The organism is Rhizocola hellebori, from assembly GCF_016862955.1.
GTDB lineage: Bacteria > Actinomycetota > Actinomycetes > Mycobacteriales > Micromonosporaceae > Rhizocola > Rhizocola hellebori.
Genome location: NZ_BONY01000069.1, coordinates 1 through 48,784, shown reverse-complemented (window position 1 = coordinate 48,784; position 48,784 = coordinate 1). Strand labels below are relative to the sequence as shown.

The 48,784-nt window shown below is 68.1% G+C and carries 43 protein-coding genes and 2 pseudogenes; 25 read left to right on the top strand and 20 right to left on the bottom strand.

Translation table 11 applies throughout. The annotated features are described in order from the left end of the window. Positions 1 to 437: pseudogene (locus Rhe02_RS50210) on the top strand (DDE-type integrase/transposase/recombinase); the annotation flags it as partial. On the opposite strand, the gene Rhe02_RS37620 reads toward Rhe02_RS50210, so the two are convergent. Continuing rightward, entirely contained in the window at positions 356 to 859 is a 504-nt protein-coding gene (locus Rhe02_RS37620; RefSeq protein ID WP_239124308.1) for a DUF4265 domain-containing protein, read from the bottom strand. The pseudogene Rhe02_RS50210 and the gene Rhe02_RS37620 sit on opposite strands and share 82 nt — an antisense overlap. A 249-nt stretch (positions 860 to 1,108) precedes the next feature. Here Rhe02_RS37620 and Rhe02_RS37615 point away from each other — a divergent pair, with 249 nt between their 5' ends. Then, positions 1,109 to 2,542 (top strand): pectate lyase family protein, encoded by a 1,434-nt coding sequence (locus Rhe02_RS37615; protein ID WP_239124307.1) that lies wholly within the window; start codon positions 1,109 to 1,111, stop codon positions 2,540 to 2,542. A 48-nt stretch (positions 2,543 to 2,590) separates the two neighbouring features. Here the strand turns inward: Rhe02_RS37615 and Rhe02_RS37610 are convergent, their stop codons facing one another. After that, the gene (locus tag Rhe02_RS37610) at positions 2,591 to 5,005 is read right to left on the bottom strand and encodes an FtsX-like permease family protein (protein WP_203913243.1); all 2,415 of its coding nucleotides are present in this window, start codon (positions 5,003 to 5,005) and stop codon (positions 2,591 to 2,593) included. 3 nt (positions 5,006 to 5,008) lie between these two features. Further along, positions 5,009 to 5,725, bottom strand: coding sequence for an ABC transporter ATP-binding protein (locus Rhe02_RS37605; RefSeq protein WP_203913242.1), 717 nt, complete (start codon positions 5,723 to 5,725; stop codon positions 5,009 to 5,011). 92 nt (positions 5,726 to 5,817) lie between these two features. Here Rhe02_RS37605 and Rhe02_RS37600 point away from each other — a divergent pair, with 92 nt between their 5' ends. Continuing rightward, positions 5,818 to 6,966, top strand: coding sequence for a sensor histidine kinase (locus tag Rhe02_RS37600; protein WP_203913241.1), 1,149 nt, complete (start codon positions 5,818 to 5,820; stop codon positions 6,964 to 6,966). Next, positions 6,951 to 7,601: a response regulator gene (locus Rhe02_RS37595; RefSeq protein ID WP_203913240.1), complete on the top strand. Its 651-nt coding sequence runs from the start codon at positions 6,951 to 6,953 to the stop codon at positions 7,599 to 7,601. The genes Rhe02_RS37600 and Rhe02_RS37595 overlap by 16 nt, the downstream gene beginning before the upstream one ends. A 106-nt stretch (positions 7,602 to 7,707) precedes the next feature. On the opposite strand, the gene Rhe02_RS37590 is transcribed toward Rhe02_RS37595, so the two are convergent. Further along, entirely contained in the window at positions 7,708 to 8,235 is a 528-nt protein-coding gene (locus Rhe02_RS37590; RefSeq protein WP_203913239.1) for a hypothetical protein, read from the bottom strand. A gap of 19 nt (positions 8,236 to 8,254) precedes the next feature. Here Rhe02_RS37590 and Rhe02_RS37585 point away from each other — a divergent pair, with 19 nt between their 5' ends. The 5 genes and pseudogenes from Rhe02_RS37585 to Rhe02_RS37565 all read left to right on the top strand — a co-directional run bounded on the left by Rhe02_RS37585 (position 8,255) and on the right by Rhe02_RS37565 (position 12,527). Continuing rightward, positions 8,255 to 8,464, top strand: a complete 210-nt coding sequence (locus tag Rhe02_RS37585; protein ID WP_203913238.1) for a DUF2277 domain-containing protein — start codon at positions 8,255 to 8,257, stop codon at positions 8,462 to 8,464. A 21-nt stretch (positions 8,465 to 8,485) separates the two neighbouring features. Next, positions 8,486 to 9,790, top strand: a complete 1,305-nt coding sequence (locus tag Rhe02_RS37580; RefSeq protein ID WP_239124306.1) for an efflux RND transporter periplasmic adaptor subunit — start codon at positions 8,486 to 8,488, stop codon at positions 9,788 to 9,790. After that, a pseudogene (locus Rhe02_RS37575) lies at positions 9,787 to 10,446 on the top strand (ABC transporter ATP-binding protein); the annotation flags it as partial. The gene Rhe02_RS37580 and the pseudogene Rhe02_RS37575, both read left to right, overlap by 4 nt. A 5-nt stretch (positions 10,447 to 10,451) precedes the next feature. Next, entirely contained in the window at positions 10,452 to 11,636 is a 1,185-nt protein-coding gene (locus Rhe02_RS37570; protein ID WP_203913236.1) for an ABC transporter permease, read from the top strand. Between the two features lie 42 nt (positions 11,637 to 11,678). Then, a complete protein-coding gene (locus Rhe02_RS37565; protein WP_203913235.1) occupies positions 11,679 to 12,527 on the top strand; it encodes a sulfotransferase domain-containing protein in 849 nt (282 codons plus the stop codon). Here Rhe02_RS37565 and Rhe02_RS37560 read toward each other — a convergent pair. Both Rhe02_RS37560 and Rhe02_RS37555 read right to left on the bottom strand, forming a co-directional pair. Further along, on the bottom strand, positions 12,524 to 13,738 hold the full coding sequence (locus tag Rhe02_RS37560; protein WP_203913234.1) for an ATP-grasp domain-containing protein: 1,215 nt from the start codon (positions 13,736 to 13,738) through the stop codon (positions 12,524 to 12,526). The genes Rhe02_RS37565 and Rhe02_RS37560 overlap by 4 nt on opposite strands. A gap of 58 nt (positions 13,739 to 13,796) precedes the next feature. Then, entirely contained in the window at positions 13,797 to 16,022 is a 2,226-nt protein-coding gene (locus Rhe02_RS37555; RefSeq protein ID WP_203913233.1) for a S8 family peptidase, read from the bottom strand. A gap of 323 nt (positions 16,023 to 16,345) precedes the next feature. Between Rhe02_RS37555 and Rhe02_RS37550 the strand changes: the two genes are divergently transcribed. From Rhe02_RS37550 to Rhe02_RS37535, 4 genes are read left to right on the top strand one after another with little or no spacing between them, the layout of a single operon-like run. Then, positions 16,346 to 16,669, top strand: a complete 324-nt coding sequence (locus tag Rhe02_RS37550) for a 4a-hydroxytetrahydrobiopterin dehydratase (RefSeq protein WP_203913232.1) — start codon at positions 16,346 to 16,348, stop codon at positions 16,667 to 16,669. Positions 16,670 to 16,710: 41 nt separating this feature from the next. Beyond that, positions 16,711 to 18,282, top strand: coding sequence for a DUF4331 domain-containing protein (locus Rhe02_RS37545; RefSeq protein ID WP_203913231.1), 1,572 nt, complete (start codon positions 16,711 to 16,713; stop codon positions 18,280 to 18,282). Positions 18,283 to 18,285: 3 nt separating this feature from the next. Beyond that, entirely contained in the window at positions 18,286 to 19,425 is a 1,140-nt protein-coding gene (locus tag Rhe02_RS37540) for a tetratricopeptide repeat protein (protein WP_203913230.1), read from the top strand. Continuing rightward, complete coding sequence (locus Rhe02_RS37535) at positions 19,422 to 20,948, top strand: hypothetical protein (RefSeq protein WP_203913229.1); 1,527 nt, start codon at positions 19,422 to 19,424, stop codon at positions 20,946 to 20,948. The genes Rhe02_RS37540 and Rhe02_RS37535 overlap by 4 nt, the downstream gene beginning before the upstream one ends. Before the next feature lie 13 nt (positions 20,949 to 20,961). Here the strand turns inward: Rhe02_RS37535 and Rhe02_RS37530 are convergent, their stop codons facing one another. Together Rhe02_RS37530 and Rhe02_RS37525 are read right to left on the bottom strand one after the other, a co-directional pair. After that, complete coding sequence (locus Rhe02_RS37530; protein WP_203913228.1) at positions 20,962 to 22,146, bottom strand: hypothetical protein; 1,185 nt, start codon at positions 22,144 to 22,146, stop codon at positions 20,962 to 20,964. Then, positions 22,143 to 22,667 (bottom strand): SigE family RNA polymerase sigma factor, encoded by a 525-nt coding sequence (locus Rhe02_RS37525; protein WP_203913227.1) that lies wholly within the window; start codon positions 22,665 to 22,667, stop codon positions 22,143 to 22,145. Before Rhe02_RS37525 ends, Rhe02_RS37530 begins: the two co-directional genes overlap by 4 nt. Before the next feature lie 1,077 nt (positions 22,668 to 23,744). On the opposite strand from Rhe02_RS37525, the gene Rhe02_RS37520 reads away from it, so the two are divergent. Both Rhe02_RS37520 and Rhe02_RS37515 read left to right on the top strand, forming a co-directional pair. Continuing rightward, positions 23,745 to 25,658, top strand: coding sequence for a DPP IV N-terminal domain-containing protein (locus Rhe02_RS37520; protein WP_203913226.1), 1,914 nt, complete (start codon positions 23,745 to 23,747; stop codon positions 25,656 to 25,658). Between the two features lie 42 nt (positions 25,659 to 25,700). Beyond that, entirely contained in the window at positions 25,701 to 26,414 is a 714-nt protein-coding gene (locus Rhe02_RS37515; protein WP_203913225.1) for a transporter substrate-binding domain-containing protein, read from the top strand. A gap of 4 nt (positions 26,415 to 26,418) precedes the next feature. Here Rhe02_RS37515 and Rhe02_RS37510 read toward each other — a convergent pair whose 3' ends face one another. The 4 genes from Rhe02_RS37510 to Rhe02_RS37495 form a co-directional block, all read right to left on the bottom strand. Further along, positions 26,419 to 27,159, bottom strand: a complete 741-nt coding sequence (locus Rhe02_RS37510; RefSeq protein WP_203913224.1) for an anti-sigma factor — start codon at positions 27,157 to 27,159, stop codon at positions 26,419 to 26,421. Then, entirely contained in the window at positions 27,156 to 27,752 is a 597-nt protein-coding gene (sigK, locus tag Rhe02_RS37505; protein WP_203913223.1) for an ECF RNA polymerase sigma factor SigK, read from the bottom strand. The genes Rhe02_RS37510 and sigK overlap by 4 nt, the downstream gene beginning before the upstream one ends. Positions 27,753 to 27,949: 197 nt before the next feature. Further along, positions 27,950 to 28,819, bottom strand: coding sequence for an alpha/beta hydrolase (locus Rhe02_RS37500; RefSeq protein WP_203913222.1), 870 nt, complete (start codon positions 28,817 to 28,819; stop codon positions 27,950 to 27,952). After that, entirely contained in the window at positions 28,816 to 29,475 is a 660-nt protein-coding gene (locus Rhe02_RS37495) for a TetR/AcrR family transcriptional regulator (RefSeq protein ID WP_203913221.1), read from the bottom strand. The genes Rhe02_RS37500 and Rhe02_RS37495 overlap by 4 nt, the downstream gene beginning before the upstream one ends. Before the next feature lie 78 nt (positions 29,476 to 29,553). Here Rhe02_RS37495 and macS point away from each other — a divergent pair, with 78 nt between their 5' ends. The 6 genes from macS to Rhe02_RS37465 all read left to right on the top strand — a co-directional run bounded on the left by macS (position 29,554) and on the right by Rhe02_RS37465 (position 35,604). Next, positions 29,554 to 30,657: a MacS family sensor histidine kinase gene (gene macS / locus Rhe02_RS37490; protein ID WP_239124305.1), complete on the top strand. Its 1,104-nt coding sequence runs from the start codon at positions 29,554 to 29,556 to the stop codon at positions 30,655 to 30,657. Beyond that, positions 30,654 to 31,310, top strand: a complete 657-nt coding sequence (locus Rhe02_RS37485) for a response regulator (RefSeq protein ID WP_203913220.1) — start codon at positions 30,654 to 30,656, stop codon at positions 31,308 to 31,310. Before macS ends, Rhe02_RS37485 begins: the two co-directional genes overlap by 4 nt. A 43-nt stretch (positions 31,311 to 31,353) precedes the next feature. Then, entirely contained in the window at positions 31,354 to 33,156 is a 1,803-nt protein-coding gene (locus Rhe02_RS37480; RefSeq protein WP_203913219.1) for a 3-oxoacyl-[acyl-carrier-protein] synthase III C-terminal domain-containing protein, read from the top strand. Continuing rightward, a complete protein-coding gene (locus Rhe02_RS37475; protein ID WP_239124304.1) occupies positions 33,156 to 33,974 on the top strand; it encodes a DUF6999 family protein in 819 nt (272 codons plus the stop codon). The genes Rhe02_RS37480 and Rhe02_RS37475 overlap by 1 nt, the downstream gene beginning before the upstream one ends. A gap of 3 nt (positions 33,975 to 33,977) precedes the next feature. After that, positions 33,978 to 34,658, top strand: a complete 681-nt coding sequence (locus Rhe02_RS37470) for a hemerythrin domain-containing protein (RefSeq protein WP_203913218.1) — start codon at positions 33,978 to 33,980, stop codon at positions 34,656 to 34,658. A 64-nt stretch (positions 34,659 to 34,722) separates the two neighbouring features. Further along, positions 34,723 to 35,604 (top strand): hypothetical protein, encoded by an 882-nt coding sequence (locus Rhe02_RS37465; RefSeq protein WP_203913217.1) that lies wholly within the window; start codon positions 34,723 to 34,725, stop codon positions 35,602 to 35,604. 17 nt (positions 35,605 to 35,621) lie between these two features. Here the strand turns inward: Rhe02_RS37465 and Rhe02_RS37460 are convergent, their stop codons facing one another. The 4 genes from Rhe02_RS37460 to Rhe02_RS37445 all read right to left on the bottom strand — a co-directional run bounded on the left by Rhe02_RS37460 (position 35,622) and on the right by Rhe02_RS37445 (position 39,015). Then, a complete protein-coding gene (locus tag Rhe02_RS37460; protein WP_203913216.1) occupies positions 35,622 to 36,047 on the bottom strand; it encodes a hypothetical protein in 426 nt (141 codons plus the stop codon). A gap of 164 nt (positions 36,048 to 36,211) precedes the next feature. After that, positions 36,212 to 37,546, bottom strand: coding sequence for a radical SAM protein (locus Rhe02_RS37455; protein WP_203913215.1), 1,335 nt, complete (start codon positions 37,544 to 37,546; stop codon positions 36,212 to 36,214). A gap of 45 nt (positions 37,547 to 37,591) precedes the next feature. Then, complete coding sequence (locus tag Rhe02_RS37450) at positions 37,592 to 38,098, bottom strand: DUF1697 domain-containing protein (protein ID WP_203913214.1); 507 nt, start codon at positions 38,096 to 38,098, stop codon at positions 37,592 to 37,594. After that, complete coding sequence (locus Rhe02_RS37445; protein ID WP_203913213.1) at positions 38,095 to 39,015, bottom strand: GNAT family N-acetyltransferase; 921 nt, start codon at positions 39,013 to 39,015, stop codon at positions 38,095 to 38,097. Before Rhe02_RS37445 ends, Rhe02_RS37450 begins: the two co-directional genes overlap by 4 nt. A 115-nt stretch (positions 39,016 to 39,130) precedes the next feature. On the opposite strand from Rhe02_RS37445, the gene Rhe02_RS37440 reads away from it, so the two are divergent. The 4 genes from Rhe02_RS37440 to Rhe02_RS37425 are packed head-to-tail and all read left to right on the top strand — an operon-like array spanning position 39,131 to position 41,665. After that, positions 39,131 to 39,571, top strand: a complete 441-nt coding sequence (locus tag Rhe02_RS37440; protein ID WP_203913212.1) for a pyridoxamine 5'-phosphate oxidase family protein — start codon at positions 39,131 to 39,133, stop codon at positions 39,569 to 39,571. Positions 39,572 to 39,598: 27 nt separating this feature from the next. Beyond that, the gene (locus Rhe02_RS37435; protein WP_203913211.1) at positions 39,599 to 40,078 is read left to right on the top strand and encodes a hypothetical protein; all 480 of its coding nucleotides are present in this window, start codon (positions 39,599 to 39,601) and stop codon (positions 40,076 to 40,078) included. 43 nt (positions 40,079 to 40,121) lie between these two features. Then, on the top strand, positions 40,122 to 40,448 hold the full coding sequence (locus Rhe02_RS37430) for a PadR family transcriptional regulator (RefSeq protein WP_203913210.1): 327 nt from the start codon (positions 40,122 to 40,124) through the stop codon (positions 40,446 to 40,448). Then, complete coding sequence (locus tag Rhe02_RS37425; RefSeq protein WP_203913209.1) at positions 40,445 to 41,665, top strand: hypothetical protein; 1,221 nt, start codon at positions 40,445 to 40,447, stop codon at positions 41,663 to 41,665. The genes Rhe02_RS37430 and Rhe02_RS37425 overlap by 4 nt, the downstream gene beginning before the upstream one ends. Before the next feature lie 9 nt (positions 41,666 to 41,674). On the opposite strand, the gene Rhe02_RS37420 is transcribed toward Rhe02_RS37425, so the two are convergent. The 4 genes from Rhe02_RS37420 to Rhe02_RS37400 all read right to left on the bottom strand — a co-directional run bounded on the left by Rhe02_RS37420 (position 41,675) and on the right by Rhe02_RS37400 (position 48,542). Further along, on the bottom strand, positions 41,675 to 41,995 hold the full coding sequence (locus Rhe02_RS37420) for a hypothetical protein (RefSeq protein ID WP_203913208.1): 321 nt from the start codon (positions 41,993 to 41,995) through the stop codon (positions 41,675 to 41,677). Positions 41,996 to 42,014: 19 nt separating this feature from the next. Next, positions 42,015 to 44,282, bottom strand: coding sequence for a glycoside hydrolase family 20 protein (locus tag Rhe02_RS37415; RefSeq protein ID WP_239124303.1), 2,268 nt, complete (start codon positions 44,280 to 44,282; stop codon positions 42,015 to 42,017). Positions 44,283 to 44,343: 61 nt separating this feature from the next. Next, positions 44,344 to 46,119, bottom strand: coding sequence for a cellulase family glycosylhydrolase (locus Rhe02_RS50200; RefSeq protein WP_239124302.1), 1,776 nt, complete (start codon positions 46,117 to 46,119; stop codon positions 44,344 to 44,346). 11 nt (positions 46,120 to 46,130) lie between these two features. Continuing rightward, positions 46,131 to 48,542, bottom strand: a complete 2,412-nt coding sequence (locus Rhe02_RS37400; protein WP_203913207.1) for a PQQ-dependent sugar dehydrogenase — start codon at positions 48,540 to 48,542, stop codon at positions 46,131 to 46,133. Between the last annotated feature and the right edge of the window lie 242 nt (positions 48,543 to 48,784).

Here is a 48,784-nt window from a genome sequence, read left to right as displayed (position 1 = left end):
CCAGATGTGTGGCGGGATGAGTATGTGCGGTGGCAGTAGGAAGCGCCGATGTTGTTGTGGCAGAACGACATTGTCGGTGGAGTTCTACTCGCCGATGGCGCCGGGGCGAATGTGATCACGGAGGTTGACGACCATTCTCGTTACTGCGTGATAGCCAAAGTTGTTGACCGGGCTACGGGTCGAGCTGGTTGCTTGGCTTTCGCTGAAGCCTTGGTGCGCTTCGGTGTTCCGGAAGGAGGTGTTGAGCGGCAACGGAAAGCAGTTCAACGGTAGGTTCGGCAAAGGGCGGAGAGGTGCTCTTCGGCCGGATCTGCCGGGAGAACGGGATTGTGCAGTCGACGCGTGGCGGCAGCGGCTACGCCTGGTGCCATTCCGGTGTCACACACGACGCCTCAAAGTGCCACCAGCCTTCGTCCTGCCCAAGGATCAGAAGCTTCTTGACCTCCGCCAAGTCGGCTCCCGCCGGAACGGTCAGCGCGACAAGTGGCAGCTCAGCGCTGTACACCTCGCTGCCCATGCCGAACGGCACGAACTGTTCATGAACCCGCGCTGCGCTGCGCCCAAGCGGGCCGCTGGAGACCGGCAACACCCGCACGGTGCAGTTACCCGAAGCCTCAACCCTCCCCACGGCCCACCGCAGCCCGTCGCTATTGAGTTGGTAGCGAACCACGTCTCCCTCGGCCACCCCGCGGGCCAGGAGGGGCACGTTGCAAATCCTGGCCGTGTCCGCACCGACGCGCGTCGCCCACAGGCCCTCGGTGTCGAATGGAAGCCATCCTTCGCGCGGCACGAACCGAAACCAGATCTTGATCTGGCTGGCATCGCCGATCTCGTTCGTCACCGGGTCCGGCAGATTCACCGCACGATCATGGCCCAGCCGCAGGCGAGTTTCAAGACCGACAATTCCCGATGCGTAGCTCATGGGGGTCTATATTTAGTTTGTTGAATCGACGATCAAATCTGCAACTGTTGCAGGTTTGGCGCTATTCATTGACATCCACTAGTGGCTGGGATTACCTTCGATTCCGGAAAGCGCTTTCCGCATCTGTATCTCCGTGCGGGACCAGGACGCCCGGTCTTGGTCCCGCGCGCTACCTCGGAGGTCCCCTTGCAGAACCTCACGCACCCCTGGCGCAGATGGCGGACAGCCGTAACGGCTGTGCTGCTCCTCGCCTCGGCTGGAGTCCTGACCGTCGTCGCAGCTCCGGCCCAGGCGGTCACCATCAACACCAGCGCCTGGTACGTCATCGTGTCAAGGCACAGCGGCAAGGCAGTCGACCTGTTCAACTTCAACACCGCCGACGGCGCGCCCATTGTGCAGTGGGCCCGCAACGACGGTAACCAGCAGCAGTGGCAGTTCGTCGACGCCGGCAGCGGATACTACAAACTCCGCTCACGGCTCAGCGGCAAGTTCCTGGAGCTGCCCAACGCCACCGACGGCACCCAGCTGGTGCAGAACCCCGACAACGGCACCACCCGGCAGCACTTCGCCGTGCGTGACACCGACAGCGGCTTCGTCAAGTTCCTCAACCGCCACAGCGCCAAGGCGCTGGACGTGTGGGAGTGGTCGACCGTCGACGGTGGCATCATCTCCCAGTTCGCCGATCTCGGCGGATGGAACCAGCAGTGGCAGCTGATCGAGATCGGCGGCGGCGGCGGTGGAGGAGGAGGCGGAGGCGGCGGCAGCACGACCGGTCTGGTCGGCTGGGCCACTCAGGGCGGCGGCACGACCGGCGGCGGCAGCGCAGGCGCCACCACGGTCACCAGCTCGTCGGCACTGTCGAGCGCGGTCTCGGGCAGCACTGCCCGCGTCGTGCGCGTCTCCGGCACGATTTCCTGCTCCGGCATGATCACGGTCGGGTCGAACAAGACCATCCTCGGTAACTCGGGGGCGACCATCGCCGGATGCGGGCTGAACGTCTCCAACGCCAGCAACGTGATCATCCGTAACATCTCGTTCCGCGACTGGGACGACGATGCCATCAACGTCCAATATTCGACGCGGGTGTGGGTCGATCACAACAGCTTCACCAACGGTTTTGACGGCGCCGTGGACATCAAACGCTCCTCGGACTTCGTCACCGTGTCGTGGAACCGGACGTTCAACCACGACAAGACGATGCTGCTCGGGCACAGCGACGACAACGCCGGTGAGGATGTGGGTCACCTGCGGGTTACCTACCACCACAACTGGTTCGACGGCTCCGGAACACGGCACCCGCGGGTGCGCTTCGGCAACCCGGTGCACGTGTACAACAACTACTACCGCGGCAACGAATACGGCGTGGCCTCCACGATGGGCGCCGGCGTTCTGGTCGAGGGCAACTACTTCGAGTCCGTTGACTCGCCGACCCTGGTCGGTTACGCCGACTCCGCGGACGGAGCCATCCTGCAGCGCAACAACTTCTTCACCGGTTCGGGAACTCCTGAAAGCGGTGGCGGCTCGGTGGCTGGGATTCCTTACAGCTACAGCATGGAGAGTGCCTCCGCGGTGCGGGCCAGTGTGATGGCCGGCGCCGGGGCGGGACGCATCACCGTCTGACAGCGAACGCCGTGGCGGGTGAACCAGGCCCGGACCCACCCGCCACGGTCACCTCGATCGCTGCGCAATCGTGCCGGAAAGCAATGAGGTCACCAGAATGAGCGCGGCGCAGACGGCGCCGATGCCGCTGAGCACGGCCAACGGCAGGCTCGCCTGGGCGGTGGCGCTCATCGTGCGAAGGGCGAGGGGCATCGCCACCAGCGTTGTCGCGGTCACGAAAGCGCCGAGAACGATTCCAGCCACGCTGATCAGAGCGCCCTCCCAGAGCAGCATGCGCATGGCCTGACGCCGGGTCGCGCCCGCAAGGCGCAGCTGCGCAAGGTCTTGAGCCCTCTCCCGGACCGCCATGACCAGGGTGTTGACGATGGCGATGGCCGTGTAGAGGCCGGCCATGCCGAGGATGGCGATCAGGCCGATCCGGATGCCTTCGTGCTGCGCCTGCCCGACGAGCGTGAGCCAGGTGTGCCGGTCGACGGCCGTCGCCTGCCCGTTCAGGCTTGCCTGTAGCAGCTCCCGCACCGCACCCGGGTCGGATCCGGGCTTGACGGTGATCAGCGCGTGGGTGATGTTCCACGCGGTGAGGTGCCTGCGCACCCGGTCGGCGGGCAGGAACACCGATCCGCCCGAGATGCCGCCGTCGACGGTGGCCACCAGCCGCAGGCTCGCCTCGCTGCCGTCGTCCAGCAGCATCCCGGTCACCTGCCCTACCCGCCAGCCCCGTTGTGCGGCAAAGGCTTGGGACACCGCGAAGACCTCGCCGCGGAATTCGGCCAGGCTCCCCGAGCGGACCTCGAAACGCAGCGCACCGCCGGCGATCGCTTCGCCCGGGAAAGCCTGGGTGCTGTATTCCTCGAATCCGCCGCCTGCCGGGATGAACACGTGCGTTTCCGCGATCGGGGCCACCGCGGCCACACCGTCCACATTGGACGCGGTGACGAGCGCCGCTTCGGTCAGGCCGGGCGCCTCGATGGGCAGCAGCACCACCGGCGCGCTTGTGCGGGCCTCGATCTCGTTGAGCGAGGACCGTTCCAGACTTGAGGTCGCGGCCAGAAACGACCCGGCGACCCCGACCATCACCAGCACCGGGGCGGCCACCGAGGCGGTGCGCCGGGCCTGCGCCCGCAGGTTCGCCTGAGCGACTTCCACGGTCGCGTCGGCGACGCGCCGCAACGGCCACCACAGCAGGCGAATCAGGGGACGCATCAGCGCGGGGGCCAGCGCAGCGGCCCCGATCACCAGGACCTGGCCGACCAGCAGAGCGATCGAGGTCCGGCCGTCGACGTCGGTGCCGGGCATCGCGGCGAGCATCGCGATGGCCCCGCCGGTGGCCAGCACGCCGACGATCCAGCGCGACAGCGTCATCGGTGCGGGCTCGACAGCGGCCTGGCGCAACGCTTCGCTTGCCCGGATCCGCCGGGTGCGTCTCGACGCGAACCACACCCCCGCCAAGGCGACCACAAAACCCAACAACACAGCCACTATGAGGGGTACCGGGGAAAGCGCCAGATTCATCCGCGGCGGACCGACATCGAGGCCCCGCAACAGCGCCACCATCGCCTCGGCGACCGGAAGCGCGAGCAAAGCCCCTGCCCCGCAGGCGCAAAGGCCCACCAGGAGCGCCTCCATCATCACCATGCGACGGGTCTGCCGGGCGGTCGCGCCGACGATGCGCAGCAGCGCCAGCTCACGGCGGCGCTGATTGATCGACAGCGCGAAGGTGGCGGCCACGACGAAGACGGAGACGAATCCGCTGATGGCGGCCATCAGTGCGAGCAGGGTGGCCGATTCCTCATAGGCATCCGCAACCGGATCGGGCTCGGCCTGGCGCACCCCGTCTCCGGTGAGCACGCGCAAGCGGGCGTCGACGGCGCGAATCGCGTCGGCGCTCACGGCCGAACCGGCCGGCACCACCACCGCGTCGACCCGCGGCGAGAGGCGCGCCGCCTGCGCGTCGGTGAAGAACACCGGCGCTTCCCCGGTGCCGGCCGGGCCGGTAACCCCTGCCACGACATAGGTTCCCGCCCCGGACTCGGTCACGATCTGGACCCGCGAGCCGGGTGTCCATCCCGCTGCGGCGATCCGGCTGTCGACGACAATCTCGTCATCGGCCCGCGGCGGGTGGCCCTGGGCCAGGGTGTAGGGGCCGAACCCGGCACTGGTCCAGCCGTGGCCTTGCGCGGCTTGCACCGGTACCAGAAACAAGCCGAAACTACGGTCGGCGGTCACGCCGGGATCCAGGCCCCGCAGACTGTCCACTGTGGACGGCCGGATGCCGGATCGCTGGGGGTTGGCGACGATGACGGCGGATCCAGGCGCGTAACGCGATTGGCCCGGCGCCTCGGGCTGGGACGAGAGCACCAGCCCGGTGGCGGCGATGAGCGCCACGCCCAGCGACAGCGCGACAAAGGTCCCGGCGAAGCGCGACGGGCGGCTGCGCAGAGTCTGCCAAGCCAGATTCAGCACGGCTCACCCCTCCAAACCGGTCATCCGGGCGGCCACCGCGTCTGCGCTCGGCCGCTCCAGCTGCCCGGCCAGCCGCCCATCGGCGAGAAAGACCACCCGATCGGCATAGGCGGCCGCGCGCGGGTCGTGCGTGACCATGACGACCGTCTGGGCGCGCTGGTCGACGACCGCGCGCAGCAGACGCAACACCTCGCGGCCGGTGGCGGAGTCCAGGGATCCGGTGGGCTCATCGGCGAAAACCACGTCCGGCCCGGTGATCAGCGCACGGGCGATGGCCACCCGTTGCTGCTCACCGCCGGAAAGCTCGCTGGGCCGATGGTCGGCCCGATCGGCGATCCCGACCATTTCCAGTGCCTGGGCCACCTCGGCGGGCCGGGGTTTGCGCCCGGCCAGACGCAGCGGCAGCGCCACGTTCTGGGCCGCGCTCAGCGCGGGCAGCAGGTTGAAAGCCTGGAACACGAAGCCGAACCGGGTCCGGCGCAGCTTGGTGCGCGCGTTTTCCGACAGCGCCCCCAGGTCGGTCTCGCCGAGCCTGACCTTTCCCGAAGTGGGCTGGTCCAGGCCGGCAGCGCATTGCAGCAGCGTGGACTTGCCCGAGCCGGACGGGCCCATCACCGCGGTGAACGTGCCCGCTTCGAAGGCGCAGGACACCTCGTCCAGCGCCACCACCGCGCTGTGGCCGTGTCCGTAGACCCGGCGCAACTGTTCGACAACCACCATGGCACACAAGCAAACCCGGCCATCGACGCCTGCGCATTAGCGCACGCATGAGTCTTGGGGTAACGCTGGCGTTACCAAGTACCGTGTGCGTGATGAGGAGGTTGCTGGGCTCGGCCGCGCCATGGCGGGCCTTGGCCTATCTGCTCACCAGCTGTGTGCTGGGGGTGCTCGTGATGGCGGCGATCGGCTTCGCGCTGGTGTTTTTCGTGCTGCTGCCGATCACCCCGTTGGCCGCGACGCGGCTTGCCGCTCTGGAGAGACGCCGGCTGGCTCTCCTCGGCCGGCCGGTGCCGCCCAGCCCCCATCGCCAACCCCGGCAACCCGGGTTGGCCGCCTGGCTGCGCCTACGCTATGCCGAGCCGGCCACCTGGCGCGCCTTCGCCTATGCGGTGCTGCTGGCCACCGTCGTCTTGGTGGTGGATCTGGCCGCGGTCGCCGCCGTGGCCGCCCCGGCCTACGCCGCCTTCATCTGGCCCTTCTTCGACGGCCGGTGGGTGGCCAGCATCGGCTTCGTGGCGCTGCTGATCATCGGGCTGATCCTGGCGACGCTGCTCGCCACCGCGCAGGCCACCCTGGTCAGCGGCCTGCTCGGCGGGCAGATCGAGCAGCAGGTACAGGATCTGACCCGGTCCCGGGCCCGGCTTGTCGACGTGTTCGAGGCGCAGCGCCGCCAGATCGAGCGGGATCTGCACGACGGCGCGCAGCAACGCCTGGTGGGCCTCAGCGTCACGCTCGGGTGGGCCGCCTACGAGCTGCAGTCCGGCCCGCAGGCGGCGCGGGACCTGGTGACCAAGGCCGGCGAACAGGCCCAGGCCGCCCTGCGGGAGCTGCGGGAGCTGGTGCGCGGAATCCACCCGCAGGTGCTCACCGATCACGGCCTGCCCGCGGCGATCACCGAGCTCGCCGATCGATCTGCGGTGCCGGCCACGGTGGAGTTCGCGCTTGCGCGGCGGCTACCGTCCACAGTGGAGTCCACCGCCTACTTCGTGGTCGCCGAGGCACTGACCAATGTGGCCAAGCATGCCGGTGCCGCCCAGATCGCCATCAGCGGCCGGCTGTCCGGGTCCAGGCTTGTCGTCGAGGTCAGCGACGACGGCTTGGGCGGCGCCGACCCGGCCGGCGGCGCGGGCCTGGCCGGGCTGGCCGAACGGGTCGCCGCCATCGACGGCGTGCTCACCCTGTCCAGCCCGCTGGGCGGGCCGACGGTCGTCCACCTGGAGCTGCCGTGCTCCGCGTCGTGATAGCCGAGGACGCCGTCCTGCTGCGCGAAGGGCTGGCGCAGCTGCTGGACCGCTTCGGCCATCAGGTGATCGCCACCGCGCAGGACGCGCCCGGGCTGCGCGCCGCGGTGCAGCGCGACCGCCCGGACATCATCGTCACCGATGTCCGGATGCCCCCCACCCATACCGACGAGGGCCTGCGGGCCGCCATCGAGCTACGCCAACGCCATCCGGGGTTGCCGGTGCTGGTGCTGAGCCAGTACACGGCCCACGCCTACGCCGCCACCCTGCTCGCCTCCTCCGCCGCCGGTGGCGTGGGATACCTGCTCAAAGACCGCATCGGCCAGGTCGCCGACTTCGTGGGCGCCCTCGAACAGGTGGCCGCCGGCGGATGTGTCATCGATCCGGAGGTCGTCACCCAGCTGCTCTCCCGCCGCCGCGATCCCCTGGCACAGCTCACCCCGCGGGAGCGGGAGGTGCTTGGGCACATGGCGGGCGGCAAGGCCAACCAGGCCATCGCGCGGGAGCTGGTGGTCTCCGAGGCGGCGGTCGCCAAGCACATCAACAGTATTTTCGCCAAACTCAAACTCGACGCCACCGGCGACGACCATCGCCGGGTCCGCGCCGTGCTGGCCTACCTCGAAAGCGGCGGCTGACCCGGATCGGCCAGCCCGTGCGGGTCGGTGACCACGCACGGGCCTTGACCTCGCCGGGAGATACGGCGAGCAACCACGACGGGCCCGCGTATCAAGGAAAAAGCGGTCAGCAGGAGGAAACCGGGGACATCTGGGAAATCGCGCCTATCTCGATTTTCAGCAGGCGGTCGGAGGTCTGCAGCCAAACCGTTCCGGCCGGGGCGCCGTCGACCATCTCACCGCAGGCGACGCCGCCGCGGGCGTCCTTGAGCTCGACCTTGCCGTCGCCGGCGCTGGACGGCCACCAGCCGGAAACGCTGGCTAGCACCATCGCGACGATGGACAGGAAGGTCATGACGATGCCGCCGCGCAGCCGCCCGGGGGCGCTGGCGGGCATGGCCTCACCGGGGGTGGTGAATCCGTAGAGGGGAAACGCGACGCTGCCGACCATCCAGGTGGAAAGCAGCGAAGAGACGAAGGCTAGCCCCGCCATGCCTGCCGACCACCATTCCAGCCATTGCGGGCCATCTGGGGTCTGGCCCATGGACAGGACGCCGCACAGACCGATGAAACCCATTACGGCGAGTTGTATGTTGTGCCACCCTTTGGCCGATTCGGCCATGGGATTGGTAGCGGCAAGACCATCTGGTTGCATGCAGGGAATAATGGGGAACATGTGCAGATCCATCAAGACATTGCGCCCGCCCTTCGAAGAAGTGGTCACCGAGGAGGACTTCCACGCTGCGGCGTTGCAGTATGTGCGGAAAGTGTCGGGTTTCCGCAAACCCGCACCGCACAACGCCGAAGCCTTCGACCGGGCGGTGGAAATCATCGCCGCCGCGACCGCCGAGCTGTTGGGCACGCTCGAGGTACGCGGACGGTGACGCACCGGTAACATCGGCCGGGTGCGCCCCCTCGTACTGCTTTCCGCTGTCCTGCTCACCCTCTCCCTGACCGCGGCCTCCTGTGAAGACGCCCCCGATGTCACCGTGGCGCAGGTCGGCCTCGGCACGGTCAGTGAGGTGGTGGAGGCGCCCGCGTCGGTGACCGCCCGGGCGGCGACGGCGCTCACCGCACCGGCCAACGGAACCCTTGCCTCCCTTAGCGTCAAGCCTGGCAGCACCGTCGCAAAAGGACAGACGGTGGCCGTGGTGGACTCCCCAGAGGCGCAGGCCAGGCTGACCCAGGCAACCGAGGCGCTCGCGGCGGCGAAAAGCTCCGGCTCCGGCGGCGGCAAGGTCAACCTCGGCGGCGCGCAGACCAAGCTCGACCAGGCCGCCGCCAAAGCGTTCGCCGAGGCCCGCGCCGCCGCGCAGACCATCGCCGACCCGGCCCACCGCGACACCGCGCTGGCCGAGATCGCGCAGGCCGAGGCCCACTACGCCACCGTGTCGCAGGGCACCTGGCAGACCATCAAAGCGGTGGAAAAAGGCATCGCCTCGCTGACCAGCGGGCTCAAGGCGCTGGGCGCGGCCCAGGTGATGCAGGCACAGCAGGCCTACGACCTGGCCAAGTCCACAGTGGACGCCTTGACCCTGACCGCCCCCATCGCCGGAGTGGTGCAGCTGGGCGGCACCTCCGGCGGCTCGGCCACACCCACCGACCTGACCAGCCTGCTGGGCGGGCTGTCCGGCGGCCTGCCCGCGGCACCGGCCGCCGGCCCGATGCCGGGCGTGGCCAGCACCGTCGCCGTGGGAGCACCGGTCAGCGCGGGCACCGCGATCCTCACCATCGTCGACGTCTCCGAGCTGGGCCTGGTCGCCGAGGTCGACGAAACCGATGTGCTGCTGGTCAGCCCGGGGCTGGCCGCCGACGCCGAGCTCGACGCCGCGCCCGGTACCACGCTGACCGCCAGCGTCACCGCCATCGACGTGCTGCCCACCTCCAACAGCCGGGGCGCGGTGGCCTACAAGGTGCACCTGATCCTCACGCCGGGCGCGGTGACACCCCGGCCCGGCATGAGCGCCCTGGTCCGGCTCAAGGTCAGAGAAGCTTCGAACACTATTTCGGTACCAGCCGCAGCCGTGTTCAACGTGGACGGTCAAGACACCGTCTGGGTACGCAGCGAAGCCAACAAAGCACAGAAGAGACGCGTCAAGGTAGGCGTCTCCGGCCGTGACGTGCTGCAGATCGCCGACGGCCTGCGCCAGGGCGAGTGGATCGTCGTGCGGGGCGCCGACCGCGTCAGCGAAGGCAGCGACCTGCCGTGATCGAAGTGGAGCAGGTGGAACGCAGCTACCAGCTCGACGGAGTCAGCGTCGCCGCGCTGCGCGGGGTGTCGCTGACCATCGCGGCCGGCGACTATGTCGCCATCATCGGCCCCAGCGGGTCGGGCAAGTCCACCCTCATGCATCTGCTGGGGGCGCTGGACAGGCCGACCAGCGGGCGGCTGCTCATCGACGGCCGCGATGTGGCGACCCTGACCGCGCCGGAGATGGCCAAGCTGCGCAACGAGACCATCGGCTTCGTGTTCCAGTCCTTCCATCTACTGCCCCGCACCACCGCCCTGGACAACGTCGCGCTTCCCTTGGTGTACAGGGGTTTGAACGCGCGCGACCGGCGGGCCAAAGCCGCGGCCACCCTGGACCGCGTCGGGCTCGGGCATCGCAAAAGCCACCGCCCCAACCAGATGTCCGGCGGTGAACAGCAGCGCGTCGCGATCGCGCGGGCCCTGGTCACCGAGCCGAAGGTGCTGCTGGCCGACGAGCCGACCGGCAACCTCGACACCAAAACCGGTGTCGCCGTGCTCGACCTGCTCGAAGAACTCAACCGCGAGTCGGGGGTGGCCCTGGTCATCGTCACCCACGACCTCGACGTGGCCGCGCGGGCCCGTACCAAAATCACGATGCGCGACGGTTTGGTGGTAACCGGATGAGGCTGGCCGAGGCGTGGCGGGTGGCATTGGATGCCTTGCGCGCCAACAGAATGCGCAGCGGGCTGACCATGCTCGGCATGGTCATCGGGGTCGGTGCCGTGGTGGTGCTGGTGGCGCTGGGAACGGGGACCAAGAACACGGTTGAGGCACAGGTCGAAGGGCTCGGCTCCAATCTGCTGATCGTGCTGCCCGGCGAGGTGAACTTCGCCGCCGCACCAACGGTTTCCCGCATGGACAACAGCGACCTGGACGCGGTGGTGAAAATCGTCGGCGATCGCGACCGGGTCACCGCCTCGCTGACCTCCGGCGAAACCGTGCGCGCGGGCAACGCCTCCGCCTTCGTCACCGTCAACGGGGTGATGGAGTCCACGCCCAAGGTGTTCCTGCGCGACCTGCGCACCGGAAGCTACCTGACCCGCACCGACGTGGACACCGCACGGCGGGTCGCGGTGCTGGGCTCGAAGGTGGCCCGGTCCCTGTTCGGCGACCGAGACGCGGTCGGCCAGCAGGTCACCATCGCGGGAGTGCGCTTCCGGGTGGTCGGCGTCTTCGCCCCGCTCGGGCAGAGCCTCGGCGTCGACCGGGACAACGAAGTACACATGCCCATCACCACCGCACAACGCCTGTTCGGCACCGGCCGCGTCGACGCCTTCGCCGTGAAGGCGCCCGACCGCGCCGGCATCCCCGAGCTGGCCGCCGAACTGACCCGGGAGCTGTCGCGCCGGCACCCGGAAACCCAGTTCAGCGCGGTGACCCAGGAGCAGATCCTGGGCGTGCTCGGCGACATTCTGGGCATCCTCACCACCGTGCTGGCCGCCATCGCCGGGATCTCGCTGCTGGTCGGCGGGGTCGGCGTCTCCAACATCATGCTGGTATCGGTCCGGGAGCGCACCCGCGAAATCGGCCTGCGCAAAGCGGTCGGGGCCAGGCCCCGCGACATAAGCCTGCAATTCCTTCTCGAAGCCGTGCTGCTGACCACGGTCGGCGGCGTCGCCGGAATGGCGCTGGGCGTGGCGGCGGCGCTCACCGCGGCGGCGCTGAGCCCCGTCCCGGCAACGGTCACCTGGTGGTCGATGGCGCTCGCCTTCGGCGTCTCCGCCGGCGTCGGCATCATCTTCGGTGTCGTGCCAGCCCAGCGCGCCGGCAAGCTCGATCCGGTGGTGGCGCTGAGAACCGACTAGTCGGCCGGTCCCGCGACCCTTCTAAACAATTAAAATGTTCGCATGCTTCGCGCTTTCTTCGGCCGTCACAAGTCGGCCTCGACCTGGGCCAGAAACATCATTCACGAGGCCGCGGCGGTCCTGGACCTGAACATCATCACCGTGCACGTGGAGGAGCAGTGGGCCGGCTACCCCACCCTCGGTGACATGGTCCGCGACAAGAAGCCCGACATCCTCATCATGACCCGCCCATTTCGCAAGGACATCGAGACCCTGCCGCCGATGAAGGCAGTGCACCTGATCCGCGACCCGCGCGACATCATCGTCTCCGGCTACTTCAGCCACCGCAACAGCCACCCCGAGGTCTTCGGCGGCGTCGCCTGGCCCGAGCTGATCACCCACCGCAAACGGCTGCTGGAGCTGGACAAGGACGCCGGCCTGGCCGAGGAGATCGAGTTCAGCAACCTGTTCCTGGAACCCATGGCGTCATGGGACTACCACGACCCCAGCATCCTCGAAGTGCGGATGGAAGACATGATCGCCCAGCCCGAGCAGATGTGGGTAAAACTGTTCACCCACTACGAAATGCTCGGCAGCGACGGGCCGGGCAAGATGTCCGCGGTCACCTGGAACCTCGCCCCGCGCCGCCAAAAACCGAAGCTGGCCAAGCACATGCGCAAGGTGCTGCCCCGGGTTCCGTTGCGGGCCTTGCCTCCCGCCTACCTGCCCGTAGTGCTGGACCGCTACTCGTTCACCCGCCTGTCCGGCTCCAAACGCAAACCAGGCGAGGTCGACGAGAACAACCACTACCGCAAAGGGGTGGCCGGAGACTGGGAGAACCACCTCACCCCCGAGCACCTCAAACTCATCGAACAACGCTGGCCCGGCCTTGTCGAGCGCCTGGGTTACTAGTCTTCGTTGACAAGTAAGGCTTTCTCCGCCGCGTCCAGGGCAAGGCGGCAATCGTGCAGGCTTTGCCCGACCGCGGTGGCGAAAGCTATCCGCCCGGCCACCGTGCCCTTGGGCGGCGGCGACTTCACCGAGCCGATCTTGGGCAGCACTGCCAGCTGGTCCACTGCCGGCGGCGCGCCCTGCGGCCCGAAGTCGAAGCGGATCGACCGCATGACGGTGTCCTCGGCGGCCGGGTAGAAGAACCGCACCGCCGCCACCAGATTGCGGTCGTGCACCACCTGCGGCGGATTCCCGCACGCCACCGCCGCCGCGGCCAGCGCGGTGTCCACCCCGGTGGCCTGCCACCCCAGATAGGGAATCACATCCCCGCCGAGGCGGCCGTTGACCTCGATCACCTTGGGGCCGTCGGCGGTCAGCATGATCTCGGTGTGGGTGACCCCGTCGGTGAAGCCGAGGGCACGGTGGATGTCCTGCAACAAACCCAACAGCTCCGGGTCGTGCAGCAGCGGCTCATCGGCCTGAACGTGGTGCCCCACCTCGATGCAGTAGGGCGCATAGCCAATTTCCTTGTGCGCCAAGCAAAGCGGGTAGATGTCGCCGCGGTGCACCGCGGTGTCGATGCTGATTTCCTTGCCCTGCGCGCACTCCTCCACCAGGATGGTCGGCTTCCAGCCGGGGATGCCGCCATGCTTGAGGCCGCTGACATACTCGAAAGCCGACACCATCTGCTCGTCGTCGCCCACCCTCATCACCCCGGCGCTGACCGCCAGATCGGTGGGTTTGATGATGACGGGATAGCCGAAATGGTGCGCCGCCTCCAGCGCCTGCCCCACATCGTCCACCTGGCGCGAACCCGGCTGGGGCACCCCCGCGGCCGCAAGTGCTTGCCTGGTCAGCTGTTTGTCGCGGCAACGCGCGATGGAGGCCGGGTCGCCGGGCAGATCCAGGGCCTTGGCCAGCTCGGCCGCATGCGGAATGCGGGCCTCATCCCAGCACAGCACACCTGAGATGTCGTCGAGATCCTGCGCCGCCTTCACCATGGCGTCCACGTCACCGGTGTCGACCCGGGTGTAACCGTCGACGTAGTCCAGCTCCCAGGACGGAGCGGCCACGGCGAACATGTGAACGCGATAGTGCGGAGCGATTGAGCGCAGCAAGTACTCGCGGAACTCTCGCTTCCCCGTGCGAATGACGAGCAACAACGGTCGCATGGCGTTGATTGTGGAGCCGGAAGCCCGGCTCCACAATCAACCATGTGATTGCCTTGATTTACAGGGCAAGTGTCCAGCTGTTGATGAAGCCGGTGTCCAGCGAAGCGGCGTCCTGCACCCGCAGGGTCCAGGTACCGTTACGAGCCTCGCTCGACAGGTTCACCGTGTAAGTGGTGTTGATGTTGTCCGCGCTGCCGCCGGCCCGGTTGTGCAGCACATAGGCGCTGCCATCCGGAGCGATCAGCGAGACCACCAGGTCACCGATGTAGGTGTGCACGATCGCCACCGTCACCTGGCTGGTCGACGACGCGTTGCCGGTGCAACCCGACAGCATGATCGCGCTGTTCACCGTGCTCAGATCGGGGATCGTCACATCGGTGCCATTGGTGCCCGAGCAGCCCGGGCTGCCGCCGCCGCCAAGGTTCAGCGTCCAGGTGTTGATGAAGCCGATGTCGGCCGCGGCCGCGTCCTGCACCCGAAGCCGCCAGGTGCCGTTGCTGGCCTCGCTGGAAAGGTTCACCGTGTAAGTGGTGTCGATGTTGTCCGCGCTGCCGCCGGCCCGGTTGTGCAGCACATAGGCGCTGCCGTCCGGAGCGATCAGCGAGACCACCAGGTCACCGATGTAGGTGTGCACGATGGACACCGCGACCGTGGAGGTCGCCGACCCGTTGCCCGTGCAACCCGAGATGGTGATGGAGCTTTCCACCGTCGACAGGTCCGGGATCGACACGTCGGTCGGGTTAGTCCCCGAGCAGCCCGGCGCACCGTTGATGGTCAGCGAGAAGGTCGTCGCGTGGTCGGCCACCGCGCCGTCACCGTTGATGGTGATCGGGTAGGTGCCGGCCGCCGCCGAACCCGTGGTGCTGATGGACATCGTCGACGAATCGCCCGAGTTGATCGAAGCGGGGCTGAACGACACGGTCACGCCGGCCGGGGCACCGGAAGCGGTCAAGCTGACCGCCTGCGGAGCGCCCACCGTCGTGGTGGTGCTGACCGTCGCCGACAGCGAGCCGCCCGCGTCGGTCGAACCCGAAGCCGGCGACACGGCGATGGAGAAGTCCTGTGTCGGAGCCTCGTTGACGACGAAGAGCAGCTTGTTCGGTGAACCCGTACCGGGATCGGTGACCACGCCGTTGGTGGCGTTGTTCACCAGGAAGTCGCGCACCTGCAGCGGGGTCAGGCCGGGGGTGGTGCCCAGCACCAGGGCGGCGGCGCCGACCACGTGCGGGGTGGCCATCGATGTGCCGCTGATGGTGTTGGTGGCCGTGTCGTTGGTGTTCCACGCCGAAGTGATGCTGCTACCTGGAGCGAAAATGTCAAGACAAGTACCAATGTTGGAGAAAGACGACCGGGCGTCCGTCGTCGTCGTCGAGCCCACGGTGATCGCGTTCGGGGTCGAAGCCGGGGAAACGTTGCAGGCGTTGGCGCCGCTGTCATTTCCGGCGGCGACCGCGTAGACGACGCCGTCGGCGATGGAACGGGTCACCGCGTCGTTGGTGGCCTGGTCGAAGCCGCCGCCAAGTGACATGTTCGCCACGGCCGGCGCGCCGGCGGCGTGGTCTGCGGTCACCCAGTCGATACCCGCGATGACACCGGCGTTGGTACCCGAACCGGCGCAGTTGAGCACCTTGACCGCGGTAAGCGAAACGCCCTTGGCCAAGCCGAACGAGTTGCCGCCCACCGTGCCCGCGACGTGAGTGCCGTGGCCGTGGCAGTCGGTGTTGTTGCCATCGCCAGTGGTGTTGGTGCCCCACACCGCGCGGCCACCGAAGTCGGTGTGCGTGGTACGGATACCGGTGTCGATGATGTAAGCCCGCACGCCCGAGGCGGTGTTCGGGTAGGTGAACGAGTTGTTCAGCGGCAACGCCCGCTGGTCGACCCGGTCCAGACCCCACGACGGCACCGGCGACTGCGTGCCGAAGATGGTGACCTGGTGGTTCTGCTGCACATATTTGACCTGCGGCAGGGCCGCGATCTGGCGTGCCGCCGCTTCCGAGATTCGCAATTCGAAACCGTGCAGCGCGTGCCGGTACGTGTGCCCGACCGCCCCGCTGTGCTTCGACGCGAGCTTGGCGGCCTCGGTGTCGATGGCGCCGGCGGACACGGAGTCCTTGAGCACCACCACATACGAGCCCTCGACGGCGGTCGCCCCGCCGGCCTGAAGGATTGTTCCCTCAGCAGGAGCCGCGCTCGCCGCCGAACCCAAGGCCGCGGAACTCGCTGCAAGTACTGCCGCGAATCCCAGCCCGACCCAGCGATTGCGCAGGATCCCTGGAATTACCATCCTTACCTCCCCTTCGTTCCGCGAGCCAATTCGCCTGGTGGGCGCTTGTGGCGTGACCAGGCGGGAAGCTCATGGGCAATTGAGGAGATGCTATGGATAAGCTTCTTCAATTTATAGATGTTCACATGCCTAACTAGTTGCAGTATCCTATGCGACTCCGCAAAGCGGTCATGACCTGCTGCTCCAGCAGCGGCGGGAGGCCGGGGATGGCACGATGACGCCCGCAATCGACCGGAAGAGGGACGGCTTGAGCATTATCGATGTCGCCTAGGATAACCACTTCCGAGGTCGTGAATCCGACCCTTCTTGCTAGCCTTATTGGCATGGCACTTCTTGACGCGGCACAGCTGGCCGAAGCGCTGCAGGCACTCGACGGCTGGTCCGGTGACCTCAAGGCCATCAAGCGCACGGTCGAGCTGGAAAGCTTCCCGCAAGCGATCGAGACCGTCGACCGGGTGGCCGCAGTGGCCGAGGCCATGGACCACCATCCCGACATCGACATCCGTTGGCGCACCTTGACTTTTGTCATCTCCACCCACTCCGAGGGCGGTGTCACCCGAAAAGACATCGACCTGGCCGAGCTCATCGACGCAATCTTGAGCTTCGAAGCTGCCGACGATGCGGATGGGTCTGAGACGGCAACCTGACAGCCGCCCATCATCAACGCTGACAGCCCCGAACCAGGGGCATGAGAAAGCCATTCATCATCTGCGCGGCCGCCGCCCTGGCAGCGTTCACCGCTTTGGGACCAACCGGCTCGGTGGCCTCAAGCCACCGGGAGGCCCCGTTGATCGCCGGCGACCCCGCCGTCGACAACACCGACCTCTACGCCTTCGTCAGCCCGGACCGACCCGGATTCGTCACCTTCATCGCCAACTTCGCGCCCTTCTCCGCGCCCGACGGTGGGCCCAACTTCTATCCCTTCGCCACCGACGCCGCCTACTACATCAACGTGGACAGCGATGGCGACGCCAAGGCCGACGCCCGCTTCCGGTACACCTTCAACAACATCGACAAGCGGGGCACCAACACGTTCCTGTACAACAACGGCCCGGTCACCTCGCTCGACGACGAGAACCTGCTCTTCCGCCAGACCTACGACCTTTCCTCCTCCTTCGGCGGCCAGCCGTACAAGGTGCGCGCCACCGCCCAGCCCGTCGCGCCCTCACGCGTCGGCAACGCCTCGATGCCCGACTATGCGACGCTTCGCAACCAGGCCACGGTCACCCTGCCCGGCGGCTGGCGCACCTTCGCCGGACAAGCCGACGACCCGTTCTTCCTCGACCTACGCGTCTTCGACTACGTCTACGGCGGTGACCTTTCCGAGACCGGCCTGGACACCCTCGCCGGGTACAACGTCAACACGATCGCCCTGGAGGTCCCGTTCAAGGACGTCGCGCTCAAGGAGGACGCCACCCGCAACCCCGTGATCGGCATCTGGACCACCACCGAACGCAACCCGGTGCGCATGTCCGGCCGGGTCGGCAACACGCCCGGCGCGGACGGTGTCCAGGTCTCCCGGCTGGGCAACGCGCTGGTCAACGAGGTCGTGGTCCCGGCCGGCCTCAAGGACGCCTTTAACGGCTCCCGCCCCGACCAGGACGCCAAGAACCCGCAGATCGTCGCCAGGGTCACCGACCCCGAGGTGCCCAAGCTGCTGCAGGCCATCTACAACCTGCCCGCCCCGGCCACCCCGCGCAACGACCTTGTCGAGATCTTCCTGACCGGCATCACCACCAAAGCGCCCAACTCCCCCATCAAGGCCGACCTCAACTCGCAGCTCAACAACGCCGACGTCGACCCGAACAAGTTCCAGCCGTCGGAAATGTTGCGCCTCAACCTGACCGTGCCGCAGAGCGCCACCCCCAACCGGCTCGGCGTCATCGGCGGCGACCTGCAGGGCTACCCCAACGGCCGGCGCCTGAGCGACGACGTCGTCGACATCTCGCTGCAGGCCGTGGAAGGCGCGGCCCTGACCGGGCAGCTGGTCGAGGCGCTGGCGGCCGGGGACAAGGTGGACGCCAACGATGCCGACTTCGGCGACACCTTCCCCTATGTGGCCCTTCCCAACACCACCCGCATGAGCGGATCGGCAAGCGGCGCGGACCCCACCGCGACCCCCTCGCTGGCACCCAAGGCCTCCACCGTCATGGGCATGCCCAGCGACACCGTGGCCATCCTGTCCGCCTGCTTCGCCGGTGGCCTCGGGCTGCTGCTCTTCTTCGGCTGGTGGCGTCGCCGCCGGCCCTCGGAGGGCTGAGAAATGATGAAGCGCGCAGCGGCCGTGGTCCTCACGGCCGCCGCGCTGCTCCTGCTGAGCGGCGCGTTCGGTTTCAAATTTTCTGGGTACCAGGCACAGCCGGCCAACGCCGTCGATCCGCTGACCCTGTCCATAGACCGCGCCCAGCAGCGGCTCAAAGCGGTTCCCGGAGACTGGCAGACCTGGGCCGCGCTCGGATCGTCCTATGTGGAACAAGCGCGCATCACCGGCGATCCCAGCTTCTACCATCGGGCCGACGCCGCGCTGAACAAGTCGCACACCCTGCGCCCCAACGACGCCGCGCTGACCGGTCTGGGCGCGCTGGCCAACGCCCGGCACGATTTCGCCACCGCCGAAGGCCTGGCCCGGCAGGCACTGACCGTGAACCCGGCCAGCGCCACCGCCTACGGCGTCCTCGTCGATGCCCTGACCCAGCTGGGCCGCTCGCAGGAAGCCAGCGAAGCCGTGCAGCGGATGCTCGACCTCGACCCGGGACTGCCAGCTCTGTCCCGCGCCGCCTACGACGCCGAACAGCACGGCCACGTCGACGAATCCCGCGCCCTGTGGCGCCGGGCACTGGCCGACGCCTACGGCAGCAACGCCCTTTTCGTCCACCAACAGCTCGGCGACCTCGCCTGGCACGGCGGGGATCTGGCCACCGCACTGGCCGAATACCGGATCGCCGGACATCAGCTCGGGCTGGCCCGGGTGTTCGCCGCGCGCGGCGAAACCGAAGCGGCCCTTGGCTTCTACGCCGCGCTCAGCGCCACCCGGCCATCGATCTCACTGCTCGCCGAGTACGCCACCCTGCTGCGCCAACAGGGCCGGCCCGCCCCGGCCGACGCCCAGCTGGCCCTCGCCGACGCGGCCCTGGCCCTGCTCGCGGCGAGCGGCGGCACCGACCATCTCGCCGCCGCCGAAGTCGCCATCGCCCGCGGCGACTTCGTCTCCGCTGTGCGCTTCTGCGAACAGGAGTGGAGCCTGCGTACCCACAGCGACGTCGCCGATCTGCTCGGCTGGTCGCTGCATCTGGCCGGGCAGGACGCCAAAGCCCTTGTCTACGCCCAGAAAGCGGTCGCGCTGGGCACCCGCAACCGCGACTATCACGCCCACCTTCGCGCCATCGAGGAGTCGTTGAAATGATCGGCCTCGTGCTCGGCGCCACCATGGCGCTGCTGCCCGCACACCCGCTGGGCAACTTCTCGGTCAACCAGCTCGTCTCGCTGACCCTGCACCCCGACCGGGTCGAAGCGGTGGCCGTCGTCGACCTGGCCGAGCTGCCCAGCCTTCAGCTCAAGCCCGCCTGCGCCGAGATTTCCGCGCAGTTGACCGTCAAAGTCGACGGGCGCCCCCTGCGCTGGACGCTCGGCTCAGCCGACGTGGCCCGCAACCCGGGCGCGGCTGGCCTGGAAACCACCCATGTCACCTGCCATCTCAGCGCCCCCGCCACGCTCGACCGTCCCGCGTCGCTCGACGTCGTCAACACCTACCTGCCCGACCGCCTCGGCTGGCACGAGATGACCGCGACCGGCGTGGGCCTTCAGGTCACCGGGCTACCCTCGGCCAGCGCCACCGACCAGCTCCGCACCTATCCCGAAGACCTGCTCTCTTCCCCGCCCGACGTGCGCTACGCACATCTGACCGGTCAGCCGGGCACCTCCGCCTACGCCCCCACCGCCCAGGCCGCCGGCACCCAGCCCGGCATCTTCGCCCGAGCCGAAAGCTGGCTGCAGAACACCGTGGGCGACCGAACCCTGACCCCACTGGTCGGCCTGCTCGCCGTGCTGCTGGCCATGGTCCTCGGCGCAGGCCACGCCCTCCTGCCCGGACACGGCAAAACCGTCATGGCCATCTATCTGGCGGGCCGCGCCGGACGCCCCCGAGACGCCCTCCTGGTAGGCGCCACCGTCACCGCCACCCACACCGGCGGCGTCCTGGCCCTCGGCCTCCTCCTCACCGGCGCCTCAAGCCTGGCCGGTGAATCGGTCCTCGGCTGGCTCGGCATCGCCAGCGGAACCCTGGTCACCGCCGTAGGCCTAGCCATGCTCATCACCGCCCTACGCCACCGCCGCCGCACCCGCCATCACCACGCGCCCCATCACCACGCGCCCCACGACCACGCGGTGCACCACCACGCGCCCCACGACCACGCGCCCCACGACCACGCGGTGCACCACCAGGCCGCGCATCGCCAGGCTGGCGGCGAGCACGTGACGCACGACCATGCCGCACATCGCCATGCGGGGCGGCCGCATCACCACCACGGGCATTTCCATCGGCATGACGGTGGTGGCGTGTTCGGCAAGGGGCACCGGCACGACCCGGTCGACGGGGGTGCCGGTGGAGTCCGGAAGCGCCGGTTTGCCTTGGCCGCGCTGGGGATCGCCGGTGGGCTGGTGCCCAGCCCGTCCGCGCTCATCGTGTTGCTCGGTGCCATTGCGTTGGGCCGCACCGGATTCGGCATCATGCTCGTGCTCGCCTACGGGCTGGGGATGGCGGCGACCCTCACCGCCGCCGGGCTCGTCCTGCTCAAGGTCCGCGACCGGATCAGTCACCGCTTCCAGGTGCTGACCCGGCTCGCTCCGGCCGCGCCCTACGCCACCGGGGCTCTGGTGCTGGTGGTCGGGTTTGGCTTGGCCGCCCGCGCCGCAACCCTCGTGGTGTAACGGGTAAGACTTCTCAGCACCGCCACAGCCGCGGGCCGCGGTTCTCATCATCGCGGCCCGTCACCAGGGCCTGACCTACGATCACCCCGGTGTCGGACACCGCCACAGCCCGGCTGGTCTCCCCCTTCGGCACCGCGAGCTCGACCACACCATCGCCACGCAACAGCAATCCGCCCGCGACAACCCAACCGGCGGCGTTGACCGCATTGCCCGGTCCCGGCTTCCAACCTCCGGGCGACTTCGGCAAGCCCGCTGTCAGGACGGTCAATCCGCCGGTGCGCCGATTCCACAGCGCCGTTGACAAGGACGGCCACATACCGCCGGTGGCCCAATCGCCGCGTGCCGCGTAGGCGACGCCGGCCTGACCGGCCGGCAGCTCCAGCTTGTTTCCTTTGCCCTGTTGGTCCCAGGTGTAGGCCGCCTGGGCGATGCCGTTCTGGTATGTCCCACCCACGATCGTGCCTTCATCGGTGAAATCGTGGCTGAGCGCTCCGGCGGGAAGCGGCAGTTTCACCGCCGTGGCCGAGCCAGCCTTCCACAACATGACAATCTCGTTCTTCTGTGCGGAATCACCAAAGGTGTCCACGTTGATGACAACGTCCCCGGCCCCGTTGATCGCCGGATTTGAGTAGACCTGCCAGCTTTTCGGCAACGTCCGCAGCCCTGAGAACACGCCGTTCGCGTAGCGGAAGATGTACTGCTGATCGGGGTCCTGGACGAGGCCGACCACGACGCCGTTGCGGTTCACCGAGGTCGCTTGCACAGATTTGCCGGGTACCGGTAACTGTTGCGGCTGCCCGTCGGTCCACAGGATCGGCCGGAAGTCCTGCCCGACTGCGCTGTTGCCCACCACGTAGCGGCCGGTCGGATCCACCGCTTCGACCGTCACATCGTTCATCCCGGACGGCACCGGCAGCTCGCTCATCTTGCAGCGGGCGGCCGTGTTGCCGGCCGTCGCGGACGAGGCGACATTCCGGCTCGGACCTGTCTCGAGCGCCGGCAGCGGCCTCGCGCCCATCAGAATCGGTGGCACCGCCAACAGCAATACCGTGCCCAGCGCCGCGACACCGGCACCCCGAACCGACCGGCGGCGAAAGGCGCGCCGTCGCCCGGCCCGCAGCAACGCCTCGGTATCTATCCGGCTGGGCGGGACGTCGATAGCCTCCAGCCGGTCGCGTAGTCGCTGTTCGTCGTTCATGGCCTCTCCCCGGCTAGGTGTGCGGTGGCTTGCGCGGGCCGCGAGTCGAGCACCTCGCGCAGCGCGGCGAGACCTCGTGAGCATTGGCTTTTGACGTTTCCCACCGAGCATCCGAGCGCCCGCGCGGTCGCCTCGACCGACAGATCGGCGAAGAAACGCAGCACCACGACGGCGCGCTGGCCATCGGGCAGCGACCGCAGCGCCCTCATCAGCTCGTCCCGTTCCTCCACGCTGTGGTCGGCCGGGGTGGACGTTTCCGGAACCCGCTCGCGCAGCAGCACCCTCGACCACTTGCGCCGCCGCTCGTCGGCATAGCGCCGCACCATGATCCGGTGCACGTAACCGTCGAGATTGTCCGCACCGGCCGCACGCTTCCAGTCCACATACAGCGCGGCGAGCGTTGCCTGCACGATGTCGTCGGCCTGGCTAGCGTCAGCGCAGAGGAGGTACGCCGTGCGGTGCAGGCGCGGCAACCGCGCCCGCACATACTCGACGTAATCCCGTTCTAGGTCGGGCCGCATCCCGTTCCCTTTCTGGAGCGATGTGCACGATCTACCCCCGTCGCCCTGTCTGTCGGGCCCGGGCCGGTGAAAGGTTGCACGTGATCCGCATCCATTTCTAAATCTGTGTTTCCACAAACGACACCCCCGTGCGCAGCAACCCCCAGCTCCCCCGCCACCCCCACCGCCTCCCCCCTTTCCTCCCCTCCCTCCCTCCCTTCCTCCTCGCCGGGCCCCCACCCCATCCCTCGCCTCGCCCCCACCTCGCCCCTCGCCCCCACCTCATCCCTCGCCTCGCCCCTCACCCTCGCCCCTCGCCCCCTGGCCCCTCGCCTCCCGCCACGACCGCCCGCCTCTGCCGCCCGCCGCCTGTCGCCGCACCGCCTTTGGTAGCACCATCCGCCACCGACACCGCTGCCCTGCCTACTGCTCCCGCGGCACCTACATCTCTGCATCAGGGTGGTGATGCAGAGATGTAGGTGCGACGGAAGCAGACGGCGCCCTCCTCGCTGCCTCTGCCGCCCTGCCTACTGCTTCCACCACACCTACATCTCTGCATCGGGGCAGTGAGGCAGAGATGTAGGTGCCGTGGAGGTAGACGGATGTCCGCTGCCGCACGCCGCGTTGCCTCTGCCGCAGCCGCCCTGGCCACTGTTTCCACGACACCTACATCTCTGCATCAGGGCGGTGAAGCAAAGATGGAGGTGCCGCGGAAATAGACGGGTGTCGGCCACTGACTGGTGCGATTGGGGCCGGTGGAACGGTGGGTTTGGGTTGCTCGCGGACTTTGTTTTGCTCGTCGGCGGCGCAGCCGCCGGGCGCGGCCAAGCACGGAGGTGGCGTTGCCGCCCGGGAGGTGCGGCGGATGAGCACAACGGACCGGCGCAGAAAAGAAGAGACGTCAAGGGCGGAGCCGCGCTTGAGAATTTCGAGACGGCCCAATGCGCGTGTGCTTGGGGATGCTCGTAAACGCTTGAGGGAGAACAGGAGCCGGCACGGGCGCGATCAGCCGCGCTCAAAACCGTTGTCGCCGCCCGCCTTGCCTTCACGATCGTTATCTGATTGCGGCACATCATCCGACATTTCCAGGAGGTCTACGTGAGCGAAACCGCCATCACGCCCGAGCCCGGCCAGCAGCCGGACGGAGAGCAACCCAACCACCCCTCAGAACCCTACGTCGCAGCACCATCAGAACAGCCGCAGCAAACCGCGATGCCCGAGCAGACCCCAATGCCCGAGCAAGCCGCAACGCCCGAGCAAACTGCGACGGCGGAGCAGCCCCCATCGCCCGAGCGAACCGCAATGGCGGAGCAGCCCGCGATGGCGGAGCAGCCCGCGATGGCGGAGCAGCCCGCGATGGCGGAGCAGCCCGCGATGGCGGAGCGGACCGCAACGCCCGAGCAAACAGCAATGGCCGAACAGACCGCAATGGCCGAACAGACCGCAATGGCCGAGCAGCCAGCAATGGCTGAGCAAACCATGGCCGGAGAAACGGCAATGCCCGAGCGGCCACTGATGTCTGAGCCGAACACGACGCAGCCTATGGCTGCACAGCCAGCCATGCCCGAGGAGCCGCCCGCGCCGCAGCAGCAGGGCAGCCCAGCTCAGTCAGGGGAGGGCGAGCGGTCCAATGTGGGTGAGCTTTTCGGTGTGGGCGAGCAGCCAACTGTGGGCGCGCAACCAGGTCTGCGCGAGCAAACAGCTGTGGGCGAGCAGCCAGCTGTGGGCGAGCAAACAGCTGTGGGCGAGCAGCCAACTGTGGGCTCGCAAACGGGTGTGGGCGAGCAGACGGGTGTGGGCGAGCAGACGGGTGTGGGCGAGCAGACGGGTGTGGGTGGGTTTTTCGGGGTGAGTGAGCAGCCGGGTGTGGGCGAGCAGCCGGGCATGGCGGAGCAGCCAAAGGCCGGCGAGCAGGCGGGTGTGGGCGAGCGGGTGGGTGCGGCGGAGCCGGTGGGTGCGGCGGAGCCGGTGGGTGCGGCGGAGCCGGTGGGTGTGGGTGGGCAGGCGGCGGGGGGTGGCGGGCCTTATCCGCGGGGGCAGGTGGGGATGGACGATCTGTTTGCGCCTCGGGTGCCGGTTCAGGGGAGGCGGCGGGCTCGGCGGAGGTTGCTGCTGTGGATCGGGGTGCCGGTTGTGGTGGTGTTGCTGGCCGCGGCGGCGGTTGGGGCCTATCGGCTGCTGCCGGTAACCGTTCCAGTGGAACAGATTAACCTGGGTATCAGCCCAGCTCGGGTGGGAGAGACGGAAAGCACCGAGGTGTGGCTGATTCGCGCCGACGGCCGTGACGCACGCAAGCTTACCGACAACGATACCTACGACGGCGATCCTGACCTGTATCAGGATCGGCGGGTCGCGTTTGTCAGCTACCGCGACGGCAATTACGAAATTTACGTGATGGAGGCGGACGGGTCCGAGGTGAAACGCCTGACGGACAACGAAGCCGCCGATGGGACGCCGCGGTGGTCGCCGAACGGCAAGCGAATCGCCTTCACCAGTGAGCGTGACGGCAACCGGGAAATCTATGTGATGAAGTCGGACGGCTCCGATGTCAAGCGCCTGACCAACAGTGAGGGCTTCGACGGCGAGCCGAGCTGGTCGCCTGATGGTAAGCGACTGGCCTTCGTCAGCGAGCGCGACGGTAACAAGGAAATCTATGTGATGGCCGAAAACGGCGGCGATCTGAGGCGCGTCACCGACAGCCCGGAGGCCGACCAGTCGCCGTCGTGGTCGCCGGCCGACAAGAACGTGCTCGCGTTCAGCAGCGAACGTGAAGGGGTGGCCAGCATCTATCTGATGACGCCGGAAGGCAAGAACGTCAAGCGATTGACCTCTGATCCCCAGGGCGACGGCGGGCCGTTCTGGTCGCCCGACGGCGATCATATTCTGTTCTGGACCGGGCGCGGCCTTTCCGATGGCGCGCAGGAGGTCTGGGTCATGACCAACGCCGGAGCCGATCAGCGTAAGCTCACCGACTTCAACGGCAGCCGCTGCTGGCCTTCCTGCACACCATAGAAGTATCTGGCGCCCGTTGGTGCAAGCATTAGGCTTCTGGCCATGAGCATCATCTCCGACCTTGCGCCAACGGGCGTTCTGCGGGCATCCATCAATCTGGGCAATCCGGTGCTGGCGCAAGGCACCCCTGCCGCGCCGTCCGGGGTGACCGTGGACATCGCCCGTGAGCTGGCGGCGCGGCTGGGGGTCGCGGTGGAGTTGGTCTGCTTCACCGCGGCGCGCGAGTCCTTCGAGGCGATGGCTCAGGGTCGCGCCGACATCTGTTTCCTGGCGGTCGAGCCCGCGCGGGAGGCGCAGGTCGCGTTCACCGCACCCTATGTCGTGATCGAGGGCGTGTTCGCCGTGCCCGACGGCTCGGCCATCACCACCGTCGCCGACGTGGACAGGGAAGGGGTAAGGGTCGGGGTGAAGAACGGCTCCGCCTACGACCTGTTCCTGTCGCGCACCCTTCAGCACGCGAGCATCGTGCGCGGCGACGAAGGCGTCGACGTTTTCGAAGAGCTGGGTCTGGAGGTCGCCGCCGGCATCAGGCAGCCGATGACCGACTTCGTCAAGGCCCATCCGGGTCTCCGGCTGATCGAACCCAGGTTCATGGAGATCCAGCAGGCGATGGGCACAACGAAGACCTGCGCCCCGGCGACGCTCGAATTCTTGCGCGCCTTCGTCGAGGAGCTGAAAGCCAACGGCTTCATCGCCGAAGCTCTTCGGCGCTCTAACCAGCCCGGTGCGGCCGTCGCGCCACCGGGCACCCGCTGAAGCGTCAGCCGGTCAAGGGGACCTGGGCCTTGACGGAGGTGGTGGGCACCAGCGAACCGGCGGCCGGCTCGATGGTCATGGCGAGGATGTTCGTGCCGCGCACGCCGCTCACCAGGCGCATGCCGCTGACCTGGTCGGGTGCCAGCAGCCCGGCCGACTTGGGCGTGGAACCCTGGATCAGCCAGAGCTGATAAGCCTTGTCCGGGCCCGGTTCTGTGGCATCGGCCAGGACCACCACCGCTTCGTCGCGGTTGTCGGAGGTGACCACGGTCAACCGCCCGCCGCCGTCGACGTTGACCGCACGCAGCTTCGCGTCGGGGGCGGTGAGCACCGACTCGATGCGCGCCGTTTCGGCCTGGGCCACGATGCGCTGATCGCGCAACCGCAACTCCTGCACCACATAGACTCCGGCCGCAGCCACGACGGCGGCCACGCCCGCGGCCACCAGCGACCGGGAACGGTGCCGCCAGCGCAGGGCCGGCGTGCGTCGGGTGGGCGGGCGCATCGAAGGCAGGCTCTGCCTGGTGCCGCTGATCTGTGCCATCACCGCGGTCTTGAGCCGGGGCGGCGGGACGGCCCAGGTCGGCTCAGCCAGCATGGCGGCGGTCTCACGCAGCTCGGCCACCTCCACCGCGCAGGTCTCACAGGCGATGATGTGGTCCTCGAAAAGCTCCCGCTCGATATCGTCGAGGGCGTCGAGTGAATAGGGCCCGGCCAACGAGTGAACGTCCAGCGGCGAGGTCATGCCGCCACCTCCACACCGAGGCAGTCGCGAAGGCGGATGAGACCGTCACGCATCCGGGTCTTCACCGTGGGCAGCGCCGTGTCGAGCAACTGCGCCACCTCGCGGTAGGTGTAGCCGCTGTAGTAGGCCAGCGTGATCGCCTCGCGCTGCAGAACGGTGAGGGTCTTGAGGCAGCGCCTTACGCTTTCGCGCTCCATCTTGGCGGCGGCCTCCTCCACGACGATGTCGTGTGGCGTCTGTTCGGCTTCCGGCACCAGCCGCCGGACACGGTCGGCCCCGGCCTGCTCCGAGCGCACCCTGTCTACCGCGCGGCGGTGGGCGATGGTGAACACCCAAGAGGTCGCCGAGCCGCGGGTTTGGTCGAAGCGCCCGGCTGTGCGCCAGACTTCGACCATCACTTCCTGCGCGACTTCTTCTGCCTGTGCGGCATCGCGCAGCACCCGCCTCGCCAGCCCATAGACCCGTGCGGACACGAGATCGTAAAACCGGGCGAAAGCCTGCTCATCGCCGGCGGCCACTGCGCGGAGCAGGGCCTCGGCCGATTCGTCGGCAGTCGGGGAGGGCACGCGCGTGGCGCGGTCCTCAGATCTCATCAACACCTGCTTCACTTCGATCCGGCCTTCCTCGACTGGTGTACCAGATTCGGAGCACCGTCGCGAATGGATGGGTCGATGCCCCGACCGGTGGCGTCTCGTCCGGATTAGGCGGCTTCGCCCCCTTCTGCCAGGAGCGCGAGCCCCAGCACGGGTCAGCGAGGGCGCGCCGCCGCCTAGATATCCACAGCTAACTCTCAGCCGCCCGCGGAGGTGAGCCGCTCGGCGAGGATCGCCGCCGCCGCGTCGGTCATCAGGATCGTGTAGTGGTTGCTGTCGGGTACCAGCTCGACGCTCAGCAGCGGCGCAGTGGCGGCCCAGTGCTCGACGACCGGCTGTGCCATCAGGCCGCCCTCCTGGCCCAGCATGCCGCGCGGGGCGTAGAGCAGCAGAGCCGGGATCTGCAGCCGCATCAGGTCCTCGCCGTAGGAGGCCGCCTCGAGGAACAGGTCGCGCCCGTCCTGGCGCACCGCGACCGGATTGACCTTCGAGCGGAAGGCGCCGGGCTCACCGGCGATGTCGTAGCGGACGTAGGCCTCGATGTCGTCGCTCCACGAATCGGCCAGCGCCGGATGGACCTTGAAGAAGTCCACATAGGACTCTTCGGTGGGGAACGTCTGGCTCAGCCGGGCCACCGCCGGGCCGACCGTGGCTTCGAGCACCACGTCGGGGTCGAGGCCGGGCGGTACCGGAAGCGGCAGCCCACCGTCGATGAGCACCACCCGCTCGAAGAGCTCCGGCTGGGTCACCGCCGCCCGCAGCGCCGCGTAGGCGCCCATCGACTGCCCGGTGAGCACGACCTTGCCCGCGCCGACGGCGGCGGCCACCGCGCAGATGTCGCGCGCGTGCTGGTTGATCCCGAACGGGCCGGGCAGCGCATTGCTCTCCCCGCGCCCGCGCAGGTCGAGTGAAATCAGCGACCATCCGTCGGGCAGAGCCCGCGCGACGGCGCCGAAGCCCATCGCCGAGGCCGTGATCCCATGTGCCGCAACGATGATCCGCTCCCCGTCGCCGAACCGCAGGGCACGCAGGGTGCCGCCCTCGACCGGGATGTCCAGCTGCTTCATGAACTCTCCTTGATAGGTAATGCGCAGACGATGCGCAGGGCGTACTCGGCGAAGGTGTCGGCGACCTGGTCGCGGGTGTAGGGCTGATCGGGGCCGAACCAGTTGGCGACGCGGATGCCGATGCTGCCCAGCGCTATGCCGGCCAGCACCTGGTCGCCGATGGCGAACTCGCCCGCGGCGACCCCGTCGCGCAGGACGCCGTAAAGCAGCTGGCGCGCCTGCTCGCGCAGCGAGAGCGCGGGCGCGGCCTTTTGCGGCGACAGCGCGTGCATCTCGTTGTTGGCGACCACGGCCAGCAGCGGGTAGTCGGCGTGCATGTGGACCTGGGCCCTTACCAGCGCGACCAGCCGGTCGCGGGCGGACGGGCCGGCTGTGCTCAGCGCGGTCAGCATCCCGTTGTAGAGCTCCACGTGCCCCAGCGCGATCAGCTCGGCGAGGATGTCCTCTTTCGCGGCGTAGTGCGCGTAGAGCGTCGCCGAATTGATCTCCGTGACGCGGGCCAGATCGCGGATCGAGGTGCCGTGGAAGCCGCGCTCGGCGAACAGCAGCAGCGCGGCGTGCAGGATCCGGCCCCGGGTGCCCGGCGGGGTCACCCCTTCGGGCAGCTCGGCTTTGACGGCCGTCAGCCGCCGCGGCTCCCAGTTCGGCCCCGTCATCGCGCTCCTACCAACCGATCGATTGGTTGGGAGCATATGACAGTGCCAGCCTCATTGGCTAGGCGGTAGGTTGCGCTCGTGGGCTTGGTGGGTTTGGAGGTCGTGCTGTGGCGCGCGGTGGCCGTCTACCGCTTCGTCGCGCTCGGCTACGCCGCCGTGCTGATGGTGAACAACTATCACTCCTACACCCGGCCCTGGCTGGGCTGGACGGTGCTCGCCGTGATGGCGGTCTGGAGCATCGTCGCCACCTACACCTACGGCCGTGCCGATCTGCGCGGCTGGCCGCTGCTCATCGCCGACCTCCTGGTCACGATGGGCTGCCTGATCGCCAGCCACTGGGTCGTCACCGAAGCCAGCCTGCGCCGCGGCTCGGCCACCCTGCCCATGGTGTGGGTGGCCGCGGTCGTGGCGGCGTGGTCGTTCTCCGGCGGGCGCTGGCGCGGGGTGATCGCCGCGCTGTTCATCAGCGGCGCGGACCTGTGGCTGCGCGGCAGCGTCACGATGGCCACCGTCAACGCCACGGTGTTGTTGCTATTGACCGGTTTCATTCTCGGGTACGTGGTGAGCCTCGCCCTCGACGCCGAGGAGCAGCTGCAGCGCGCCACCAAGCTGGAGGCGGCCACCAAGGAACGCGAACGCCTGGCCCGGGGCATCCACGACTCCGTGCTGCAGGTGCTGGCCATCATTTCCAAGCGCGGCGCGGAGCTCGGCGGCGAAGCGGCCGAGCTGGGCCGGCTGGCCGGCGAGCAGGAGGTCACCCTGCGCGCTCTGGTCAGCGTCGCGCCGCCGCCGACCGCCAGCGGCCAGGCCGATCTGCGGGAACGCTTGCGCCCCTTCGCTTCCGCCCAGGTCCAGATCGCGTCGCCGGCCACCGTCGTGCCGTTGCCGGCGGAGGTCGCCGATGAGCTGGCCGCCGCCGTCAACAGCGCCCTGGACAACGTGCGCGTGCACGGCGGGCCGCAGACCCGGGCCTGGGTGCTGCTCGAAGACGAGGGTGACAGCGTGACCGTCACCATCCGCGACAACGGCCCGGGGTTTCCCAACGGGCGGCTCGCCCAGGCCGCGCAGGAGGGCCGGCTCGGGGTAGCACAATCCATCGTCGGGCGTCTGCGCGACATCGGCGGATCGGCGAGCGTGACAAGCCATGACGGGACAGAGGTCGAGTTGAGGGTGCCACGATGACAACGGTGATAGTGGTCGATGACCATCCGATGTGGAGAGACGGGGTGGCCCGCGACCTCGCCGAGGCCGGGTACCAGGTGATTGCCGCGGTCGGCGAAGCGGCTCAGGCCGTGCGGCTGGGCACCTCGCTCAAACCCGAGGTCATGATCGTAGACCTCCAGCTGGCCGACGGCTCCGGTGTCGAGGTCATCCGCGGCGTGCTCGCCACCCACCCACAGGCCCGCATCCTGGTGCTGTCGGCCAGCGCCGAACAGCAGGACGTCCTGGAAGCGGTCAAGGCCGGGGCGCTGGGCTACCTGGTCAAGTCGGCCGGGCGCGACGAGTTCCTGGAAGCGGTGCGCCGCACCGCCCAGGGCGATGCCGTGTTCACCGCCGGGCTGGCCGGGCTGGTGCTCGGTGAGTACAGGCGGCTGGCCGCGGCCCCGGCCACCGGCTCCGACGCGCCGCGCCTGACCGACCGCGAAACCGAGGTGCTGCGGCTGGTCGCGAAAGGCTTGTCCTACAAGCAGATCGCCGAGCGCCTCGTCCTGTCGCACCGCACCGTGCAAAATCATGTCCAGAACACGCTGGGTAAGCTCCAGCTGCACAACCGGGTAGAGCTGGTGCGATACGCCATCGAACAGGGGCTCGATGACTCAGGACGGGTTGAGTAGCAACACGGTGTTGGCCGGGCGGCCGGGCTGACTCAATGGAGGCATGACAGTCTTCCTCACCGGCTGCGGCGCCTACCTGCCAGGTGAACCCCTGGACAACGACGAGGTCGCCCGCCGGCTGGGCGACCCACTGCCCGGCTTGCGAAAACGAATCATGGCCGCCAACGGCATCCGTACCCGCCATCTCGCCCTCGACGAAAACGGCACCGTGACGATGCTCAACGAGGAGCTGGCGGCGGAAGCCGTGGTCGCGGCGCTCAAGGATCGCGGCCTCGCCATCGGCGAGGTGGGCATGCTGGCCGCGGGGACGACCCAGGGCGATTTGCTGGTACCAGGCTTCGCCTCGATGGTCCACGGCCGCCTCGACGACGCGGGCCCGATGGAGGTGCTCTCCTCCGGCGGCGTCTGCGCCTCAAGCATGGCCGCCTTCACCGCCGCCGCGCGCGCGATCGAGGCCGGTGACCACGACACGGCCGTCATCGTCGGCTCGGAACTGGTCAGCCGCAGCCTGCGCGCCCGCGAAGGCAGCCGCAACGCCGACACGGAGTTCCTGCGCTGGACCCTGTCCGACGGCGCGGCCGCGGTCGTGCTGCAGAACGCCCCCCGGCCGCAGGGCCTGTCGCTGCGCCTGGACTGGACCCACCTGGTCTCCTATGCCCACGAACGGCCGGTCTGCATGAGCGCCGGCGGCTCGCCCACGGCCGGGGACACCTGGCTCGACCCGGTCACCCCCGACGTGCGGCTGGTCCAGCTGCGCCAGGAGGTGGCCATGCTGCCCGACCTGTTCCGAACGGGGGTTCATGAGTTCGCGAAACTCATCAGGGAAGGGAAGGTCAGTCCGTCCAAAGTGGACCATCTGCTGTGCCACTACAGCGCGGAGCGCTTCCGTGGCGACATCGTCGGCCTGCTCAAGGCGGCCAACCTGATGATCGACGAGGACCGCTGGTTCACCAACCTGCACACGCGCGGAAACACCGGCGCGGCAAGCATTTTCGTCATGCTGGAGGAGGCGTGGCACGCGGAGAGGTTCCGCGAAGGCGACCGGATCCTGCTCGTGGTACCGGAATCGGGCCGGTTCTCGTTCGCCTTCGCCCACCTCACCTGTGTCACCGCGACCCAAACCGGGCCGGAGCCCGCCGCTGTCGTTGTCGCGGAACATAAGGCGACCGCGCCCGCCGCGCATGGGCAGGACGGGGCGAGCACGCAACGGCTGGTGCTGGATCTGGCTCAGGTGTGGGAGGACTTCGAGCGCAGGCTTCGCCGGGCGCCGATCGTGCGGCGTATCGAGTCCGGGACGGCCAGCGTCGAGGACTATCGGCGGCTGCTGGTTCACCTGCGCCAGCAGGTGGTCGAGGGCGGGCGCTGGATCTCGCGGGCCGCGTCGAACTTTTCCGTTGAGCTGTTTGACTTCCGCAGCGCCGCCATCAAGCATGCCGCCGATGAGCACAAGGACTACCGGCTGCTTGAGCGCGACTTTGTGGCCGTGGGCGGCGAGCTGAGCGAGATTCAGCACTCCCACAAGAACGCGGGCTCGGAAGCCTTGTCCGCCTTCATTTTCCAGCAGGCCAGCCTGCCCGACCCGGTGGACCTGCTGGGCGCCATGTTCATCATCGAAGGGCTGGGCAACCGGCTCGCGCTGGGCTGGGCCCGGCGGCTGCAGGAACAGCTGGCGCTTCGTGATGACCAGGTGAGCTTCCTCCGGTACCACGGAGAAGCCGACGAAGAACATATAGGCGAGCTGAATCATCTGCTGACCCTGGTCACCGCGCAACACCATGAGCGTGTGGTGCGCACGGCCCAGGTCGTGGCCCGCCTCTACGCGCTGCAACTGGAGGAAGTGAACTGATGATCTGGACGCAGATGCTGGTCGATCCGACCGTTCCGGTGGACCGGGACACGTTGCGGATGGTGGTCGACGATCAGCGCCGCTGGACCCGGCGCTGGCTTTACCCGATGGCCAGGGTGTTCTCCCGGGTGGCCGTCGCCGGAATCCGGGTTCTCAAGGCGGTGGCGCCGTTTCGCGCCCACCGCACGATGGACCGGCTCTGCGTCTGGTTCCTGCAGCACTTCGTCTCCCCCACCGCGGGCGCGTTGCTGGTGCGCCACTTTCTGGTGGAGACCAATCTGCTGAACTTTCTGGTTCGCAATACCGCCATCCCCGGCCTGCCCGAGGTGACGTTGCGCCCGACCACGGTCGCGCAGCTGGGCGACCGGGCGGTCATCAAACACGATCTCAACGTTTACGACGTGCTGATCGCGCTGGGCGTAAGCCGTTGGCGCAAGCCGGAACACCTCGACTTCTCCATGCTGAAGGTGGAGAAGATCGAGGTGGGCGGGCGGCGCTGGCTCAACCTGGACATCCAGACCGCGCTGTGCCTGATGAACATCCCGTTCGCGTTCTGCTTGACCCGCAAGGAATATCAGACCGCGGTGCATTCGCTGCGCCTGGACGAGTCGATCCTGGCGCTGCTGGCCGACCTCACCGGCGACGAGCGGTTCCTGCGCTGGCGGCCCGGAACGATCGTGGTGCGCGCCGACAGCGGCATGGACGTGCCGAAGGCGGTCTACGAACACGCCGTCATCTGCGAATATGCGCACGCCCACCTGCGGCGCCTGGCGGCCGACGCGCTCGAGCGCGGCTCCACTGAGCCGGCGTTAGCTTGAGGGATGCCCGAGAAGTCCACCAGGCTCGATATGTCCATGATGCTGGCGATGCACCGCGCGTTGCGCCGCGACCTGGCCAATCTGGCTGATATGGCCAATCTGGCCGATCTGGTCGCGCTGACCGACGACACGGAGCTGGCCCGGCAGCTCGCCAGCGCCCCGGGTTGGCGGCTGTTCCGCGACTTCCTGCACGTGCACCACGCCGCCGAGGACGAGACGCTGTGGCCCACTTTGCATGACTGCGTTGAGGGTTCGCCCGCCGCGCTGGAGGTGCTCACCGCGATGGAGCTCGAGCACGCCGCGATCGATCCACTCCTGGAGGCGATCGACGCCGCCGTGGCGGAGCCCGGCAGCGGCAACCAGCCGCTGGGCGAGCTGATCGCCGAACTCGTACGGGTGGTGGAGGATCACCTTGACCATGAGGAACAGGAGGCGCTGCCGCTCATCGACGCGACCCTCACCGACGAACAGTGGCTGCGTTTCGGCGCCGACCATCGCGCCAAGGTCGGCTCACAGACGCCGCGCTGGATGCCGTGGATCCTCGACGGCGCCCTGCTCGAACACACCGACATCATCCTGAGCAGGCTGCCCGATGCGGCCCGGGCCAGCTATTACGACCAGTGGCAGCCGGCCTATCGCGCGCTTGATCTGTGGGGGCCGCGCGACCGGGAGTCGGTCCCATAACGTCCAGCCCATCCTCTCGGTCGTATGTAGACACACGACCATCAGCGCAGGCATGGTCTAGTTTATGTCGACCACCTTCGACGCCGTGCTGCGCGTGGCCATCGCCAACCGCGGCCTGAGTTTGAGCCGGCTGCACGCCAGACTTCGCGACCGCGGACTCGACGTGAGTCTGGCCAGCCTAAGTAATTGGCAACGTGGCAAGTGCCGTCCGGAACCGGCCAAATCGCTGGCCGCCATCACGGTGCTGGAGGAAGTCCTCCAGGTGCCCGCGGGACACCTTGTCGCGTTGCTCGGCCCGCGCCGGCCCCGTGGCCGGTGGGTGCGCCGCCCTCCGGGGGTGATGAGCCCCGATGAGATGAGCGCCATGCAGCTGAGCATCGAGAAGCTGCTGGCCGATATCGATGGGGCCTCGGAACCGGCACTGCGCTGGCGCAGCGTGCGCGAACATGTGAGCGTGCGCGGCGATCGCGGGGAGGGCACCGTCCGCACCGAGATCGTGTTCGAGGCGCTGCACGACGGCGCCGACCGGCACATCGCCTTCCACCACAACGAGCAGGGCGTGCTGCCCGAGCTGACCGGCTCGTCCGGCTGCCGCATCGGCCGCATCAAGGTCGATCCGTCGGCCGCGGTCTGCGCGGTGGAGCTGCTGTTCGACCATGCGCTGCAGCGCGGCGAAACCTACGTCGTGGACTACGACTTCGCCCATCCGTCGCCGCCGCCGTCGACGACCTATCAGCGCTGGTTCCGGTACCCGGTGCGGGATTTCCTGCTTCAGGTGGAGTTCGCGGCGGGCGCTGTTCCGGCCAGCTGCCATCAGGTGTGGCAGGCCGGCTCGGGCACCTGGCGTCGCGACGTGCGGCGGCTGTGGCCCAACCGGGGCAAGACGGTCCACGTCGCGGAGCAGAACGTCACGCCCGGCGTCCACGGCATCCGCTGGGAATGGTGAAACCGCCGCAGAAGTGATCACGCCTGCCACACCGTGATCAGGAACGTGTGCTGAGCCGCGCCCATCGCGGTCACGGTGATCCCCACCAGCAGGCCGTGCCCGAGGTAGCAGAACGACTTGTGCAGCTCGGCCACCACCACCCTGGTGAACTCGTGGCCGGAGCGGCACAGCGGGTAGGTCGGCTCCCGGGGCACGTGCACGAAGGCGTCGCGGGTCTCGTAGTCGTACAGGCGATTGAGCAGATCTGCGGCCCGCCCGGCCCGGGTGTCGAAGGGCCTGCTTACTGTGGCGGCGAAAACAAGCCCGTAGTAGGGCGGAACGCTGACGACGTAACGCACCAGCGGTCGCCCCGCGGGCAATGCCGTGCGCGCCACAGCGGTCGCCGCCGCGCCGGGCAATCCCGGCGGCGGCACGCCAAGGTGAACGGCCACGAGCGCGGCCATGGCGAAGGCGCAGGCGAAAACACTGGCGATAACGCTGGCGCGCGCAAAGCATCGCGCGGCAGATCGCCCGGAAAGGTGGTGGGATCCAAGCGGCCGCCAAAGATCGTCAGGATCGCACCGTCGGCGATCTGCAACTCTGGCGCGCGCCAGGAAACGCACCGCCGCTACCCGTCCGCGGCCTTGTAGCCCAGGCGGGCGGCGGCTAGGTCGAGCCGGTCAGCCCAGTTGAATCGCATACTGGGGCAGGGCAGGTGGCCTTCGTCCCAGAGCTTCGGGCACGAACCGCCGCAGACTGGCAACAGGGGGCACCGGCCACACGGGACCCGATCCTCCCCCACTTGGTCATACCAGCCGTCGTACCGGCCCGGTGGACGCGGAGCGGATCCGGCAAGGTCGGTGACCGTGGCCACCACGCCGCTGTCGCGCATCCCGGGCACGAGCGGATGTTCCGAGCATGAGTAGACCCGCTCGTGCAGGTCCACAATCTCCCCGTGCACCGAGGTTGCCCGGCACGTCGTGCGCTTGAGCGCGGTGGGCAGCGAGGCGCACCGCAACCCCAGCGATTGGGCCTGGCGCAGCCATTGCGCCTCCAGCGCCGCATAGCGACGTGCGTCGATCTCTATGGCGGAGATGTCGTTGCCCCACGAGTGCACCGGCACCGGGTGCAGGCTCACCTGTGGCGAGGCCAGGCCGTGCGCGGCGAGGTCGGTGATGAGCTCGCTCACGCTGTCCTCGTTATCGGTGTCGACGTTGACGCGGATGCTCACCTCGAGCTTGGGTGCGACCTGGGCACGCACCGCTTCGCCGAGCACGCTGACGATGTGCCGATAGCTGCCGGTGCCGTTGCGCTTGAGCCGCCGCCGGTCGTGCACGGCCTGCGGCCCGTCGATGGTCACCTCCATGGAGTTGAGGTGGCAGTCGTGGTGCAGCTGGGCCAGCGTCGCCACGGTGAGCAGGCTGCCATTAGTGGCCATCCGCGCCGAGTAGCCGACCGAGTGCTCGCGGGCGGCGGCGATGAAGCGGGCGCTGAGCTGTTTGATGAGGCGCAGCGCGAGCATCGGTTCCCCGCCGAACCAGGTGATCTCCACGTCGCGGGTGGCCGGGCCGGCGATGGTCGCCTCGACCCGGTCGGCCAGGCGCGCCACGCGCTCGCTCTGCGCCGCGGTGCGGTGGTGCTCCTGCCCGCAGTAGCCGCACGCCATGTTGCAGTAGCCGGTCACCAGGATGGTGAAGCCGCGCCTGGCCGGATCATCCGATCCCGAGCGCAAAGCGGCCAGAACGGCGCCCAGCTCGTCCTCGTCGCGGGGCACGATGGCGCCGACGGCGGCCAGCTCCGGCGTGGGCGGCGCGGCGTTGCGCCGCAACTGATCAGCCGTGGCCTCGTCGAGGGCGAACAGGGTGGCCTTGCGGGCCGAATAGGCCAGCGAAGCCCGCCGCCCCAGCCGATCCAGATAGACCTTGTCGCCGAGCAGGAGGTAGCGGCTGCGCACGTAGTCCACGCGGGGGCTCCCAACTTTGGAAATCCATCCATTGTTGCACGTGGATCAACCGGTGAGCTCGGCCATCTTGGTGACGGTGTTCCAGTTGCGCACGGTCATCTCCGCGCCGAGGGACTTCTGGAACGTGCGATCGCCGATCTTGCTGCGCCCCATGCCATTGGGGAACCACAGATAGATTTCCTTGCCCGCGATGATGAACTCGTCCGGCGCATAGCGCTGCAGGTCGATTTGCACCTTGCCGGGCGCCTTGTCGAGAAAGGCGACGCCCAGCTTGGCCGGCTCCTGCTCGTGCTCGGGGAACGGGTTGGCCTCGATCACCTTGCGCAGCTGGGCGTTGGAGCGGGTCATCACCCTTATCTGCATCCCGAACTCGTCGAGCAGCAGCTTCTCCATCGCGGCCGGGGTGATCTTGTCGACTACCACGTTTCCGCTCTGCAGCAGGGTTTTCACGTCGGCGTGGCCGTGCCTCTGCATCGCCTCGCGCAGCTGGACCATCGAGATCTTCGCGTTGCCGCCGACGTTGATCCCGCGCAGGAACACCGCAGTCCTCATGAGCCAAACCTTAGCGAGCGGATCTTTTCCGCCGCGCCGTAACCCATCGCCTCGTACAGGCCGATGGCGGGCAGGTTCTGGCCGAACACGTTGAGGGCCAGCTGGCTGTCGCCGGCCTCCAGGCTGGCCTGCTCGCCCAGCTGCATCGCCACCCGGCCGTAGCCCTTGCCGCGGTGGGCCTCCTCCACCTCCACCCCGAGCACGAAGCTCGTCGCGGGAGAGTAGTGGTGGGCCAGCCAGTTGGTGGCGACCACCTCACCGTCGGCCTCCACACACAGGAAGGTGTGATTCGCGGTGTCCACACCGTCGGGCAGCAGCTCGTCGAACTGTTGGGCCGCTTTGGCCTGCGCCTCTTCGCGCGAGGCTATGCCGGAGCCGACGATCTCGTTGACGTAACCGATCTCCTGCCCGGCGCGCCACGGCCCGAACTCCTCCGGCCGCATCGCCCGCCCGGTCGCCGTCGTTGGTCTCGAATCGTTCCGGGTCAACGGTTTCACCATCTGCAGCGCCCGCGTCTCGATCGAGGCGAACAGTGCGTCCTGTGCCGGGTCGCCGCCGCGCCCGATCACCATCAGCTGATCGGCGTGCTGGGGCGCCCACTGCAGCGCCCAGCTCAGCGCGGCCCGGCCGTAGCCGCGGCGGCGCAGCTGCGGGCGCACCCACAGGTCGTTGAGCATGACCGACGGCGGATCGGTGATCTGCGAGAGCGCCAGCTGCCCCACCGGCTCGCCGCCGTCGCAGAGGGTGAACAGGTGGCGCTGCGCGGCGTCGGACCATCGGGTCAGGTTCTTCTCGATGTGGCGCTGCACCCATTGCGGCTCGGCCGAGAAGTCGCCGTACCAGGCTTGCAGCCGGTCGCGCCAACCGTCCAACCACGACTGGGACTCGAGCTCGGTTGCCTCACGCACCTCGATCATCGTCCGAGACTAGCGCGCCGCGGCAAACCGGACAGCCCGGGTCGAGACGATCAGCCATCGCAGGAGGGGACTTTGTGCCCTAGGCCACGAGGCCGCCAGCGCCAACACTAGGTGGATGATGTCGCCGCCGGTCACCGCCGAATCCACCCGCATGATCGAGCTTGATGCCGCCACGTCGCTGCATCTGTTGAGCACCATCGAGTTTGGGCGGCTAGTGTTCACGCTCAACGCCATGCCCGCCATCCGGCCGGTCAACCACCTCGTGGACGGCGGCGAAATCCTCATCCGGGCCAGCCTGCCCGCCCGCAGCGTTCCCTACACCGCCGGGGTGCCGATGCCGGAAGGCACCGTGGTCGCCTACGAGGCCGACGAGATCGACGCTCAGCACCGCAGCGGCTGGACCGTGGTGGTGACCGGGATCGCCACCCCGGTGCTGGACCCGGCACGCCACCGGCGAAGCCGGCCGCTGCTCAAGAGCTGGGTGCACCAGCCCGAAGGCGCCCTGCTCGTGGTGCAGCCCCAGCTCATCACCGGATATCGGCTCTGCGACGGCTGAACGGCCCGCGCCACCAAAGCGACTCCGGTGATCAGCGAGGACGCGACACCTGCCGCACGGCGCGGCTGGCGCGCAAGGTCGCGCGCGGCCGGGCGCAGTCTGGCCCCGCCGATGCTCACCAGGATCGCGCCCGGCCCGATCACCGCCACCGCCAGCAGCGGCGCGCTGAGGATCAGGCCGAGCCACAGCATCACCACCCCCGCCACGCCGACCGCAGTGTCGTTATTGGACAGATGGATGGCCGCCAACACCACCCCTGCCCCGAGCAAGAGCACGCCCGGCCACGCTCCCACCGGCCTACCCGACGACGATGCGGTGACCCGCCCGGCGGTCATCGATGCCGCGGCGATCGACACCACCACACCGAGCCCGACCGCCATCGCGAGCGCGAGCCCGACGTGCCCGGCGATGCCCTGTGTCGCGGCGATGCCCAGACCGGCGATGCCGCCCACAGCCGCGCTCACCGGCACGGCCAGCATCGCGCGGCGCTCGCCACGTGACTTCTGATGTGGGCGTTGCGAGGTAATCTCTGAATATGTAGAGTTATTGCATGGGTCGAACCCGACGCCCGTCCGCGCAGACCACGGCCGTGGTTCTGGCGCTGGCGGAGGAGCCTACCGCCTGGCGGTACGGCTACGAGTTGTGTCGGCAGCTGGGCCTCAAGCCCGGTTCGCTGTATCCCATTCTGGTGCGCCTGGCCGACCGGGGTCTGCTGGAGACAGAATGGGACACCGACGTCCCCGCCGGCCGGCCACCTCGCCACATATACCGGCTCACCGGTTCTGGGCGCGCCCTGGCTACGGAGCTGGCCGCAGCGGCCATCAGCACCATGCCGCTCCGCCGCGCTGATTTGGAAAGTGGGTGGCAGGGGGCATGAGCTGGACGCTGCGCAGGTTTCAGATCGTCACGGCTGTGAGCATCGCGGTGGGGTGGACGATATTCTGGCTGGTAAGCGTCGTGTTCTTCGGCCAGCCGCCGCAGACCGCGATGTATGCCCTCGTTTTCTCCACGGTGTCGTGGGCCGGTGCCGCGCTGCTTGTACTGCGCCGCTGGTGGTCGGCGACCGGCTCCGGCATGGCCTCGATGGATCCGCCCGGACGGCTGCTAACCGCCGCCGTGGCGGCGCTACCTGAACGCCGCCGCGGCTGGGGCATGGCGATGATCAGCGAGCTGTCGGAGGTGAAGGGCCGTTCGGCCCGGTGGCGGTTCGCTCTTAGCAGTGTGCGGGCCACGCTGTGGCTGCCAGCCACCGCCGCTTGGCCAGTATTCGCGCTTGTGGCTGGGGTGGTCGTGGCGGCGGCGTTGATGGCCGGGCCCGCGGTCGGTGCGAGAATGCCTGAGCTGCATGTGTTTACGGTCTGCTTCGTGGGCATCTTCGGCGCATTCGTGATCGTGACCTTGGCTCGTTCGGTCCGTGTGTCATTGTCGAGGCTGCTGCCTGCGCTGCTGGTGACCGTGGCCGTGGCTGCGGCCGTCATCATGACAGTGATCTTTCTGCGCCGCGATCCGGGCGCTGCCGTACACCTGACGCCGGGATGGTCGGTGTTCCTTGCCGCGGTGCTGGCCGGCTGCCTGTGGGCGGCTGTGGCGGCGCCCCAGCCGGAACGCATTAGCCGCTTCGCGCCGTACCTCGGAGTCGGTGCTGCGCTGGCATGCGTCGGCGGATTCTGGCTGCTGAGCCGTGTCGCCTATACCCCCCGCCTCACGGAAGCGTTAGGACAATTGCCTGCGCTGCTGGCTGTCCTGTGGCTGCTGTTCGTGCCGACCGTCTCCGTGTTCGTCGTCGCGTTGGCCGCTGCGTCGAAGGGCCGGTCGTATCACTCGGGCCTGTGGGCCGGTATCTGGGCGGGCATCGCCAGCGCGCCACTCATGTATGGCCTCTGGCTTTACGGGTCGCTGCACATGTACAGGATCAACGGCGGGCTGTTCCTGTTCGGCGACGGCGCGCCCGAGGCGGAAAACTTGAGCGCCGCCCTGTCCTTCTGCCTACTGCTGCTTGTCGTGTTCGGACCCCCGTTCGCGGTCTTCGGCGCCGCCACTGGCTTACGACTATCGCACGACCCAGCCAACTCCGTCTCACCTCAAGCGAAGTAGGCACCGGCTTCAATCTGTGGCAACAACCGGCAGACAATCGGCGGCGTCGTTGAGCATCTTCGCGATCTGCACATTGCTGTGCGTGGCCCCGTACTCGCGCACGATCGCCAACGCCTCCGGCGGCGTGCGACCTGGCCCGCGCCGCTCGACGACCAGCTCGTCGCTGGCACCAGTGTGCCAGCGGACACCGATACGCACCGCTTCCGAGTTCAGTTCCAGCAGCAGGGTCACATCGGCGATCAGCGTGCGCAGCAGCCGTTTGCGGTCACGCGGACTCGACGAGGCTCGCGCTCGGCTCAACATGCTCACCGAGCGCGAGCGCGAGGTCATCGTCGCAGGCCGACCTCAGCTAGTAAACCTCGACCTCCCAGAGCGAGTAGCCCCAAGCGGTGGCGCGGGCGGTGCCGAGCATCCGCAGGTAGCGGCCCGAGCCGGAAACGGCGAGATCGTCGACGCCGCCGTCGCCGGTGTTTGTCGTGTAGATCGTGGTCCAGTTGGTGGCGTCGGCGGAAACCTGGATCTGGTAGGCCCGGCCGTAGGCGGCTTCCCAGCGCAGCACCACCCGGTTGACCGCCACCGTGGCGCCGAGGTCCACCTGGATCCAGGACGGGTCGACGTAAAGGCTCGACCAGCGGGTGGCTGACGAGCCGTCCACCGCGGCGGAGCCGGGGAAGGTGGCGGTTTCCGTGGAGGAGACCGCGACCGGCCGGTTGAGCGCCCGGTTCGGGTTGCCCGCCGGCGCGTAGGCCTCGATCTCGTAAAGCGAGTAGCCCCAAGATGTTCCGCGGGCGGTCCCGTTCATCCGCAGATACCTTCCGGTGCCCGACAGCGTGATGTCGTCCACGCCGCCGTCGCCGGTGGTGGTCGAGTAGACGGTGGTCCAGGTGCTCGCATCATTGGACAGCTGGATCTGATAGGCCCGGCCGTAGGCGGCCTCCCAGCGCAGCACCACCCGGCCCAGCGCGGTGGGTGCGCCCAGGTCGACCCGGATCCACGACGGATCCACGTAGGTGCTCGCCCAGCGCGAGCCGTAGGAGCCGTCCACGGCGTTGGTGGCCGGGAAGTTCACGGTCTCCGTCGACGAGGCGAGCACGGGCTTGCCCAGCGCCAGATTGCCCGCGGGCGTGTCGGTCGGCCAGCCGGGCGAGCGGCCCACCGCGTCGGCGATCGGCAGCCACGCCGCGTACGTGGCGGCGGGTTTGGCCGAACCCCAGGTCTGCTGCGCCAGCACCCGCAGCGTGTACTTGATGCCGGCCGCGATCTGGTCCTCGGTTTCGGCATTGGGGTTGTCACACCACACATGCACGTTGGAGCCAAGGTTGCGGGCCGGGTCGGTGACGGTGCCACCGCCCTGGAAAAGCTCGGGCTGCCACGTCTCGTAGGCCCAGACGTTGTCGGGCTTGTCGCCGCCGAGCACGTAGTAGGTGGGATCCCACGACTCGTTGGCCACGGTGTGCCCGCGGCCGAGAAGCTGTTGCGGGGTAAGGCCGTAGTTGAACCAGAACTCCACGACGATGTTCGATGCCGGGTTGATGGTGCCATCGCCGGACTTGATGCCGTCGTTCCACATCCGCAGCGTCTTACCGCCGGCGCGGACCAAATCGTTGACCCAATTGATGAAACCGTAGTAGGTGTCCTTGGCGGTGGCGCTCGCGCCGTAGTGGGCGCGGGCGTAGGTGAGCAGTTGCGGGTACGCGGCGTAGTTGGAGACGTATTCGTCCGCGCCCACATGCCAGTAGCGCGACGGGAACAGCGGCAGGTATTCGTTGATCACGTCCTGGGCCAGCGTGTAGGCGCCCGGCTCGGACAGGTCGAGGAAATACGGATCGCGTTGCCCGGATTGATTGTCCAGCTGCAGCTCCGGATGCGGGGCGAGGATGGCGTTCATGTGGCCGGGCATGTCGATCTCCGGGACGATGGCCACGTGGTACTTCGTACCCAGAGAGATGAGTTCTTGAATTTGCTGTTTGGTGTAGTGCTGCGCCGACACGATTTCCGGGTGGGTGGTGCTCTCCAGCCGGAAGCCGAAGGTGTCGGACAGGTGGAAGTGGAAGACGTTGAGCTTGAGGTAGGCCAGCTCCTTGAGGTGGCGGCGCAGCCAGTCCACGGTGAAGAACTTGCGGCCCTGATCCACCATCAGCCCGCGCTCGGGTTTGGTGGGCCAGTCCCGTGCGGTGCCCGCGGCGATGCTCGGCGACTGGCGCAGCAGCTGCAGCGCCGAGCGCGTGCCGTAGAAAGCCCCGGCCGGGTCGCGGCCTTGGATGCGCAGCGACGCCCCGGCGGTCATGGTGTAGCCCTCGGCCGGGTCGGTGCTGCCGAGGGTGAGGAACAGGTCGCCGGTGGCCGGGGTTGCTTGCTGGACAACGGAAACCGTCCGCCCGGCGAGGATGGCGAGGTCTTCGGCGAAGGTGGCCGCGTCGGCGCTGAGCTGGGTGGCGTAGGCCGGGTCGACCACGATGCGGCTGGCCGCGCCGAACGTGTAGGAACCCGTGCCCGCGGTCCACTGCCGCATGGCTGGAACGGTCTGTTGATGGGGCGCGGCGGTGGCCGGCGCGGGAGCGAGAATGACCGCCGCGATGGCGACGGTCATCGCTGTGGCGAGGGGACGTAGACGCATTTTGGCTCCACAATGGATGGTGGTCTAGGCCGGTCTAGACCACCATACATATTGGCGTCTGTCAACCAGTGGGGAAATTGTCCGCGCTGCGGATCCGGTCCCGCACCCACACCCCGGCGGGCTTGAGCCGTCCGGTGCCCGCGAACGGCCCACCCGGGCAGGTGCCCTGGGTGAAGGCCGCGCCCGAGCGCATGTCGTCGGAGTAGTTCCAGCTGGTCCAGCCGATCTTCTTGCTCGCCATCAGATCCAGGTACTGCTGCGAACGGGTGAAGTCGTTGCCCCCATCGCCGGTGAACGTCTGCGTGCCGAATTCGGTGACGAACATCGGAATCTGGTCCGCCGCACGGGAAAGCGCGTTCAAGTACTCGGCGCCGTGCGACGCGGCGTAGAAGTGGAACGTGTACATGACGTTGCTCGCGCTGACCGGATTATTGATGATCTCGGTCTCCGTCGCGCCGTCCGAGACGCCCAGCGACGACCAAGCCCTGGTGCCCAGCAGGATGACGCTGTCGGGGTCCTCGGCCCGGATCACCGTGATGATCTGGTTGTGGTAGTTGCGGATGGTGGCCCAGGAGACGCCGTTGGGCTCGTTGGCCACCTCATAGAGCACGTTCACCTTGTCCTTGTGCCGGTTGGCGATCTCGGTGAAGAAGGTGCGCGCCCGCGCCAGGTTGAAGTTCGGGTCACCCGGGTCGAGCATGTGCCAGTCCACCAAGGCATACATGCCCCGCGCGGTGGCCTGCTCGATCAGGTTGTGCACCCGGTCGGTGAACAGCCGCGGATCGGTCTCGTAGCCGTCCTCCTGGATGTACATCGAGATCCGGATGATGTCGGCGTTCCAGTCGTTGGCCAGCGCGTCCAGCGAGGCCGCGTTCAGGCACTGGTAATACCACTGCAGGCCGTGTGTGGACATGCCACGCAACTGGATCGGCTGGTTGAACCGGTTGCACAGCTTCGTTCCGCAGACGTGCAGCTGGCCGTTGATGGCCACCGGTGTGGTACCAGGCGGCTGCCCGCCCGTGGAAACCCTTATCCGGTCGAGGTTTGGCCCGCCGGCCGCGGTCGTCGCCGACGCCCGCACGGTCGCCCCCGCGCTGAGGGTGACCGACACGTTCACCTCGGCCCAGGTCGTCCACGCTCCCGTGCCGGGGAAGTTCACCGTGACGCCGTTGACCGACAGTGGCCTGTTCGTGGTGGTGCCGTTGGCGTAACGCAGGGTCAGCGTCACGCTTCCGGTTTGCGTCACCGCGCACGCCACGGCCGAGCCCACCGCGTTGTCGTAGTTCACGAATCCGGTGCCGGTGAACCCGGCATGGTTCGACTCGACGACACCGCTGGTGATGACACAGTTCTCCGCTTGATATTCGTTGGTGGCAGGTGGTGCGCCGACCTCGAAGTCGACGAAGTCGAGGTTCGCCGGGCCGTTGGCCGTGGTGCCCGCCACCCGGATCGTGTTCGACCCCGCGTTCACCGGCGCGGTAAGGGTTTTGGTCACCCAGGTGGTCCACGCCCCGGTCGGGTTGAACGCCGACGCCGCCTGCACGACGGCGCCGTTGACCGAGATGTCGGCGGGGCGGTTGGCCGTGCTGCCGTTGGCGTAACGGATCCCGATCGTGGCCGTGCCGGCGCTGGCCGCGGTCACCGTCCACTGGGCGAACCCGCCGACGGCGTTGGTGGCGTTGCAGAACCCCGTCCCGGAAAACCCGGCATGGTTCGAGTCGATGGTGCCGTCACAGGTCGCGTTCTCCGCTTCGTACCTCGTCGGCGCGGCTTGCGCCACGCTCGGAAGCAACCCGAGCGCGACCAGGCACGCCGCGAGAATGCTCAGGCGTCTCATAGCTATCTCCTTCATCGGATCAGGGACTGGCGGATCACATCGGGGTTGCCGTTGCCGTTGTTGTCCTCATTGGACGTTGCGAACCAGATCGCCGCGTCGCCAGGCACCTTCGTCACCGCGCGCAACCGGCCGAACGTGGTGAAGTGCTGCGACTCCCCGGTCACCTCGGTGCCCGCCAGCGCCAGCCGCCACATCCGCTGGCCGCGAAGCGCACCCAGGTAAATGGTGTTGTTGACGATCGCGAAGCCACTGCAGGAACAGGCGGCGGTTCCCTTGCTCCACTTGGGGTTGGTCATTCCGGTTACGCTGCACGGGCCCTCACAGGTGGGCCAGCCGTAGTTCTTGCCCGGCTCCAGGAAGTTCACCTCGTCGACCAGCGAGTTGCCGAATTCGGCCTCCCACAACCTGTTCGCCGAGTCCCAGCCGATCCCCTGCGGGTTGCGGTGGCCCAGCGTGTAGATCCGGGTGCCGAAAGGGTTGCCCGGCGCGGCGGCACCGGTCTTGGTGATGCGCAGAATCTTGCCGTTGAGCGAATTCGCGTCCTGCGCCAGGTTCGACTGCTGCGAGTCGCCGGTGGTGACATAGAGGAAACCGTCCGGCCCGAAGCGGATCCGGCCGCCGTTGTGGAAACGGCTCGACCTGATGCCGCCCAGCACGACCACCCGGTTGGTCAGAGTGGTGCCGTTGAAACTCATCCGCACCACCCGGTTCTCGGTCACACCCGCGTCGGTGGAGGTGTGCATGAAGAACCAGTCGGTGTCGCTGGTGCCATTCCAGGTCGGCGACGCGGCGCAGCCCATCAGGCCGCCTTCCCCGTCTGTGGTGACACTATTTGGTACCGAGCCCACCTGCGTCTTGGTGCCGTCAGGCGTCAGCTTGAACACCCGGAAGGTGTCCCGCTCGGTGATCAGGGCGTAGCTCTGGCCGGGCGCGAAGCAGATGTCCCAAGGGATGTCCCAGTCCTGCGGCCCGACGATGGTCGGGTTCTGCGGCTGCCCCGCCGAACACGCGCCGGTGGTGAACGAGACCGTGTTGCTCATCGCCGACGTGTTCCCGGCCTTGTCCCGGGCCACCACGTGCAGCACGTAAGCGGTGCCACAGGTGAGGGTGACCGTGACCGAGACCGGAGGCGGATTGCCGGTGACGGTGTGCAGGTTGGGGTTGCTCGCGCTGCGTACCACGTAGGAACGCACGCCGATGTTGTCCGATGCCGCCGTCCAGGACAGGGTGGCCGAGGTCTGCGTCACGGCGGCGAAGGCCAAACCTGTTGGCGCCGTTGGCGCTGTGACATCGGTGGACGGGCCCGTGCTGCACGTGGCCAGCGGGCTGGTCGCCGAGACGTTCCCGGCCGCGTCCCGGGCGAAAATCGACCACCGGTAGGTGAAGTTGAACTGAAGATCGCTCAGCGTGTGCGGGGAGCCCGCTGGCGACGCGTAAAGGGTGCCGTCATGGTAAATGTCGTAGGCCACGACACCCACGTTGTCGCTCGACAGCGGCCAGCTCAGCGTGACCGTGTCCTGCACCGGCGAGCAGACCGGCTGGCCAGGGGCGGTCGGCGCCTGGGTGTCGGCGGGCGCGGCGACACGCAACCGGTCCAGGTTGGGGCCGCCGTTGACGCTCGTCGCGTTGAGCCGGATCGTGTTGGCGCCGCTGTTGAGGTTGACGTTGAAGGTCAGCGCCGCCCACGTGGTCCACGCTCCCGTGCCCTGGAACGCGATGTTCTGCACGGTGACGCCGTTGACGATGAGGTCCATCGGGCGCACCGTCGTCGTGCCGTTGGCGAAACGGATCTCCACGCTGCGCGGCCCGGCCGCTGCCGCATTGCTCACCGAGCAGGTGATGCCCGCGCCAACGGCGTTGTCGCCGTTGACGAAGCCGGTGCCGGTGAAACCGGCGTGGTTCGACTCCACCACTCCCAGGGTGATGGTGCAGTTCTCGGCCTGATAGTCGACGAAGCTCTGCGGCGGGGCCACCTCGAAGTCGACAAAGTCCAGGTTGGCCGGGCCCACTGCGGTCGTGCCCGCCACCCGGATCGTGTTGGTTCCGGCGTTCACCTGTGCGGTAAGGGTTTTGGTCACCCAGGTCGTCCACGCGCCGGTCGGGTCGAACGCCGCCCCGGCCTGCACGATCGAGCCGTTGACACTGATGTCGGCCGGACGCCCGGCGGTCGTGCCGTTGGCGTAGCGGATGGCGATCGTCGCCGTGCCGGCGTTGGCCGCCGTCACCGTCCACTGGGCGAACCCGCCGACGGCGTTGCTCGCATTGCAGAACCCCGTCCCGGAAAACCCGGCATGGTTCGAGTCGATGGTCCCGTCGCAGGTCGCGTTCTCGGCCTCATATCTTGTCGGCGCGGCCACGGCCGCCATCGACGGCACGAACCATAACGCGAGCAGACCGGCCATCAGGACGCTCAAGCGTCTCATGCGCATTCCTGGTCCTCTCATCGCGGAGAACAGTTAGACAGACTGACTAACTTTCATTGACCGACATTAGTGCAATGAGCGTCGATATGGAAGGAAACTTTCCGATGACCTCCCCCGCCCGCGCAGCGGGCAGCGAGAGCCGGCGGCGGCAGGAGGTCCACGGCACCTACACCTCTGCCTCACGCCCCTAACGCAGAGATGTAGGTGCCGTGGAGCAGCAGGTGGGGTGTTGCTGCCAGCCA

Bases quoted from the DNA above. Each gene is read 5' to 3' on its own strand.
- Rhe02_RS37605 (WP_203913242.1), bottom strand. From the start codon at position 5,725: ATGGTGGTTGTCGAACAGTTGCGCCGGGTCTACGGACACGGCCACAGC.
- Rhe02_RS37600 (WP_203913241.1), top strand. From the start codon at position 5,818: ATGAGGAGGTTGCTGGGCTCGGCCGCGCCATGGCGGGCCTTGGCCTAT.
- Rhe02_RS37590 (WP_203913239.1), bottom strand. From the start codon at position 8,235: ATGCAACCAGATGGTCTTGCCGCTACCAATCCCATGGCCGAATCGGCC.
- Rhe02_RS37585 (WP_203913238.1), top strand. From the start codon at position 8,255: ATGTGCAGATCCATCAAGACATTGCGCCCGCCCTTCGAAGAAGTGGTC.
- Rhe02_RS37570 (WP_203913236.1), top strand. From the start codon at position 10,452: ATGAGGCTGGCCGAGGCGTGGCGGGTGGCATTGGATGCCTTGCGCGCC.
- Rhe02_RS37565 (WP_203913235.1), top strand. From the start codon at position 11,679: ATGCTTCGCGCTTTCTTCGGCCGTCACAAGTCGGCCTCGACCTGGGCC.
- Rhe02_RS37560 (WP_203913234.1), bottom strand. From the start codon at position 13,738: ATGCGACCGTTGTTGCTCGTCATTCGCACGGGGAAGCGAGAGTTCCGC.
- Rhe02_RS37555 (WP_203913233.1), bottom strand. From the start codon at position 16,022: ATGGTAATTCCAGGGATCCTGCGCAATCGCTGGGTCGGGCTGGGATTC.
- Rhe02_RS37550 (WP_203913232.1), top strand. From the start codon at position 16,346: ATGGCACTTCTTGACGCGGCACAGCTGGCCGAAGCGCTGCAGGCACTC.
- Rhe02_RS37545 (WP_203913231.1), top strand. From the start codon at position 16,711: ATGAGAAAGCCATTCATCATCTGCGCGGCCGCCGCCCTGGCAGCGTTC.
- Rhe02_RS37540 (WP_203913230.1), top strand. From the start codon at position 18,286: ATGATGAAGCGCGCAGCGGCCGTGGTCCTCACGGCCGCCGCGCTGCTC.
- Rhe02_RS37535 (WP_203913229.1), top strand. From the start codon at position 19,422: ATGATCGGCCTCGTGCTCGGCGCCACCATGGCGCTGCTGCCCGCACAC.
- Rhe02_RS37530 (WP_203913228.1), bottom strand. From the start codon at position 22,146: ATGAACGACGAACAGCGACTACGCGACCGGCTGGAGGCTATCGACGTC.
- Rhe02_RS37525 (WP_203913227.1), bottom strand. From the start codon at position 22,667: ATGCGGCCCGACCTAGAACGGGATTACGTCGAGTATGTGCGGGCGCGG.
- Rhe02_RS37515 (WP_203913225.1), top strand. From the start codon at position 25,701: ATGAGCATCATCTCCGACCTTGCGCCAACGGGCGTTCTGCGGGCATCC.
- Rhe02_RS37510 (WP_203913224.1), bottom strand. From the start codon at position 27,159: ATGACCTCGCCGCTGGACGTTCACTCGTTGGCCGGGCCCTATTCACTC.
- sigK (WP_203913223.1), bottom strand. From the start codon at position 27,752: ATGAGATCTGAGGACCGCGCCACGCGCGTGCCCTCCCCGACTGCCGAC.
- Rhe02_RS37500 (WP_203913222.1), bottom strand. From the start codon at position 28,819: ATGAAGCAGCTGGACATCCCGGTCGAGGGCGGCACCCTGCGTGCCCTG.
- Rhe02_RS37495 (WP_203913221.1), bottom strand. From the start codon at position 29,475: ATGACGGGGCCGAACTGGGAGCCGCGGCGGCTGACGGCCGTCAAAGCC.
- Rhe02_RS37485 (WP_203913220.1), top strand. From the start codon at position 30,654: ATGACAACGGTGATAGTGGTCGATGACCATCCGATGTGGAGAGACGGG.
- Rhe02_RS37480 (WP_203913219.1), top strand. From the start codon at position 31,354: ATGACAGTCTTCCTCACCGGCTGCGGCGCCTACCTGCCAGGTGAACCC.
- Rhe02_RS37475 (WP_239124304.1), top strand. From the start codon at position 33,156: ATGATCTGGACGCAGATGCTGGTCGATCCGACCGTTCCGGTGGACCGG.
- Rhe02_RS37470 (WP_203913218.1), top strand. From the start codon at position 33,978: ATGCCCGAGAAGTCCACCAGGCTCGATATGTCCATGATGCTGGCGATG.
- Rhe02_RS37465 (WP_203913217.1), top strand. From the start codon at position 34,723: ATGTCGACCACCTTCGACGCCGTGCTGCGCGTGGCCATCGCCAACCGC.
- Rhe02_RS37460 (WP_203913216.1), bottom strand. From the start codon at position 36,047: ATGGCCGCGCTCGTGGCCGTTCACCTTGGCGTGCCGCCGCCGGGATTG.
- Rhe02_RS37450 (WP_203913214.1), bottom strand. From the start codon at position 38,098: ATGAGGACTGCGGTGTTCCTGCGCGGGATCAACGTCGGCGGCAACGCG.
- Rhe02_RS37445 (WP_203913213.1), bottom strand. From the start codon at position 39,015: ATGATCGAGGTGCGTGAGGCAACCGAGCTCGAGTCCCAGTCGTGGTTG.
- Rhe02_RS37440 (WP_203913212.1), top strand. From the start codon at position 39,131: ATGATGTCGCCGCCGGTCACCGCCGAATCCACCCGCATGATCGAGCTT.
- Rhe02_RS37430 (WP_203913210.1), top strand. From the start codon at position 40,122: ATGGGTCGAACCCGACGCCCGTCCGCGCAGACCACGGCCGTGGTTCTG.
- Rhe02_RS37425 (WP_203913209.1), top strand. From the start codon at position 40,445: ATGAGCTGGACGCTGCGCAGGTTTCAGATCGTCACGGCTGTGAGCATC.
- Rhe02_RS37420 (WP_203913208.1), bottom strand. From the start codon at position 41,995: ATGACCTCGCGCTCGCGCTCGGTGAGCATGTTGAGCCGAGCGCGAGCC.
- Rhe02_RS37415 (WP_239124303.1), bottom strand. From the start codon at position 44,282: ATGCGTCTACGTCCCCTCGCCACAGCGATGACCGTCGCCATCGCGGCG.
- Rhe02_RS50200 (WP_239124302.1), bottom strand. From the start codon at position 46,119: ATGAGACGCCTGAGCATTCTCGCGGCGTGCCTGGTCGCGCTCGGGTTG.
- Rhe02_RS37400 (WP_203913207.1), bottom strand. From the start codon at position 48,542: ATGAGACGCTTGAGCGTCCTGATGGCCGGTCTGCTCGCGTTATGGTTC.